This window comes from Clostridium sp. AM42-4, from assembly GCF_003480105.1.
In the GTDB taxonomy this organism is placed as follows: Bacteria; Bacillota; Clostridia; order Lachnospirales; family Lachnospiraceae; genus Brotaphodocola.
On the sequence record NZ_QUIK01000002.1, the window covers coordinates 1 to 57,671 of the forward strand.

A 57,671-nucleotide genomic window follows, 5' to 3' on the forward strand; every position below is an offset into this window, starting at 1 on the left:
TTTCGGCAACTCACACGGCCCTATTAAAGTGAAATAAATTGTTATATTTAGTTAGTCTCACCGGCCGGCTTGGTTCCCAGCGTGATCTGGACGGTACGCTCTGTATACTGTCCATTCTCCAGAGACTGTACGGTTAAGTTCACGGTGTCACCGCCCTTATAGTAGGTCAGCATATCCTTCAGGTCTGCCATGGTGCGGACGGTCTGGCCATCGAACTTGGTAATGATATCCTTCTCGTGTAAGTCAGACTTCGATGCTGCGCTGTCTTCTACGATCTTGTATACATAAATACCTCTCGGCATTCCGTACATGCTTGCTGCAGTCTCATCGATATTCTGTCCCTGAATACCCAGGAAGCCCTGCTGAGCCTCATCAACTGCTACACGGGTCTTCTTGTTCATCAGCTCGTTAATGATGTCCTGTGCCTGGGAGATCGGGATTGCATAGCCCATGCCCTCTACCTCAGTAGAAGAATATTTGGCTGCATTGATGCCAATGACCTCACCTCTCATATTCAGCAGTGCGCCGCCACTGTTACCAGGGTTGATGGCCGCATCGGTCTGAAGCAGGGTACGGGTTGTCTGGTCCTCAGCCTTTACCTCACGGTTTAAAGCACTGACATAGCCAACAGTTACAGACTGGCCATAGCCAAGTGCATTACCGATCGCAATAACACCCTGGCCAACCTTTAATGCATCGGAATCACCGAGTGTTGCAACCTTGATCTGGTTCATGGTATCGGACGGGATGTCCTTTAACGGAATGGCAATGACTGCCAGGTCTGTCTCGGAATCTGTTCCCTTGATTGCTGCAGAAACCTGCTGGTTATCGATAAAGGTAACCGTCAGCTCCTTGGAATCCTCAACAACATGGTTGTTGGTAACGATCAGAAGCTCTTCATCGTTCTGGCCTACAATGATACCGGAGCCGCTGCTCGGAACCTCAACGGTCTGGCTCGGTCCAAACCAGGTCTGCTGCTGCATGACCATTGTATTGTTGATCGCAACAACCGACGGCATTGCTTTCTCTACGATGGAAGAAACATCCGTCTGGATTGCTGAGGTGACCGGTGCCCCGGCAGTGGTGCTGCCATCGCCGGAATCCGATTCTGCCACCTTGACCTGAGCCTGTGTTTCTGTCTGGCCGATCGTGGTATACTGCCCCTTCAGGTATTCTCCCATGGTATCAACTGCAAACATCGTACCGCCTGCGACCGTACCAAACAAAACTGCTGCTGCCGTAACGGCTGCAACCTTTTTGGCCATGCCGTGACCGCTGCGTTTTGCATGCTCTGGTTTCTGGTGTGCATTATGATGGAACTCTGGTCTGCGCGGTGCCCAGCCGCCTGTTGTGTGGTGAGCCTGCTCATGCTGGGCCGCCTGCTGGTTTCCGTTCTGGGATACAGACTGCCATGCGCTGCCCTGGCCCTGCTCCTGTGAACCCGGCTGCCATGTGCTGCTGTTCTGGGTACCTGCCTGCGATGCAGACTGCCATGCACTGCTGCCACTCTCCTGGCTGCCTGTCTGGGCTGCGGACTGCCATGCACTGCTGCCACTCTCCTGACCGTTTGCCTGGGTTGCAGACTGCCATGCGCCGCTGCCACTCTCCTGACCGTTTGCCTGGGCTGCGGACTGCCATGCGCCGCTGCCACTCTGGCTGGTGCTCTGCGGTGCGGACTGCCAGCTGCTGTCTCTCTGGCTGCACTCCTGGGCTGCGCCCTTCCAGGCTTCACTTCTGCCCTGTTCCTGTGCCGGACCCTGCTGGGATCTTACCTCCTGGCTATCTGTGTTCTGGGCTGCGTTTCTGCGGTATTCCATATGTTCGTCGTTGCGGTCGTTGTAACCAGCTTCCGAATTATTTTCTCTGTTATTTCTATCTTCTTCGTACATACTTATGATCTCCTTTCTGTACTTCTTTCTTAACTCTGTAAAGAACTATAACAGAGAAATGTGATGCAATTGTGTTCCCTTTTCAACTTAATTGTGAATTCTAACAATATCACACAGTAACGAACGAGGGCCGAAAGGTTTCGTCCCCGCCATTCGGCGGGAACGGAACCTTCCGGCCCATTTGTGTTTACTGTGAGATATTGTTATATTTACTGCCCCGGTCCTGCCACCGTCCCGGACACTGCGGAGAAAGAACTGTTTCCGCTTCCGGACGGGCCCGCAGAGGACGGGTTTCCGGAATTTGCGCTGGTCGGTGTTGTGGATGTACTGCCCGGATGACTGGCTGCGCTTGTCGGGGTGGTGCTGCCACCCGGATGGGACGCTGCCGTCGGGACCGTGCTTCCAGAACCTGATGTTGTGCCCTCAGCCGTACTTCCCGGATGTGTTGCAGAGCTGGTCGGCGTGCTACTATTGCTTCCCGGATGGGATGCTGCCGTGGTCGGCGTCGTGCTGCTTCCCGGGTGGCTGGCAGAGCTGCTCTCCGTATTGCTGCCCGGATGTGCTGCAGATGATGACTCCGAAGATGTTCCCGGACGGTCTGTTACTTTGGTATCTGCAATTCCAGACTCGCTGTCAGAGGTTTCATTATTTTTATGGTTTCCCTTGCTGTCCGTCTCTTTTGTCTCGCCGTTCGCATCTGTCTCAGCTGCTGATGCAGCGCTGTGGCTGCTGGAGATGGTCTCGTCCTTCACAAGGAATCCGTCGGCATCGGTCTCGTACTTTACATATTTGCCGTCAGCGTCGGTCTCCATTTTGAGCTTCTTGCTGACCTTCTTGCCGTTCTTATCGTACTCGTATACGGTCTGGTATCCTTCCTCGTCCTTGGACTTATCGGAAGATTTAGTCGCTGCTGCCTTGGTCTTCTGCGGCTGTACCACACCGCCACCGGTTCCTACATTTCCGACAAACTGGCCTTCTTTATAGATGCCAGTATCGGAAGAGATTTTTGCACTGATCTTCTTAACAGTCTCAGATGGGGTATAAGCCTCATCACCAAAAAGGAACTTGTGCAGCTCAATGACATTGCTTTCCAGAGTTGCAGGAACAACTACAGCTCCCTTCTTGCCCATGTTTGCGTCACCGCGGGCCTGCGGGAATCCGGTTGTCTCTCCCAGATGGAACTTCGTGATATTTCTGGCGTTGCTTACCAGGTCATCGACTCCGATACTGGTAGATATCTGCGGGAACACAGTTCCGATCAGGGTATACAGTGTCTGGAAATCTGCCTTCTTGGATTTTTCAAAGGCCTGCGCAATGATCTTACGCTGGCGCTCAGTACGTGCATAGTCTGTATCCATCAGACGCAGGCGGCCATAAGCTACGGCCTGGACACCGTCTAAATGGTTCATGCCTGCATGGGTTAACTGGTGGGAACCGATTCCGGTTGCCTTTACAGTCTCAGTAATAAAGGAGTTGATATAGAAAAACTCTGCCTTGCTCAGCTCGATATCGACACCGCCGAGAACATCGATTGCATTGGCTACGGCCTTCCAGTTGAAGGTCATATAATCCTGGATCTGAAGGTCAAGGTTACGGTTTAATGCCTCTACTGCCTGCTTTGGTCCGCCTACAAAGTAAGCCTGGTTGATCTTAGTATAAGAGCCCTTATCGTTGATATTTAAATAAGAGTCACGGTATACCGATACCAGCTTGATCTCACCTGTATCACGGTTGACATTACAGAGGATGATAACATCGGAGTTTGTGGATTTCTCGATGGCATTGTCACGTGCATCGACACCAAAGATGGCGATGGTCCAGTAGCCCTTCATATTTTCTTCTGCGTCCATCGCAATATCATTCGTCTTGATCTCGCTGATCTGGAAATCCTCCGAGCGCTGGATCTGGGACATCATGCGTGCCATAAAGGCATAGCTGAAGATAGCCACCAGGGCAATGCACTCTGCCACGATCATGGCAATGATGCGGCGTCTGCGTTTTTTCTTCGCCTCACTGCGGCCAAACTCGGAACGTCCGCCCCGCCGTCCGCCTCCGGAAGGCTCTGCTGTTCTTGTATCCCGGCGGCTTTCTCCGGCTTCAGCAGCTCTCATGCTGCGCTGGCTTCTTCCCTGCTCAGTTTCCTGAGCATTCTGCCAGTTTTCTGAAGTCCCGGCATTTCTGCGCCGGCTTCTTCCAGTTCCGGTACTTCTGGAATTTTCCCAGTTTTCTTCCGCTCCAGTGTTTCTTCCCCACTGGCCTTCTCCAGCATCAGCTGTCCCTCCGCTTCTCCGGTCTTCTCCGGCTGCTCCTGCGCGGCGGCTGTTTCCGGCTCCTGCCTTCGCAGCGGCTGTTTCCCGTACTGCACGGCTTCCGGCTGTCTCACGCACGGCACTGCTGCGCGGGCTTTCATCGGACATATCAGCTTCATAATCTGCATTGGTCCTGCGGCGGGATGAAACGCGCACCCGGCCCATCTCGAATTCATCGAGCATATCCGGCTCCTTCGCTCTTCTGGAGTCTTCCTGCTCATATTCCCGTCTCGGCTGTTTGGGAAGCGCATAGATCCGGGAATCTCCCATTACATCCAGCTCCCGCTCTGCTGCCTCCTGACGTTTTCTCTGACGGCTCTCCCAGCGTTCCCGCTCATTTACGTAACCGTCTTCGCGTTCAGAAGCTGCATACGCTCCGGATCTGTCCCTCATGTGGGGATTTCGTCTGCTTCGTCTTTCTGTACTGCGCTCTAACTCATCGTCATAATCGTGACTCATGTTTGTACCTCATCTTAATTCCTGCCTGCTCCGCAACCGGGTCAATAGGCGTTCTTATTAATAAAGCCTTTGAAAAATGTCAGAAACAATATCTTAAAGTCAAATCCCAAAGTCCAGTTTTCAATGTAATAAAGATCGTGCTCGATCCGTTTGGTGATAGAAGTGTCACCACGGTAACCATTCACCTGCGCCCAGCCTGTCATACCCGGCCGTACCTGGTGCTTGATCATATACCTTGGGATTTCTTCCTTAAACCGCTCTACAAAATACGGGCGCTCCGGCCGGGGCCCTACCAGGCTCATGCTGCCGAACAAAACGTTGAAGAGCTGCGGCATCTCATCGATGCTGGTTTTGCGGATGATCCTTCCGATCGGCGTTACCCTCGGATCGCGTTTGGTCGTCCACTCACTCTTTTCTTTTTCCGGCGCCTGCACTTCCATGGAACGGAACTTGTACATTTTAAATGGGCGGTTATGAAGCCCCACCCGTTCCTGACAATAAATCAGCGGTCCCGGTGAAGTCAGCTTGATCAACACGGCTGTCACCAGCATAATGGGGGAAAACAGGATCAGCGCAACAACCGCGCCGAAAATATCAACCACACGCTTCATCGCCGCATTCAGCGGATCGTTTAACGGAACATGGCGGATATTGATGACCGGCAGTCCCTGCAGATCTTCCGTATATGGCCTGGTCGGGATCACATTGTTATAGTCCGGAATGAACTTCGTGTGGACTCCGGATTTCTCACAGACTGCCACGATCTGCTCCAGACCGGCATACTCTTTCAGGCTTAAGGTAATCGCGATCTCATCCAGACGGTTCATATCCAGGATCGGTTTTAACTCTTTCAGGGTTCCAATGACCTTGATGCCGCGGTAATCATATCCCCACTGCTTATGGTCATCGAGAATGCCGCGCACGCGGTATCCCCACTCCGGGTTTGCCAGCACACGGTCAATATAACCCTCGGCTGCACGGCTGTAACCCACCAGAATGATATGCTTCTGATTGTAGCCCTTTGCACGCATGGAGCGCAGCACGGTACGGATCAGGTTCCGTTCCAGCGTTTCTGCGGTAATGTTGGTCAGGAAAAAGCCAGCGACAAGCCTTGCAGAAAACTCCCGCAGATAAGGGTTCTTTCTTCCTACATACAAAATAGTTCCGAAAAGAAACAGTCCGATGATATTCGCCTTGCAGACGTTGGCAAACTCCTGGCGTCTGCCCTGCACCCGCTTTGGCGTGAACAGATGAAAGATTGTATACAAAAGCAGATAGACTGGTATGATCACCACCAGGACCCGCATATAAAACCAGGTCGGCAGGATACCAGCCTCTAAATCTGCCCCGAACAATCCGCTTTTTAATGTAATAAACCAGCTGAACACATAGGCAGCTGCGATCACCAGTGCATCCAGAAGCACATGCAGCCGGTTCAGTCTGGACTGATTATCTTTTATCATATAGTCCACCTTGATTTTCAGATTGCCGCCCGTATATAGCACAAACAGCAACGGATTTTGCCAGGATCCGCGCAAAATGGCGGTCTTATGGCATCATAATGGAATCGTAACGATTATACACGAATTTTCTGGATTGAGATATTAAATTTCTCTTAACTTTTCCCTGCTTTTCTCACCTGACGTCTGGAAAACTCGTAAATATACAGTGCCGCTCCGTAGATCAGCTCCCACTCAATGGCGAGATAATTGCCAAAATTCTCCCGGCGGTAAGGAACCTTGCGGGTCTTTTTTACCGTCTTGATTCCCTCTAAGATCCCGGCTACATAGTCTTTCTCAAAGCCGAGCTTTTTAAAGAACAGATACTTTCCGGCGATGCCCATAGCGATCGGAATGCTGTTAAACAGAAGCTGTGGTGCCGGCATATTTTTATAGTTCAGATACACGTTATTGCGGGCCGCAAGCTTGACCTTAAAGGAATTGTACTTGGAGCCGCTGGTGCCGCTTCCCACATGAAACACCTTCGCAGACGGGCAGTAACGGTTATAGTATCCCGCAATTTTTGCCCGGTATCCCACATCGATGTCTTCCAGATAAGCAAAATGCATCTCATCGAAATATCCGATCTCTTCAAACACCTCCCGGCGGTAGATCGCCGCACCGGCGCAGGCAGAGAAGATATGGCAAGGGCGGTCATAACGTTCTATTTCCTGTCCCACGCCACGCTGGTATGCCCAGCCCATAATGCTGTACATATCGCCGCCGTCATCCATCAGATCTTTATGGTAAAGCTGGATCATCTTCGGACTCACGGAGAAAATCCTCGGAGAACTTTCTATGGCTTTTAAGAGTTCTCCGACATACTCCGGCTCTGCTTCGGTGTCATTATTCAAAAGGATCACATACGGCGTTTTTGCTGCCCGGATCCCCACATTGACCGCTCCGGAAAAGCCGGTATTCGTCTCAAGGAAAATCGATGGAAGCCCATACTCCTTCAGCCACTCCACGCTGCCGTCGGTGGAGCCGTTGTCCACCACCAGCAGTTCAAAGTCCCGGCAGATTTGCCGATCCAGCGCCGCCATACAGGGTTCCATGAATTTCAGGCCATTATAATTTGGAATGATGATCGTTACTTTCTTCATACGCACGCCTCCACCTACTGTTCCTTCAGATCCGGAAGCTTATAAGGCTCGCCGATCTTCTCTTTTAAGAGATCCCGCAGGGAAAAGTCTGATTTTCGCAGGGTCAGGTTCGGGTTGTAGTAAGGATCCCCGTTCTTTAAGATATCCGGCCAGCGGCTTGCCACCAGTGCCCACTCCCGGTTGAAGCGTGCTACTTTCTCCGGTGTATCCTCCAGACCTCGGGACTTGGACTCATAATGATGCATCACTGCATACGGTGCGTAAACGACCAGATATCCGGCTGCCCGCACCTTCAGGCAGAAGTCCACGTCGTTAAATGCCACAGCCAGCTCCTCAGTCAGGCCGCCAACTTCATGGAAAACCGACTTTTTCACCATCAGGCAGGCTGCCGTTACAGCACTGTAATCCTGTGCACACATTGCACGGTGGAAATAACTGTTTTCCGCTTCATGCAGGCCAATAAAGGTATGACCTGCCACGCCGCCAAAACCGATCACGACTCCGGCATGCTGGATCGTGTCATCCTCATAGAGCAGTCTGGCACCGACAATGCCGACCTCTTTCCGCTGGCAGAAGCCAAGCATCTCCTCAAACAGGCGCGGGGCAATGATCTCGGTATCGTTGTTTAACAGCATCAGGTACTCGCCCTTTGCAAAGGAAGCGCCGAAATTGTTGATCGCAGAATAGTTGAACTCCCGCTCCCAGCGGACGACCTTCACCTGTGGGAATTCCTTCTGGATCTTCTCATAATATGCGAAGGTCTCCGGCTCGGTGCTGTTGTTCTCCACCACAATAAACTCCAGGTTTTTGTAGGTGGCACGCTCGATGATGGATCGGATGCAGAGGTCTAAGTCCACACTGTGATCCTTGTTCGGAATGATAACCGACACCAGCGGGTCGCCCTGGATCTTAAAGGTCGTGTGGTAGATTCCGTAATCCACGCCCTTTTCCACTTTCTCAGCCGGGATGCCCATGCGCTCATAGTGTGCCATGATCGCACGTGCACCTGCCTCAAACGCGTACAGCTTACTCTCCGGGTTGCTGGCCGTAGACTCCTGGTGACAGCGCCAGTGGTACAGCACCTTTGGAATATGGCAGATTTCTTTCGCATTCTCCGTACAGCGGAAAATAAAATCGTAATCCTGGGCGCCGTCAAACTCGTGGCGGAAGCCGCCTACTTTGTTCAGCAGTTCCTGTTTCACTACAAACAGATGGCAGATATAATTGACGCTGGTTAAAAGGTCCGGGTTGAAATCCGGTTTGAAATGCGGGTCGAACAGCGCGCCGCCGTCCATATCCAGCTTATCTTCATCGGAATAGATGACATCGCAGTCCGGGTGCTCGTTGATGATCTTTGCCACCTCATACAGGGCATGCTCTGGAATGGTATCGTCGTGGTCGGCCAGAATGATAAAGTCACCACTTGCCATCTCCAGGGCCGCATTGGTGTTGCCGGAAATACCCAGGTTCTCCCCAAGCTCCGACACGTGGAAGCGGCTGTCTTTCTTTGTATATTCCGCCATCACGCGGCTGACAATAGCTCCCTCGCCCTTCGGGCTTCCGTTTGCTACGCAGACCTCCCATTTTTTGTAGGTCTGGGCCAGAATGGAATCCAGCATCTCCCGCAGGTATTTCTCCGGAGTCTTGTACGCCGGAATGACAATGGATAACAGCGGCTCCTTCGCAAACTTTGTCTCGCGCTGGGCATCCAGTTCTTCTTCCTTCGGGCGGGTCAGCTCATACCACTCGCCATAGTCATAATCGTTGTCCAGGCCCTGCAGCTTGTGGCGGGACTTCAAAAGCAACGCCTTTAAGCCATGCTTTTTTCCAAACTCCAGTGCCACATGCACGGTTTCCATGTTCATAAGATCCTTGATCTTTTCCATGCGCTTGTGTGCCACACTGGCACGCTTCGCGATCAATTCCTCATTATACTTCACACGGGCAGTCTTTCCATCACAGCGGATCACCAGCCAGTAGTCCGCCCCACGCTCATACGGGAACTGGATGTCAAAGCCATAATCCCGGTCATAGACCTGTTTATAGTAAATCTGGCTCACGTCATCCCTGCGGGTTGCCACATATTTGACCGGAAGCGGCTTTTTCTCCTGGTCCAGAACCTCAAACTCTGCCTTGGACTCCGGTGTCTTTCCGATGACCCAGCCATTTAACTGAATCGAATTTTCCCGGATCCTCACTACGTCAATCTTGTATTTCATATAAACTATTTCTCCTCAAAATTCAGTCGTTCTTCCTCTACGACCAGCGGGCGGTGCATCACACGCTGGTTAATGGAGAGCACATACTCTCCCACCATACCGATAAAGAAGATCTGCACCGAACCCAAAAACAGCATGCCAATCAGCATCGGTGCCATGCCTGCCGGGAAACGGTCCCACCAGACCAGCTTCATGACCAGGTAAACGATTGCAACCACCATGCTTAAAAATGCGCTGATGGCACCCACAAACGTAGCCAGACGTAAGCCTGCTTTCGTGTAAGAGGTCACGCTGAGCATGGCTGCATCGTACAGGCGGTAAAAGTTATTGTGCGTTTTTCCGGCGCGGCGTTTCGGCTGTTCGTACGGAATCTCCTTCCGCTTATAGCCAAGCTCCGCCACAATTCCGCGCAGGAACGGCGTCGGGTCATCCAGCTTTCTTAACACCTCGATAAAATCCCGGTCGTACAGTCCGGAACCGGTGAAGTGCTCGATCTGCTCCACGTCAGACAGCTTCTTGATTGTCTTATAATAGAAACTTCTGAGCGCATACATGATCTTGTTTTCTTTGCTGCTGGTCTTGATGCCGATGACGATCTTGTAGCCTTCTTCCCAGGCCTTCACGTATTTCGGGATCATGTCCACCGGGTCCTGGAAATCTGCCACCATCTCAATGACACAGTCGCCGGTCACCTGCAGCATGCCGTAATACGGAGAGTTGAACTGTCCGAAATTGCGGGCATTAAAGATGGCCTTAATCTTCGGGTTTTCTGCACAGAGCCTGCGCAGGATCGGGCGGGTTTCATCGGTTGAGTCGTTGTCGATGAACACCAGCTCATAGTCGTACTGCGGCAGATCCCGCGTCAGGGTTTCCAGTACCGCTTTGCTGATTGCCTCAACATTTTCCTGCTCGTTGTAGCAGGGGATCAGCACACTGATCTTTTTCATAATCGTTTCCTTCCATATCGTTTCTTGTAACTTATTTGCCATCACTGTCATTGTCCAGATCCAGAATGACAATTTTCCACAGAAGCTGATGCTTCTGTTTGTTTTTTCCACATTTTTATGCCAGTATCTGTGGAAGCATCCTCCGGATTCCCTCCGCAAAAGAAACCTCTTCCTTCCAGGTTCCGTCCGTCAGCTTCTTTATATTTTCATTGACCGGACAGATGGAAAGGGCACCTTCCTTTGCCTGGACGAAGCTTCCGTATTCCAGGTTTCCGCGTCCACCGCACAGCGTGTGGATCTCCTCAACAAAATCCCGCAGTACCCGGGTATCTTCCGAAGCCACATTCACAGCGTGGCATTCATCCGGATGGCTGTCGCTGTAGCGATACAATTCTACGACTGCCCGGGATGCATCTGCGATATCCATAAAATTCCAGCGGTGCCTGCAGGCGCTTAACGATACGGTTTTTCCCTCCGGCAGCTCCCGCGTCAGCGTGGAAATGATGGACCACGGGTGATCGCCTTTTCCGTAAACACTGAAGAAACGCAGGTGGTAATAGGTCATCTGCATTTCCCGGCAAAGCTTTGCTGCCTGCTCAAAAAAAGCAAGCTTTGCTTTCCCGTATTCATTGACCGGGTGGCACTCCATGGACTCTTCCATGGTGCCGTCTGAAGTAATACCGTATTCTACCCGGGAACCGGCGTCCATAAACACCTGGCAGCCCAGAAGCTTTGCCGCTTCCAGACAGCGAAGCGAGCCGTCAATATTGGTTTTCTGCACTTCGGGTGAGTCGATTTCCTGGCGGTTTACGCCGCGCCATGCAAAATGTAAAAATGCATCTGCGTGGCCAATCTGCGGAACACACGCTACCGCCTCATCCATCTGCGCCGCGATCCGGTGCAAGTGCTCATGCACCGGAAGACAGTCTGTTTTTTGCGACTGCGGGCGCACCAGGCAGTAAACCTCTGCACCCTCTTCCAAAAACCGCTCTCCCACATGGCTTCCAATAAAACCAGTGGCTCCGGTCATCACAATCCGTTTTCCGGAAAGATTCTGTATCATGTTTCCATACTCCTGTTGTTTTCTGCCGTTCCTGCGCTTTCACTCCATGCCAGATTCTGTGCAGGCACTGCATGAATCAGTAACGTTTCTTCTTCCTTGCGGCATCAGAGCTGCTCAATCCGGTTTGTGCGCAGAGTCATGACCTCCACACCCGCACCGAACTTTGTTCTTATGATACCCGCGATCTCATCGGTATAACCCGGTGCCACGATCAGCACTGCATCCACCGGCTCTTCAAAATAATGGTCCGGTGCCACGATCGGCACATGGGAGGCCGGTGCAAAACGCCCCTGTTTAAACGGAGCAGAATCGATGATGTAAGCCAGAGACTCCCCAAGAGCAGAGGTCGATGCCAGGGTAAAGCCCTGATGGCTTGCTCCCCACATGGCAAGGCGTCTGCCTTCCCGGTTCAGACGTTCTGTCAGTGCGCGGATTTCTCCGGTTACCACCGCATAGCCGTCGGTCAGAGGGGCGATGATGCCTGCATCTGCAGCGTCTTCACGCTGTGCCTTCGCTGTTTTTTCTGCATGTTCTTTCTGTGCACCAGTTTCTGCTTCCATACATTTCGAAGTTGTCTGTACACCTGATGCTGCGCGTTCCAGACCCGCAAGATCATCCTGCTCCATTTTCCCGTCTTCCGGCATAGCAGTCTTTCTCACCACCATGGAAAGCGTATCGCGGTTGATCATTTCCTCCTCGAGCACCTCAAAGCCGCAGTGGTTTAATAATGCACGAAGTGTATCAAACGTGTAATAAGCAATATGGTCGCGGATCAGCTCATAGTAGCTTTCCTTCTCCAGAATGTATTCCAGGCTCGGCACGGTGACCAGGCCCATGCCGTCCTCAGCCAGATTGTTCCAGATGGCTTTCAGCATAACATCCGGTCTTGGCTGGTGCTCTAAAAAGTTAAAGGATAAGAACACATCAAACGGCTTTTCCGGCACGCTCCAGCCACGCTCCGGCAGCATGGAGGCTTCCCCGGAATGGCCAAACTTCTGGTCTTCCCGCTCCGGGAACTCTCTCCAGACACGAAGGCCATCAGCCTGCGCTGCCGCAACCAGATCTGCCTTGTGCTCCATTCCGTAGATCTCAACCGGAAACTCCTGTAAGAATTTCAAAAATTCGCCCCGGCCACAGCCTGCCTCCAGAAAGGTTTTTCCCTCCAGATGGTAGGTTTCGATCAGGTGGCGGTACTGGCTCGTCCGCAGCTCCCGCATGGTGGAAGAACCACCACCGGCACGGATCACATCGCGGTAGTAAGCCACCGGCTCATAATCAAACTGGACCAGTCCGCAGCCACTGCACTGGTGTAACTGAAGGGTAATGCCCTGATCGTCCTTCACTTCATCCACATCCGGAATATCCTGGGCCGATGCCGGTGCATTTTTTAAATTAAAGAGACTCTTTTCCGGCAGGATCTTCCCGCAGGCTATGCAATGTTTCATAAATTCCCTCCGCAAATGTCCTGACAGGCCGCCAGCTGGTTTCCCGCAAAAGCTTGCTGATATCCGGCATAAGGTCTGCCGGACCCTCCGCATTCTGCGGCCGCTCCCCATAGGTAAAGCTTCCCCGGTGTCCGCAAAGCGCATGCATCTCTTCAATGTAACGCCTAAGCGGTCTGGTATCGGTACTGCCAATATTATAGATGCCAGCCTTTCCTCCGGTTAACAGTGCAACAAGCGCTGCGGCTGCATCATCGATATAAAGAAAATTCCAGTTCTGTGTACACTCACCCAACTTCATGCTGCCGCCCTCCAAAAAGGTGCGAAGGCAAGACTGCACCAGTGACCACGGATGGTCCCCAGGGCCGTACACGCTGTATATCCTCGTATGAATATACTCCATATTCTTACGTTTGCAAAGTATTTTCGCTTTTTCGCAAAAATCAACCTTTGCCTTGCCATATTCAGACACCGGGTGACAGGGAGTGTCCTCTGCCACCGTCTGGTGCCAGACTCCGTACTCTGCCTGAGATCCGGTAAATAAAAAACGGCGGCAGCCAAGCGCTGCTGCTGTCTCTATTGCATCCAGGGCATACGTGACATTTTTCTGCTGCACGTCACGTTTGGTCCGGTTCTCACTTCCTGCGCCATCCCAGCCGATATGGATCCAGGCATCTGCAAAAAAGCCGGCCAGCTCTCTGATATTTGCCAGATCAAGCGGACGGATGGCAAGTGTTCCGCAATCTATGCCCTCTGCCATCTCCTGCAAATGCTTCATATTAGAAGAAGCGGGGCGGACCACCGCAAAAACCTGGTGCCCCGCCTCTAAAAGTTGTCTTACTGTTGCCGCGCCGATAAAGCTGGTCGCGCCTGTTACTACAATTCGCATTATTTTATCCTCGGAATGATCATCAGTTTGTCCATCTCCTCATCCGGAAGGAATGGGGAAAGATCCTCAAGCGGCGGAGATACCAAGGTACCGTCCGGCAGACGCTTTGCGGAGGACTTCGGCTCAAAGTTCTGGTCGGTCGTCACAAACAGCTCGCAGATGACCGGTCCTTCCATGGCCAGAGTCTTTTCTACTGCATCAGCCAGCTCCTCATTGTGATATGCTGCCACATACGGATAACCGTAAGCCGGGGCAAGCTTTGCCATATCCGGGAAGCTTAAGTCGTGGCTGTCTACGCCGATTCCGACCAACGGCTCCCCGAAGAAATTCCGCTGGGTCTGGCGGATGGAATGATAGCCGCCATTGTTGATCAGGAAAATCTTGACCGGCATCTTGTGGTGGATGATGGTCTGCAGCTCCTGAAGATTCATCTGGATGCTGCCCTCACCGGTCAGCAGGATGATGTCGTGCTGGCTGTATCCGTCCCCCTCAAATTCCGGATCATGGGCTGCCATGCAGGCACCGATCGCTGCAGGCAGATCGTAACCCATGGAAGCGATCGCGGAGTTGGATAAGAACCGCTGTCCTTTCTTCATGATGTACGCATGTCCTCCGACCACGCAGGCAGAACCATTTCCGACTACCGTGATCTGATCCTCGCTCAAACGGCTGCTGAGTGCTTCTACCACCGCGTAAACATTCGCCTCGCGGGTCGGATCCGCTTTTAACTGTTCTTTGCGGATCGTCGGGTATTTCTCCCGGTACATCCGGCAGGTCTCGCTCCAGGTCATGCCCGGAAGACCCTCGCCGCCGTCAAATACCGGCTTTTTGTCATATTCTTCCCGAAGAACGGCTGCCATCGTCTCCATGAGATCCTTTGCGTCTGCATGAACCGGCATATCGACATGGACGCTCGGCTTTTTCAATTCCTCCGGATCTACATCGTTCATGATCACATACGCCTCGCGGGCCCAGGTCTTATAATTGTAGCCGACCTGACGGATGCTCAAGCGGCTTCCCACGGAAAATACCAGATCACTGTTCTGTACAGCCAGATTGCCCGGACGGTCGCCCATGTTGCCCGGTCTGCCCACGTACCACGGACAGTCATCGTACATGCAGTCGTTCGCATTCCAGCCAACAACTGCCGGAATTCCCAGTCCGTCTGCCACTTCCATAAAAGCATCGAACGCGCCGGCAATGCGGATTCCGTTTCCTGCATACAGAACCGGACGTTTCGCATTGCGGATTTTCTCGATGATCTCTCTTGCAAGCTCCTTGGAAACCGGTTTCGGAAGTACCTGGCGGTGCTCCCCTTTTCCAGCGTAATCCTCCGGGATCGCATGAGCTGGTGAAGGCTCTGCCCAGCCAGTGCCGCCAGCCTCGTAATCTGCCGCGTCAAATCCGACTAAGTCGTCCGTATCCACATACGCACCCTGTACATCTAACGGAATGTCCAGCCAGGTCGGGCCAGGACGTCCGGAATAAGACAGATAGATTGCTTTCTCCAGGCAGTAGCGGATGCGCAGCGGGTCGATCACCATTTCGCTGTACTTGGTCATGCAGTCGATGGATTTTACAATATCAAACTCCTGGTCACCCATGGCACGGATGCCAACGCCGGACCAGCGTGCAGTCGTGTCGTAGCGCACCTGACCGGATAAGACCAGCATCGGAATAGAATCCAGCCAGCCGCCAACCACGCCGGTGATGGCATTGGTGCCGCCAGGGCCTGTTGTCACACACAGTGCACCAATCTTGTTGTGGATTCTCGCATAAGCCTCTGCCGCGATCGCACATGCCTGCTCATGGTGCTGGTACAGGCAGTGCAGCCCTTCCTGATGGCCCAGTGCATCGTTCAAATGCATGGCACCTCCCCCTGTAACCGTAAAGACCTGGTTGATGCCTGCCTCAACCAGCTTTCCGGCAATGTAATTCGATACCTTGATCTTCATTGGGAATCTCCTCCTGTTTTCGTCAATAGCATAAGTATAGCATATTATCCCGCATCCTGCACCCAGAAATCTCGACTGGCAGCGCATGCCTTTCTTTCCAGTAACCTTCACTTTTCAAGCTGTATGAAATCCGCTATAATCGGCACCGTAATGCAACTGCGGATTTTCGGCCAACCTGCAAACTGGCTTCGTCCGTCTGTAGCTCCTGCTGCTTTTGCAGACCGCACTACAGACACCAGACGGCTCCGGTTTCCACAAGAAAAAAGGAGAGTAACAAAGTTATGAACAAACATTGCAAATTACTGGCTGTATTATCCACCGCGGCAGCAATGTCAGCGGCAACCCCTGCACTTGCGCTTTCCATTCCGGGCAGCGTTTCCACCGTCCTGGCTGCAACAGCCGGATGGCTCACAGAAGATGGTGAGCTCCGCTACAAAGACAGCGAAGGCTACTACCTGACTGATTCCTGGAAAAAGAAAGACGGCGAGTGGTATTACTTAAACGAAGACGGCTACCTTTCCCGTTCCTGCAGAATTGATGAATATTATGTAAACGAGGAAGGCCGCCGTGTCATGAACCAGTGGATCAGTGAAGCAAACGAGGATGAGTGGGACTCTGAGGCCCCGGATACTTACTGGTACTACTATGGAAAAGACGGAAGAAGCGTCATCTCCAAATGGCAGGAGATCGGCGGAAAGAATTACTATTTTAACGAAGAAGGCCACATGCAGACTGGCATGCTAGAGTTAGACGGCGCAACCTACTATCTCGGCGAAGAAGGCGACGGAGCCATGAAGACCGGCTGGATTGAGCTGGAAAATGAGGACGAAGAACTGGATCAGGATACTGTATGGCATTTCTTTGACAACAATGGCCGCATGGTCATGAACCAGATCGACCGCAAGATCGGTGGTTCCTACTACACCTTCCAGAACGGGATCCTGCAGACCGGATGGTTCCGCCTGCCGGAAAGCGCTGACAGCGCAGCAAATGCTGATCCGGCTGCTGGCAACGCAAACGCTGAGATCAGCGCTGACGCTGAAACTGCAGGCGTCTCCAACGCTGAAGCAGGCGAAAGCAGCACAGACGCAGGCGATAGTTCCAACACAGTAGCAAGTGACAGCAACACGGACCGCACACAAACCACTGCACCTCGCATCGCATCCTACCAGTTCTATGAGAACGACGGAAAACGAGGAAACGGCTGGTACCAGATGGAAGGCGCACCGGAGATCAGCGAGGAAGGCGAGACCTTTATCTTCTATATTAAGAATGGCCGTCCTTACTACGCAGCCCAGGGTGTACAGGTCTTCACAGTCGATGGCAAGCGCTTCGGCTTTAACGAACGAGGCGAGCTGCAGACCGGACTTCAGAGTGTGATCACCGAAGACGGACAGACCTGTAATTACTACTTTGGCACCGATGGCATTATGAAGACCGGCAAGCAGACCATCTACGATGAAGATCTCGGCGAAAACCAGACCTGGTTCTTCTACACCGACGGTGGCAACAAGGGCCGCGGCTTCCACGGAGTCCGCGACAACAATGTTTACGTGCAGGGACTGCGCCAGGATGCAGACCGCGACCTGCGTTTCGCCCCGGTACAGTTAGATGGCGTATCCTATCTGGCAGGTACCAATGGTGTCATTCAGAAAGCATCCTCCTCTTCCAAATCTGCGGCAAAGCCGGAGCTTGGAAATGGCTATAAAGATGTGAAAGATTCCAACGATAAGATCTGGACCGTTGATGTAAACGGAATCATCCAGGAGTAGAACAATAAACCGCAACCTGAAACCATACAAACGATTTATCTGTACAAATGAAAAATAAGAAGATTTCATCCGTTCACACAGAGAGGGCATGTCGCTGGCATGTCCTTCTATCTTTGTTCGCATCACTGTTCTTGTCTCTGCCCTCTCCTCTGCCCTCGCCTCATTTTTTTCTCTGCTCTTGTTTCTGTGCTTCCCGCTCTGTTCATAACATTTTTCTTACAATTCCACCGATTTCCTTACAATACCCCCGCGCCCCTTGCCAGTGCAAAGCAGGGCTGTTATAATGAGTTTGCAGAGAGAAAGGATGATCACTATGAAGAAAAAAGCAGGACTCACCCTCATCTTAACCATCCTGTGTTTTCTGATGAGCGCATTCCCTGCCATGGCAGGTGAGTGGCACAAAACCGCAGAGGATCAATATCAATATATCAAGGATGACGGAACCAAAGCCACCGGCCTCCTGGAACTAAAGGACGGTACCTATTACCTCGACGATAAGGGCAACCGGAAAACCTCCTACTGGCTTCGCTACAAGGGCGACTGGTATTTCTTCGGGGAAGACGGGCAAATGGTTACTGACTCCTGGGTCGACAACTACCATGTCGGTTCCGACGGACAGATGGATAAGATGCGTTAAGTGAAAACAATGAAATGAAAAACAGAGCAGCAGAAATTCCAAAGTGGGAAATCTGTTGCTCTGTTTTTTTGCATTGAATACCAGACATGTTTCTGGTGCCTCCGCTGCTTTTTCTGGTTACTGGATATCAAACGTCATATAGGTATCTTCCGGGATCTCGGTCTCGTACATTGGCTCGCCCTTAGACTCATAAGCGCTCTTCTCATAAATCTTTAAGCTGATCTTGCGGTCCTGGAAAAATCCACCGAAGGTATCCTCTCCGGATTCGCCATAGTTGTAATCCTGAACGGCTGCCTCATCATTGATTCCCTTGATTACGGCATCTGCATACTCTGCTGCATCTGCACCACTGGTGCCATCCTTCACAACGATCGTCAGGTCAACCACAGCCTTGTCCTCATCGATGGTAAAATCGATGGAATCGGCCATCGGATAATCGTCCTCGTCCAGATAGATTTCATTTACTTCCTCGTGGAACTGGTCCATATCCAGCTCGATGTTGTTGTAGATGTTGAAATCCGGTGTCTCAGCCTCGCTCGCATCCGGCTGTACAATGTTGCTCTTCGTGCATCCGCATAAAAGAAGCATGCAGCCTGCAGCTACAAGCAATGCTTTTTTACCCATTTTCATCATGATCTTCATTCCTCCTGTATTCTGTTTTCCGGCTGGCATTGTGCAGAAATCCATAACCTGCACTGCCTTCCATAACGGTTCTTTTCTGATTTTCACTCCGGCATTTTCGCCGAAAACAGATAACATTATATACGAAAGACTTCCGTTTGAACAGTCATTTTCGAAAAATGTAAAGATTTTTCACAGAATACTCACGGATTCAGATTCCACTCACACCGCCCTGCCTATCCCAGCACGATGAGCCGCGCCACTGCCAGCGGGTCATCTTCCGGAAATGACTGGACACAGACCATGATATCGCGCACCTGCTGCACATCCATGCCAAGCATCGATGCGATGGCACCGGCCGGATGTCCGGATCCGGAAAGTTCCATGACCTGCTTTACGCGTCCTGCCATCTCCTCTAGCTGCCCGGCAACTCCATTTGCACCGCCCAGACCAGACTGGTTCTCCGGTGCTTCTTCTGTCTCCAGAAAATCTTCCAGACGAAGCTCCTTCTTTCCGGTTTCTTCCTTATAGTATTCTTCAGACAGTTCCCAGTCCTCCTGCTGTCCCATTGTATTTTTCTCCTGCATGTTTTTCCTGCTTATCCTTCTACTTTCTTTCTATTTTTCTTTCTACATTTCTTTCGATTTATCCTTCCATCTGCCGTCCTAAAAAACCGGCCGCCGTGGATACCAGCTTTAATTCTGGCTCACCCAGCTTTTCCCGCGGGTCCCGGCTTAAAAGTGCCACCGCCCCGATGGGATCGCCCTCGCAGATGATCGGTACGATCACCTCAGCGGTCACACCATCGATCTCCTCTCCCGCAACCGGAATAAAATTCTTGCTTTCCCGTTCCGCTATAATGATTTCCCGTTCATGGATCATCTGCTCCAGCTGCTTACTGATCATCTTCTGCAGCACATTCTTTTTGGGACCGCCGGAAAACGCGATCACCTGGTCCCGGTCCGTAATGCAGACCAGCATACCGGTAGTCTGCGCCATGGCGTCTGCGTACTGTGTGGCAAACGCCGCCAGCTCGACCATGGGCGAGTATTTTTTCAGAATGATCTCGCCCTCACGGTCCGTAAAGATTTCAAGCGGAGTCCCCTCCCTCAGTCTGAGTGTCCTTCGTATCTCCTTCGGAATCACGACGCGTCCAAGATCATCGATCCTTCTCACAATTCCTGTAGCTTTCATAATGCTCCTCCTGCATACCGCTTATTCCGTCAAGCACCGGTTCATACCGTTTCTTAACATCCTTTCCATATCGTGTGTCTTATGGACAGTATGTGGAAACATCTGAAATTTATACATAAATTTATGCTCAAAAGCTGTATCAGCCCATCAATATCCGGTACCGATGATCTGCTCCAGCATATTTAAGCCCATGGCTTCCTCATTCCCCTCAAGCGGGTAGATCCGGTTTACAATGCCGTCCTTTGCAAGCTCATGCGCCTCGATCACATGGTTTTCATCCTGCACCAGAAATTTTCGCACGCCACCCCCGGATTCCTTTTGTGTCTCCTGTTTCATTGATTTTCTTTCATCTCACTTGTTTTTTCCACTCTGTTTTCTACTTTTCACTGCCTGTCCCGCCATCCGGCTGCACCTTGCTGCCCGGCTGCGCTTTGCTGTCCGCCTGCACCTCGCTGCCTGGCTGCGCTTTGCTGTCCGCCTGCACCTTGCTGTCTGGCTGCTCCTTGCTGCCTGGCTGCGCTGTGCTGTCCGCCTGCGCTGTGCTGTCCGCCTGCATCTTCTTCCCGCGGTAAGCCGCAATGACCTCCTTCATCTGCCGGCTCTCCAGCGGCTTCGCCAGATGCTCATTCATTCCCGCCTCGAACGCACGCTTGCGGTCCTCCGCGAAGGCATTGGCTGTCATGGCAATGATCGGAATTGTTTTCGCATCTTCCCGGTCAAGCGCACGGATCGCCCGGGTTGCCTCAAATCCATCCATGGCCGGCATCATCACATCCATAAGGATCACATCGAACGTTCCCGGTGCAGAAGCCTGAAAACATTCCAGGGCTTCTTTTCCGTTCATGGCACGGCTTAGTACTGCCCCGGCACTCTCTAAGACAAACTGGGCAATCTCCATGTTCAGTTCATTGTCTTCCGCGATCAGAATATGCATTCCGCGGATCGATGCGTTCTTTTCCTCCTGTGCCACATGTTCCTGCGCAGCAGCATTCTGGTCAATCTTAAAGGGCACTGTGAGATAAAACGTACTGCCCACGCCCGGTTCGCTCTCAAAGGTAATGGTACCACCCATTTTTTCTATCAGGTTTTTTACAATGGCAAGGCCAAGGCCGGTGCCGCCATAGGAAGTCCGCGCCGTATTGGATTCCTGCACAAACGGGTCAAACACGTGCTTTTGGAACTCCGGCTTCATGCCGATACCAGTGTCCTGGCAGATAAATTCGATCTCTGCAATATCCTCCCGGCTGCTGGTCTCCCGGCACTCCACAAAGATTTTTCCTTTATCCTTATTATATTTCACGGCATTGCTCATGATATTCATATAAAGCCGCTTCAGATGAAGGGGACTGCCAAGCAGATGCCAGTGGCGGACCTCATAATCCCTGACAACGATCTCAATTCCGCGCTCCCTGGCCTGCTTGGATACGATCTCTACCATGCCGTCCAAAAGCTCTTTCAGCTCAAATGGCCGCTCCTCCAGGGTTACTTCCCCGGATTCCAGCTTTCCCATATCCAGTACATCGTTGATCAGTTCCAGTAAAAAGCCCGATGCCTCCCGGATTTTATTCCGGCACTCCGTCTGCTTTTTCAGGTCATCCTGATAATAATCCGCCATCTCCAGCATACCGCGGATTCCGTTAATCGGAGTCCGGATATCATGGCTCATGCGCTGTAAAAATTCCGTTTTCGCATGATTTGCCCGCTGTGCCTCCCTGGCTTTTTCCTCCAGATTTCTCCGGTATTCCCAGTCACGGCGACTCTGCTCCTGCTGGTACTCCTTTGCCGCTTTCTGACGCAGCACCAGTGCCACCAGAAGCACCAACGTATACAAAATCAGAACAGAAAATACGTTGGATTTCAAATTTGTAAAAATAGAAGCTTCATTAAAATACACATAAATATAGTAATTCCGCCCAACAGCCCGGCCGCCATAGTAGCCGGCAGAATCCGCATGAATATGGATCAGCTCACCAGCCCGCTCATCCTGACCGCGCAGCTGCGCAAGGACCGGCTGGTCTTCCACCTGCATCCCAACCAGGGTTTCTTTATTCGATGCAATGATCCGGTTTCCATCGGTAATGGCTATGGTACTGCCTGCATAGGCACTGTAACCGGAAAGCACACTCTGGATCGACAGCTTATAATTCCGGCTGTACTGAAGCGGCGTGTGATAATAACACACAACCACACCCGGCACATTTCTGCGCGCAGTTGCTGCCAGATCCGTCAGGGAACCATCGGAAATATCCAACCGGGTCGTATAATATTTCAGTGGATAACGGGCAGCATTCAGAAGCGCCTCTTTTTTCAAATGCTCTTCCAGTTCGTCCCAGCCTTCATCATTCTGGCGATATTCACAGGTAATGTTTCCTTCTGGGTCCAGAAGAACAATTCCAGTCAGACGAAGATCTTCCGTACAAGCCTTCAGCACTTCCTCGTTCACATGGTCTCCCGCCAGTTCCAGGTCCCTTCGCACCTGGCGCACCCGCTCTACCATACGGTCCAGGCTCTTGGTCGTACTGTCTGCGTTGAATTTATCGCAGATGATATACTGACCGCCAACATAATTGATGGTATCCTGCATAACCCAGGCTGTACGTCTTAAATCCGCACGGTATGAGACAAAACCAACGCCGCAAAGAATCATAACACCAAGCAGCATCATAACACGGAAAAATCGTTTATCCTGAAAAAACAGCTTATTAATCTTCACTTTGCCCTACCTCCAGATATTTTTCCGCATCTGGCAGATAGTGCCCTATGATCTGTGCGGATGTCCCATCACGCCGCATCTGCTCCAACGTTTCTGACAGCTGCCCGGCAAGCTGCCGGTCATCGTCCCGGTCGAATGCCACTCCGATTCCGGTCGTCAGGATTTCCTCGTCCAGAATGCGGAAATCTGCCCCGTAGTCCTTCATGTACTGGGCGATGGCAGTCTCATGGGCCGCGATGGCATCTACATAGCCTTTTCCTAATGCCGTGTAGATCAGCTCCCGGTCCTCAAAGCTGTATACACCTCCCAGCTCCGGAACTTTGCCCTCATGCTTTAAGAAAATATCCTCCGGCTTTGTGGTCGACTGGACTGCGATCATCTTTCCCTTCAGGTCATCCAGATGGTAGATCTCGCTGCGCCGGTCCACAGCCACAACCTGGCGGCTTACCATATACGGTCCGGCCCAGAGATAACGGTCCTCCCGCCCATTCATCGAAAAACAGCCCCAGACACAATCCACGGCTTTTTCCTTCAAAAGACGGTCTTTTTCCTCCCAGTCTATGCCGACAAACACAGCCTGGTAGCCCATCCGCCCAAACGCCTCCCGCGCCAGTTCCACATCGATTCCGGTTGGGGAACCATTTTCATCCATATAATTATAGGGCGGGTATACATCACTTCCTACGATGATTTCCGGACGATGATCCACCTGTCTGGTCCCAATCGTCGAAGAAGTACAGCCACAGACCAGACACGCTCCCAGCCATGTCAACGCCAGAATCCTGAATATTTTTTTCATATCACCAGTTCCTTTTTTTCTGATATTTCTGAACTGCCACACATTTTATAGAAATATCAGGGATTTTCATTCCTTACTTCCTATCATTATAAAAAAAATCGATGCGTTTTGTCCATTGCGTTTCCCGGTAACGTCGTTCATTTTCTGACAAAAGCATGCACGGAAATGACAAATATTTTTTTGTCTTATCATCCGTTATTCCAAAGTCTCCGAACCCGTGACTTCCCTGTTCTCCCCGGTCTACACAGTTCCAGGCTCAGCCAGCGCTCCTAACTGTCCAAGCATCGTCCGCGCAAGCTCCATCATCGCCACGCAGTCCTTCTGTTTCTTTCTGCGGTCCACATATAAGAAATACGGCTGCTCCGCCATGGCAAACTTTAACTCCCCGCCATAGGAAGCGACAAAATCCGGGATTCCTTCTGTATTTAATTTTGCGTTCTGGTACATGGTCAGGCGGATTTCCTGCCGGTTGATGCGCACCTCGGTCACATAGGCCTTGTGTGCCATGGCCTTTAAGAGGGCTACCTGCAAAAGATTTGCTACCGCCTTCGGAATATCGCCAAAGCGGTCCATCAGCTCATCCTGCATATCCAGATACTCTTCCTCATTCTCGATGCCGGAAATGCGCTTGTACACATCTAGCTTCTGGTACTCATTCTTAATATAGGAAACCGGAATGTAGGCATCCACATCGCACTCCACCGTAGAAGTAAAGTCTTCCGTCTCGTCCCGGCGCCCCTGGATCGCCTGCACGGCCTGGTTCAACAGCTTGCAGTAAAGGTCGTAGCCCACCGCTTCCATGTGGCCATGCTGCTCCGCACCGAGGACATTGCCCGCTCCGCGGATCTCTAAGTCCCGCATGGCAATCTTGACTCCGGAACCAAGCTCGGTGAACTCACGGATCGCCTGCAGGCGTTTTTCTGCCTCTTCCTTTAACAGCTTGTCACGCTTATACATCAAAAATGCATAAGAGGTCCGGCTGGAACGTCCCACACGACCGCGCAGCTGATACAGCTGGGACAACCCCATGCGGTCCGCATCCTGGATGATCATGGTGTTGGCATTGGGGATATCCAGCCCCGTCTCAATGATCGTTGTGGATACCAGCACATCGATATCGCCGTTCACAAAGTCAAGCAGGATCTGCTCTAACTTATGCTCCGGCATCTGTCCGTGCGCATAAACGACCGTGGCATCCGGCACCAGCTCCTGCACATGATGTGCCACTTCCTCGATGTCCTTTACCCGGTTGTATACATAGTAAACCTGTCCGCCGCGTGCCAGCTCGCGGTTCACTGCCTCGCGGACCATCTCATCGTTATGCTCCATGACGTAGGTCTGGATCGGTACACGGTCCACCGGCGGCTCCTCCAGCACACTCATATCGCGGATGCCGACCAGGCTCATGTGCAGCGTCCGTGGGATCGGTGTTGCTGTTAAAGTCAGCACATCGACATTTTCCTTCATCTGCTTGATCTTTTCCTTGTGCGCCACGCCGAAGCGCTGCTCCTCATCGATGATCAGAAGACCAAGATCCTTGAATTTCACATCCTTGGAAAGCACACGGTGGGTACCGATGACAATGTCCACCTGCCCTTTTTTCAGATCCTCAATCGTCTTTTTGATCTGCCCCGGCGTGCGAAAACGCGACATAAGCTCAATGCGCACCGGAAAATCCTTCATGCGCTGCACAAAGGTATTGTAATGCTGCTGCGCGAGAATGGTCGTAGGCACCAGGTATACTACCTGCTTGCTCTCCTGCACCGCCTTAAAGGCCGCGCGAAGGGCAATCTCGGTCTTGCCATAGCCCACATCCCCGCAAATCAGGCGGTCCATGATGCGGCGGCTCTCCATGTCGCGCTTTGTATCTTCGATCGCCGTCAGCTGGTCCTCCGTCTCCTCGTAAGGGAACAATTCTTCAAACTCCTGCTGCCATACCGTATCCTCGCCGTACTGGTAACCGCCCAGCTCCCGCCGTGCCGCATAAAGCTGCACCAGGTCCCGTGCGATCTCCTTCACGGCCGTCTTGACCTTCGCCTTCGTGCGGTTCCACTGCTCCCCGCCCAGCTTGTTTAACTTCGGCGCCTTCGCATCGGAGCCCGCATACTTCTGGATGCCATCCAGCCGGGTTGCCGGAAGATAGAGACTGCCGTTGTCCGCATACTCCACTTTCAGGTAATCTTTCACGACACCGTCACGCTCAATCTTCTCGATTCCGCGGTAAATACCAAGACCGTGATCCTCATGCACCACATAGTCCCCCACGGAAAGCTCGGTAAAGCTCTGGATCTTCTTGCCCTCATACGAGGTCTTCTTCCGCTTGCGCTTTTTCTTCTCCTTGCCGAACATGTCGCCTTCGGTGATGACCGCAAACTTGATCTGCGGGTACGCAAAACCACGGTGCAGGTTTCCGAAGGTCACCAGGATCTCGCCCGGCTGCACCTGCCGCTCCTCATCATCCGTGCAGAACGCACTTAAGTCATACTCCCGCAGGTCCTCCGCCAGACGGCTGGCACGCGTGCGGGAACCCGACAACAGGATCACCCGGTAGCGCTCCTTTTTCCAGCTGGTCAAATCCTTGATCAGCATCTCGAAGCTGTTCTGGTAAGAATTCATGTTCTTAACATCGAACGAGAACCGCGCCTCGGTCGTCATGCCCGGAAGCTTCTGCTCCAGACCGGTCAGATAAACCGTATCCTTACGCTGCGCCCTTGCCAGAATCTCACGCGCCGGATACAAAAGCCCGGTCTGTCCCGGAAGCAAATATCCCTTCTCCAGACGGTGCTCCATACTCTCCCGGAACTCCAGCTCCACGGCCTCGCCCTGCTCCTTTAAGCGCAGCGGCTCATCGAGAAAGATCATGCTGCGCTCAGGGTCAAAGTAATCCAGAAACGAAACCGTTTCCTTATTAAAATACGAAATCCAGGCATCCAGGCTGGTCTGTGTCAGACCTTCCCCGATGCCCTCTGTCAGTTCCTGTGTAATTCTGGTAATGCGGTACGCTTCCTCGGTACTTCCCTGCTTTCTCAGCTTTTCCGCAAAGGTCTTCGCCTCTTTGCGGATGCGCTCCACACCTTCCTTCGCCTGCTTCTTCGTCAGCACGATCTCCGTAGCCGGGTAGATGTCGACCTCATCTAACTGCTCGATGGAACGCTGGCTCTCGATATCGAACGTGCGGATGGAGTCCACCTCGGTGTCCCACAGTTCAATGCGCACCGGAAGCTCCTCCGTCAGCGGATAAATATCGAGAATGCCGCCCCGCACGGAAAACTGCCCCATGCCGTCCACCTGCGCCATGCGCTCATAACCGAGCTCTGCCAGGCGGATTTTCCACGCTTCCAGATCCAGCTCCTGTCCCGCTTCCAGATGCAGCACCTGCTCCTCCATGCAGGCAAGCGGAAGCAGATGGTCCATAAGCCCGTCCATGGTGGTCACCACCACGCCGCCCGCATCCTCCATCAGATGACGCAGCACCTGCAGGCGCTCCCTTGTGATTAGGTTTCCGTGAATATCTGCACTGTAAAACAGCAGGTCCTTCGCCGGATACAGCCACGCATTCTCCGTAAAGCAGCCGAAATCCTCATAAATTTCCTTCGCCCTGGCATCGTCATAGGTCACAACCAGCTTCCACGGACGCTCCGCCATGGTCTCGTGCATCAGGTGTACCTTCTGGGAATCCAGACAGCCGCTGACCTGCACCGGTCCCTTCTTCTTTTTCAGACTCTCCTGAAGCTGTTCAAACTCCGCCAGCTCTGTAAGTGGATTTGCAAATCCTCTGCTCATGATACCTACTCCGCTTTCTTTTTGGCGTTATAATGATTCATGGCACGCTCCGCTCCTGTCGTCATCATCATGACAGCCGCCTCAGCCGCCTCTTGAAACGCCTCATCCATCACCTTCTGCTCCTCCGCGCCAAAGCGGCTCAGCACATAGTCCGCCAGATCCATCTTCGGCGGCTTCGCGCCGACGCCAACCTTAATGCGCGGAAACTCCTGCGTTCCCAGGTGCGCGATGATGTTCTTAATGCCATTGTGCCCGCCGGCACTTCCCTTTAACCGGATGCGCAGCTGCCCCGGTTCCAGGCTGATATCGTCATAAATGACAATGATCTCCTCCGGATCGATCTTGTAATAATCGACCGCCTCCCGGATGCTCTCCCCGCTTAAGTTCATAAAGGTCTGCGGCTTCAAAAGAAGGACCTTCTCCCCCTCGATCACGCCCCTGCCGCACAGCGCCTTGTGCTTGCGGTCGCTCACATCAATATTGTATTTGTCGGCCAGCACATCGATCACCGAAAAGCCGACATTGTGTCTTGTTTTATCGTATTCCCGTGTGGGATTTCCAAGTCCTGCAATTAAATACATCATTTTATCCTTCCTATAATTGTTCAGCAATAACCCGGCACCGTTTTTTACAAAACGCGATTCCATATGCCAGAATATCACTGCGACCGTCATTTTTCAAACGGTCCGCATATCTTCGGTCTTTAATCTGCTCCATCGCCTTTTTACAGGCATTTTCCAAACCGGAAAAATCAGATGCGTACTTTAACTCAATCACAATTTCCATATCCGGATCTTCCGGTTCGATCAGAATATCACTGAATCCATCGCCAGACTCTGCATTTGACAAGATCAGCCAGTCAGACTCACTGCGCAGCAGGCCGAGCAGCAACCCATGATAAAATATTTCTTTTTCCTCATTTCGTGCCTTTGTATCCAAAATGCTGATCATATTGTTCAGAATCCTTGTTAACTGCTTTTGAATTTCATCGGAATCCCGCTCCAGAAATGCCTTACAAAATGTTTGCATGGATCCCGTGTCTTTTCTGATTTTTTCTTTAAACCACTCCTGTATCTGGGTGATATAAACCTCCCGCACCTCTCTGTTTGGAATAGCCAGCCGATAAATACCATTTACAGGTTTTCCGATCCTTGTCAGATAACCGGTCGTAAACAGCACACTCCATAAATTGTCAATGCTCTGATCAATCTCGTCATACGTTAATTCCAGACGTATTTCTTTTTCCACGGATTCCCCGGCAATCAGCCGTTCCATTTCATCACGCGTTGTCTTATCTGCCCTGTTCACAAACCGCTTCACCAGATCATTCCCACTGGTATTGATCCAGTAGGATTGCGGCTGCGCCCCCGGTTCTCCGCGAAGCCTGTCCACATGATTGATCACATCCCATGGACAATAAACATCTGCACCGCCAATATGATATCCATCGTACCATTCTTTTGTTTCCGCCTGATGTTCTTCCAGGTGATACGTCTCCAACAATTCTGACACTTCCTGTTCCGTAAAGCCAAATTGTTCATCAAAACGGGCATCCGTAATAGCGAGTACTTTAAAATTATTCAGTCCTGTAAAAATACTTTCCTTCGATACCCGCAGACATCCCGTCAATACCGCAAACTGCAGCGCATCATTGGTTTTTAAAGCCTGTCCGAATACTCCACGGATCAGGGAAACCATTTCCTTATAATAACCATGCTGGAATGCTTTGTCCAGTGGAACATCGTATTCATCAATCAATATTATGGTTTTCTGTCCGTAATGTCTGTATAAAAGCTGTGACAGTAGCTGCAGACTGGACACAAGAATTGTCTCATCCATAGTATAACGCCCATAGTCAAGCGCAATCAGGGCCTGATACCTGCTTTTTTCATTTTCAGAAAGCTTTTTGCTATCTGATAAAAATAAAAAGCGCTCCGCTTCCGCAGCAACCAATTCTGTCAGGCGATACTTTGCATCTGCAAAAGTAAGACCATCCACATTCTTCAAAGAAAAAAACACCACCGGAAACCTTCCCATATAGGCATTGCAAAGTTCCTGATTTTTTGAAATGTCCAAACCGTCAAACAAAGAACGATCTGCTCCTATTTCAAAAAAGCAGCGAAGCATACTCATATTCAAAGTCTTTCCAAAACGGCGCGGCCTGGTAAACAGATTCACCTCTCCCCACTGTTCCAGAAGCTGCTCGATCAATGTGGTTTTATCCACATAATAAAATCCATCTTTCCGGATTTTCTCGAAGCTGTCTACCCCAACCGGCAATTTTAATAATGAAGATTTCATGGCTCATATTCCCTTCTATGCTGCTTTCTGTAAACATGGTTTTTTATAAATATAGAATAGCAAAATTCGGAATGTATTGCAATGAGAACGGCTCGACAAACTTTGGGATACCAGAAAAGCGCCGGGAGCATTTTCGCTCCCGGCGCTTTCTCTGTATTTCTTATGGTTGAAAACGATTCCATTACTTATCGTCTTCGCGTTTCTTGGTCACTGCCACAAATGCTGCAAGCATCATGCTGGACAGGAAGAATACCAGTCCGTTTGTTCCGCTCTGACCGGTCTTCGGAAGTGCCGCTAACGGAACGTCCTCATCGTCGATCACAAGCAGATCAGCTGCTCCATCTTCGTTCGGCAGGTTTGCTAACGGAACTGCATCCGGGTCAATGGTTACGGTTGTTGCTCCCGGGCCGCCGGACGGTGTAGAACCGTTGTCTCTCGGGCCAGAAGAACTTCCGCCGCCACCACCAGAGGAGCTTCCGCCACCTCCGCCGCCGTTACCGCCGCCATTGCTGTTGGCAGCCCACTGCGCGGTGTAAACAATGTCACCAGTTACTCTGGATTCAATGGTCTTATCCCAACCAGTGAATCTGTAGTTTCCATTTACAGTCTTATCACCGCTGAACTCCGGAGTCTGATCTCCGTAAGATACGGTGTAGGTCTGAGATTTGAAGGAACCATGATCACCAGGTGCGTAAGTTACCTTGAATACCTGTTTGTAGTAAACCTTCAGTACCAGGCTGTTGTCTCCAGCAATTGTGCCTTCCAACACATTTCCTGCATTCTGGTCGAATACATATCCACTTGTCGGCAGATAAGTCTCTGGTGCTACGGTTGCTATAGTATCAGTTGTACCAGTGCGGATGTCAGAAGTATTCGGAGTTACCGGATACTTACCATACTGCTCATAATAAACTTCTACAGTATAAATAGTAGCACTACTTGCAATAAATTCACCAGTTAATACCACATCATGCGCAGGCATTGTGAACTTACTTTCAGAAATCACGGCATCTGTTGTATTCCAACCATTAAAGATGTAACCATTCGCATTTGCTTTATTTGCAATTATTATGCTTGCGCCATATGCATAATCTATCTGTAAAGGAAGAGGATCAGCATTAACTGGCACATTGTTAACATACTTATAAATAACGCTATAACTATTTCTGGTGTAATAAAGCTTCAGCACAAGGCTTCCGTCTCCTGCTATGATTCCTGTCTTCTTGGTTCCGGCTACGCTCTCATCATATGTAAATCCTGCATAGTCCTTCGCGCTTGCCGTCACCTCGTCACCAGTTGTTCCGGTAAAGTTCTCAGTTTCCTTAATCTCATATCCGGTCTTATCAAGCTTCTCCAGATAATGCTCTACTGTATATCTAGTATTTGTATTTCTGGTATAGTAAAGCTTCAATACAAGGCTTCCGTCTCCTGCTATAACTCCTGATTTTTGAGTTTCGGCTACACTTTCATCATATGTAAACCCAGCATAATTCTTTGCGCTTGCCGTTACATTCGTCCCAGTCGTTCCATACTTCACTTCCGTATCTTGTGGTGTTTCTGGATACGTTCCATCCAAATTTTGTAAGAAATGTTTAACTTTATACTGAGTAGAATCTTTTGCTTTCCACACCGCATACACAGTCTTATCATTCGCTGGCATCGTTAAAGTCTTCTTGTAATCATTGCCAGTAGCATATACAACTGTTCCTGTATCTGCCTGTGTTTTTGTGTCTGCCCAACCTAAAAATTCATAACCAACACGACTTGGAATTTGTTGAAGGTTTACAGTAACAACTTCCTGCTCAGCATGCTGCGTAGATACAGGCGGATTAGTTCCTCCATTCGGGTCATAGTTCAACCAATGCTTCTCTTTGTCTTTAATAACACCATCCACATGCCATTGAGCCTGCTCTTTAATTACGTACCATTCAATCTCCTGAGTATTGGGATCAAACATTTTGCCTTTTGCCATAAGAGCAGCTTTTACTTGTGTTCCACTTGGTTCTTGTAAAATATTAGCCTTTACCCATTCTGGATTATTATTGATTTCTCGCTTCTGTCGAAGCGTTCCAACCATATTTGTTGTATCCCGATCAGTATATTCAGTTGCACCATACGATGTTGGCTCAAATGGCCGTTTACCATCAAGTCTTACATAAAACTCAGCTGTCTGTCCTTCCTCTGCCGTTGAGTCTAACCATATCGCGTACAACGTTACATCATTTGTAATAAACTGATCAGCAAGTCCAGGGAACTCTACTCCTGGTACATATGTTTGCTCTAATATTTTTTCACCATTATAATGTCCCGATGTTTTTCCACTCCATCCGACAAACATCCATTCCTCATTATTCGAGAAATCAGACGGTAAAGCTGCTGTACTGATTTTTCCGGTTTTCGGAACATTTACTTTGAATTTAGTTCCGCTTCCATGCAAAGATGTATTGGGATCAAAGGTTACCTGGTAACTCCAGATCGCATATAAAACAGCTCCATTGGTGATGGAATGTTCTGACTTCGGGAGGAAAAGATTATTTCTTTCATCCGGTGAAGTTGCCCAACCAAGGAAATCTCGACCTTCTGTGTTGCTGATACCAGTTGCGCTTACATCCGGTAAAGTAGCCTTTCCATCCTGAATTGCTAAATTGTAATCTGCACCAGCTCCACCCATGTTGCCCGCTTTTAATGTAATCTGGGTTGCAGTAGGTTTATACCAGAAATATATTGTTGAGCCACCTTTAATAGATTTTGTTTGTCCATTACTGGTATAGTAATTTATCTCCCCATACCACATTCTAAGATATGTTATTTCATTGCTATTCTGTCTTTTATCAACAGTAGCTTTCACAAATGTATATCCCGTAATGGTATGTGCAAAATTCCGTATTTCTCTCCATTCACCAGACCGTACTGATATATCGGATAAGGATAATCCATCTACAGAAAACTCTTTATCTGTATCTACATTATAAGTCTTAACTTTTATTTTTTTATCACCGTAATAAGAAGAAGTAAATGTAACCGTATAAACTGTAAAATGCCTTGCTTCTACAGATAATTCACTAATACTTGCATCTCCAGAAACATCTACAGCATCCTGTGCATCTACCTTCTGAACTTCAAGTGACAGATCATCTGCCGTCACATTGTCGATAACTGAAACTTCTTCTGTTCCGCCAAACGCTGCCTCTACAATCTCTTTTTCACTTGTCTCCAGTGCTGCTACCTGCACCTGATCAGCTTCTTTACTTGCTTCTTCAATACGATTACCAGAGAAGTTAACTGTTACATAATGATCTTCCCCCCATGTATTGTTCAGCTTTTTGCCATCCAGCATCAGGTTAATGTCGTATGCAATCACATCAGTAACTGTGGTGCCTTCATTCTCGCCTTCGACTTTTTCTTTTACGGCTGCCTGAACCTGTTCGGTTACTTCTTCTACAGATAAAGTTGTGCCTTCCGGTAAGATTCCCTCTTCAGCCGTTGCCGTAATGGTAACACCATTAACTGTAACGGATTCTTCAAATCCAGGATGCGGAGCAGTTTCCTCCAGGCTTGCCACGATCTCCAGATCTTCGGTAACGGCTTCTACTGCATAGACATGCTCATGCTGCTCCAGATTGGATGCGCTTGCAACATCTGCTGCGTCTGCCTCTTCCAGAGGTTCACCGTTGGCGGTTACTTCGGTGATCTCGTAGCCTACCTGCGGGTCTACTGCAAAGTACAGGGTCTCGCCCTCGTTTACGGTGTGTGCGCCTTTGATGGTTGCTGCACCTACCGGATCTACGGAGTAATCTACGCTGTACTGGCCCTCTACTGCTGCCTCACCTGTCAGGTCCTCAGCCTTTACCACATACGCTCTTGCATTTGCGCTGCCCCAGATGGTTACGGTGTTGTATGCCTTACCATTCAGCTCGCCTGCCAGTTCAATGGAGTCATCCTCCAGGAACTGCTCGTCGTTGTCAAAACCAATATTCTCGCTACCGCCGTTGTCTGCCGGCTCTTCTCCGTTTGTTTCATCCGGAGCGGTAACGTCTTCAGTCGGAGCCTCAGTCTCATCGGTGAGCTCGCCGTCTGTCTCATCGGCTGCGGTGGTCTCGTCTGCCTGAGTCTCGTCTGCAATGGTTTCCTCCGTGCTGTCATCAGCAACGGTTTCTTCTGCGGTAGTCTCTGCAGGAGCCTCAGTTTCTTTTTCCGGCTTCTCTGCTTCGGTTTCAGTCTCTGCTTCGGTCTCTTCCTCAGCGTCTGCTGCCGGAGCTTCCCCTGCTGCTTCTGCGCTGGTGCTTACACGGAATACCTTCTTTGCGGAGATGGATGCGCTTGCGCTTCCCTCTTCCGGAGTAAGTTCAATTTCTTCCTCAGCCTCGTCTGCTGCCGGTGCCTCTGCCTCGGTTTCCGGCTCAGTCTCTGCTTCGGTCTCGGCTGTTTCGGAGGTTTCTGTCTCAGCAACTTCCTCTGCGCCGGTGGTCTCCTCTGCCTCGCCGTTCTCAGAAGCGGTCTCGCTCTCGGTTACGTCTGCACCGGTCTCGGCTGCTTCGGTTTCGTCAGAAGCGCTCTCGGATTCAGAAGTCTCGCCTTCCGGCTTTACAACCTCTGCCTGCGGCTTCTTTTCATCGTCCACCATGGTGGTGCCGCTGTAGTCTTCCGCGTTCTCAACGCCCTCTGCGTCCTCGATGTTGGAGGTGTTCGGGTTTACGGTAACGCGTGCAGTTTCATATCCGCTTACGTTTGCGCGGAAGGTAACTGCCATGTCACTCTGGTTGATGAACAGGAATACCACGCTGTCGGTACCTGCGTTGTAGAATACCTGCAGGTCTGTGTTCTCGGTTGCGTAGGTGCTGTCTACATCTACGTCGAGCTGGTATACCTTTCCGGCCTTGCTTCCTATCAGTTTTTCATAGGATGTCTTCAGGCTCTTTTGTTTTGCTTTCAGCTCCAGGGATGAAAAATCGAACACATCTCCGCTTTCCAGAGCTGCGCTGATCGCATCCTCAAGTTCACTGCTGTTAAGCAGGAACAGAGAGCTTTCTTCTTCGCCTGCCGCGAACGCCACGGTCAGGTTGGTGCCAAAGTTGGTCACAACCATGGCTACCGTCAGCATAAACGCCACGATGCGTTTATACTCGTGCCTGAGCATCTTTCTCAGGCCCAATGTTTTCGCTTCGAGTCCTTTCATACTTCTCTCTCCTTTTCCCTTAAATTTGACTATCTGAAGGTGAATAATAGTAAAAATCAGACAATGGTTTCATTGTCATTTTTAGTATACGCTGCCAGGCGTTACAGGAACTGTTACTTTCTGCATTTTCCCTTACATTTTTTCCCATTTGCACCGCAATTTTCTTACTTTTCCGCCGCATTCCGCAGCTCTTTTCAGGCTGCATTTTTCATGCGCCTTCCGTTACCGGTTATGCCTCCGTTTCCAGCTCCTTAACATTCTTTCCCATGTTCTTTTTTAAACTGTCTCCGGTCACAGCCATGGCTGGCCGGCAGGCATAGTAGACATCGATCTTTCTGCGGCGGTTTACAGTGCGGAAATTCTTGCACACACGGTCTGCCGCGATATTGCAGCCCTTCTGGTCGGTGCTGGTCACCAGGACCAGAAACTGGTTCTTTCCATAACGGGTATACAGATCAGAGCGCCGCACAGAGCGGATGATGGAGCTTTCCAGTCTCTGCCGCACCTCCTCTAACTGTTCCGAGGATTCTAACGGCTCCCCTTCCCGGTCGATCAGGGTGAACAGGACCAGATGAGCTCTGGTATCTTCTCTCCCAAGCACCCAGACGATGTAGCGGTAAATATCAATGAAGGTTAAGTAGTCACACCGGGTGGCACCGAATACGTTCGGATCCGGTCTTAAGTGCTGCTGGATCTCCTCGATGTTGTTCATCTCGTACTGGATCATGTTACGAATGGCGCGGTAATGCTCCATCATCTCCTCCGACATGCTGATGCCGTATTCCTGCTGCGATTCCTTTTCGATCTGCTCGTAATACTCCACCGCGGTCTGGTATTCCTTCATGGCGGTCAGGCATTCCAGCTTGACCAACTGCCACTCCTCATATGGGTAACGGCTTAACGCCTGTTCACAGTATGGAAGCAGCTCTGCGTAGCGGTTCTGCTTTTTCAAAAGATCTGCAAGCTCCCGCAATACCTTAAAGTAAAGCTCCTGGTATTTCCAGTTTGCGGCGGAGACCCATTCATCCGCGATCATAAGCGGCAGGAACTCTCCTTTATAGAGTCCGCAGGCCTCCTCCAGAAGCGTAACCTTCTTTCTGGCATCCTTCTCTTCCATGGCTGCCATAACCTGCTTCTGGAACACCTCCACGTCCAGCTCGACATCGACATGATCCGCTGTCCACATATATATGCCGCCTCTGGTGGAAATATACTCACCATCCGGGAGTCCGGCTGCAACCAGGCTCTTTCTCAAACGGAAGATCATGGCACGCAGGGAATTGGCTGCCTGCTCGGTGTCACTGTCCCCGTAAAGCTGCTCTAATAACCGGATACGGCGGATGCCCTCCCCGCGGCTGTAGATGAGGAGCATTAACAGATGAAGCATCTTGCTGCTGAGGCTTTTTCCAAGTAAGATAGGCTGGCCCTGGTAGGTCATGGAGAAGCCTCCAAGCATCTGGATATAAAGCACACCCGGGTTCTGCGCCTTCTGCGAAGCCACCAGTTCCCCTGCGCTTGTTTCCATTATATTTTCTGCCTCCAAACGGCTTGTTTCCGTTACTTCTATATTCGAATTTTCATACGTATTGTCCTTTTCCTTAATGTTCCCCTCCTTTTTCTACAATATATCGCGTAAAATAACGTGATGCAAGTACTTCGCAAGAATTGGTCAAACTTCGCCAAAATTGGTCAGTTTTTTCATGTCATGGCACTCAAAAGCATGTAATAACAGGCATTCCAACAGCATATTTCTACCATGAACACAACGTAAAAACACCTGACAGATCTTCCTTTCTGTCAGGTGTCCTTTGACTTTTGCTTTTCCCGCCGCTGTCTATCTGTAAATCCTGATACAGGAAACAGCAGCTCTTATGCCAGCTCTTCCTGCTGGCTCTCCAGTGCCGCACTCTCGTATTTGTTGAGGATGATGGACTGGATCATATCGCGGGTTCCCGAATTGATCGGATGTGCGATATCGCGGTATTCGCCGTCTGCAGCCTTGCGGCTCGGCATAGCGATAAACAATCCCTTCTCGCCTTCGATAACCTTAATGTCGTGAACAACAAATTCGTTATCTATGGTAATGGAAACGATTGCCTTCATTTTTCCTTCTTTTTCGATCTTTCTCACTCTCACATCTGTTATCTGCATGTGGAAACCCCTCCCCCATATTTATGCGGCTGCCAGGAGCGGGCTGACTGCCTGCCCCGGCTGCCGGCTGTGTGTTTTCATGATGTCAAAACGATGTCCCCCGCTGCTATTTACGCACTGCGCAAACAGGGACCTTTTCGCTATGCAAGGCCCGGTGCCTGCACAGACACGCCCATTACAGGGTATAACGTTCGTTTTTCTCAATAACGATCTTGATATCCTCCGGAGTACCGATATACGTGGTATTTGCACGAATGGTATCGCGGCTCTCTACGATGCAGTTCTCAATGACGGTATTGTCACCGATGTAAACATCGTTCAGGATGATGGAATTCTTGATCACACAGTTGTTTCCTACATATGCTTTCTTAAACAGGATTGAGTTCTCGACGGTTCCGTTGATGATGGAGCCGCTGGAGATCAGGCTGTTCTTTACCAGTGCGCCCGGGTTGTATTTTGCAGGCGGAAGATCATCCACCTTGGAGTATACGTCCGGATATTCCTTGAAGAAGTAGTTGCGTACTTCCGGCTTTAAGAAGTCCATGTTGGTCTTGTAGTAGGAATCTACGGAAGCGATGTTGCTCCAGTAAGTGTCCATCTTGTATGCGTAGATACGTTTTAAGTTTTTATAACGTACCAGGATGTCACGTACAAAGTCTACACGGTCTTCTGCTGCGCAGCGCTCGATGAGCTCAATGAGCTGGCGTCTGCGGATGACATAGATACCACAGGAAATGGTGTTGGAGGTGGAAACCATAGGCTTCTCCTCGAAGTCGGTAATGCGGCCATCCTCGTTTACCTTTACCTGGCCGAAGCGGGTTACGTCCTCATCCTCAGGCATGTCCTTGCAGACAACGGTGATGTCTGCTTTCTTCTCAATGTGATATTCCAGAACCTTGTTGTAGTCCAGCTTGTAGATACCGTCACCTGCGGCAATGACTACATACGGCTCATGGCTGTTCTTTAAAAAGGTAAGGTTCTGGTACAGGGCATCTGCCGTGCCGCGGTACCAGTCGCTGTTCTCTGCGGTGATGGTCGGGGTGAATACATAAAGTCCGCCCTGTTTTCTTCCGAAATCCCACCACTTGGAGGAGCTTAAATGCTCGTTTAAGGAACGGGAGTTGTACTGGGTAAATACTGCCACATTCTGGATATGGGAATTGCTCATGCTGCTGAGCGCAAAGTCAATGCTGCGGTAGCTGCCTGCAACCGGCATTGCGGAAATCGCACGTTTGTTGGATAATTCCCGCATTCTCTTACTGTTTCCGCCTGCTAATACAATACCAATCGCTTTCATCGTACGCCACCTGCCTTTATAATGTAGTCTCCGCTTGCCAATGCCCCGTCGGTGTAGTCCTCCGGAGTGGTGACGCCGGAAATTGCGGTATTCTTACCAATTTTTACGTGATCCGGGATCACACTGTGTTCGCCAATGGTTACCAGGTCAAACTGGTATACCTTCTGGTCATATTTGCTCGGTGCGTACTCGCCGACACCCAGCTCTGCGCCTTCGCCCACCGTAGTGTCCTCAGCGACAATGGCTTTGTTGATCTTTGCGCCTGCCTTGATGTGGCAGTCGCGCATGATGATGGAATCGTGTACCTCTGCGCCCGGCTCAATGGTAACACCTGCGCCGATCACGGAGTTGGTAATGGTTCCGTGTACCTCGGTACCCTCGCCGATGATGCTGCGCTCAATGACTGCGTCTGCAGCTACATACTGCGGCGGGATGATATCGCTCTTGGTGTAGATCTTCCAGTATTCCTCATAGAGGTTGAACTCCGGAATAATATCGATAAGCTCCATGTTTGCTTCCCAGTAAGAGCCTAAGGTGCCGACGTCCTTCCAGTAACCGTTGTACTCGTAAGCGAAGATGCGTTCGCCCTTTCCGTGGCAGTACGGGATGACATGCTTACCAAAGTCACAGCCCGGCTCCTCGGACATAGCGATGAGTGCTTCCTTTAATGCCGGCCAGCTGAATATGTAGATACCCATGGAAGCCAGGTTGCTGCGCGGATTTGCTGGCTTCTCCTCGAACTCGGTGATCCGGTTGTTGTCATCGGTGATCACGATACCGAAGCGGCTTGCTTCTTCGATCGGCACCGGCATACAGGCGATGGTGACATCTGCATTGTTTGCTTTGTGATACTCCAGCATAACCTCATAATCCATTTTGTAAATGTGGTCGCCGGAGAGGATCAGAACGTAGTCTGGATTATAGCTTTCCATATACTCCAGGTTCTGATAAATCGCATTTGCAGTACCGGTATACCAGTCACTGCCTTTGCTCCGCTCGTATGGTGGAAGAATGGTAACTCCTCCGACATTACGGTCTAAGTCCCACGGAATACCAATTCCGATGTGACTATTCAGACGTAATGGCTGATACTGTGTTAAAACTCCAACTGTGTCAACGCCAGAATTGATACAGTTGCTGAGCGGGAAATCGATAATTCTGTATTTGCCGCCAAACGACACTGCCGGTTTTGCGACTTTTTGTGTTAATACTCCAAGGCGGCTGCCCTGTCCCCCTGCCAAAAGCATGGCAATCATTTCCTTTTTAATCACGTTATCACCTCGCTGTAGTGTTTTCTTGTATCTACCATTATAACACACATTTCAGAAATAGTGAACAAATAATTGTATTATTTTCAATAATTTTTGTACATTTTCCGACACTTTTTGTGTTATTTCGAGCATTGTCTATATATGGTAGCTGGTAAAAAAATATAACACTATTTCTGCGATTGGCCGGGGCACTTTGCAAAACGGTGCTTCCAGCTTGCTGCATCTGTACGTGGGGCATGCCCGGCGGCACCTGCAAAATGCCTGTATTTCGATAATTTTCCTTGAATCACTTAATAAAATGAAGTATAATCTTGATTAAGTGTGGAAATCATTCCATAAATATCTGTCAAAACAGGAAAACGCAGGGATAAATAAAGAATCCTGCTGCGAAAAAAACACAGATCAAAGGAGAAGTATCATGGATTTAGTTACTGTAAGAGAACTTTATAAGAACCGGGAGGCTTACCTCGGCAAAGAGGTTTCCATCGGCGGCTGGGTGCGCAGCGTGCGTGCTTCCAAAGCGTTTGGCTTTATCGTAGTCAGCGACGGAACCTATTTTGAGACCCTTCAGGTCGTTTATCATGACAATATGGCAAACTTTGCTGAGATCAGCAAATTAAACGTAGGCGCTGCCATCATCGTAAAAGGCACCCTGGTTGCTACCCCGGAGGCAAAGCAGCCGTTCGAGATCCAGGCGGCTGAGGTTACCGTAGAGGGTCCGTCCGCACCGGACTACCCTCTTCAGAAAAAGCGCCACACCCTGGAGTACCTGCGTACCATCACCCATCTGCGTCCGCGCACCAACACATTCCAGGCTGTATTCCGCGTGCGTTCCCTGATCGCATACGCCATTCACCAGTACTTCCAGGAGCGTGACTTCGTATACGTTCACACCCCACTCATTACCGGAAGTGACTGCGAGGGTGCCGGCGAGATGTTCCAGGTAACCACCATGGATTTAAACAATGTTCCGAAGAACGAAGACGGTTCTGTTGACTACACTCAGGACTTCTTCGGCAAACCAACCAACTTAACTGTAAGCGGCCAGTTAAACGGCGAGACCTACGCTATGGCATTCCGCAACATCTACACATTCGGACCGACCTTCCGTGCTGAGAATTCCAACACCACCCGCCACGCTGCCGAGTTCTGGATGATCGAGCCGGAGATGGCATTCGCTGATCTGGACGACAACATGGAAGTTGCAGAAGGCATGTTAAAATATGTCATCCGCTATGTGCTGGAGCACGCTCCGGAGGAGATGGCATTCTTCAATAACTTCATCGACAAGGGTCTGTTAGACCGTCTGAACAATGTTGTAAATTCCGAGTTCGGCCGCATCACCTACACCGACGCGGTGAAGATCCTGGAAGAGCACAACGACCAGTTTGACTACAAGGTATCCTGGGGCTGCGACCTTCAGACCGAGCATGAGCGCTTCCTGACCGAGCAGATCTTCAAGAAACCGGTATTCGTGACCGACTACCCGAAGGAGATCAAAGCCTTCTACATGAAGATGAACCCGGACGGAAAGACCGTCGCTGCAGTAGACTGCCTGGTACCGGGCATCGGCGAGATCATCGGCGGCAGCCAGCGTGAGGATGACTTAGAGAAGTTAAGCGCACGTATGAAAGAGCTTGGTCTGAAGGAAGAAGATTACAGCTTCTACCTTGACCTGCGCAAATACGGTTCCGCACGCCATGCAGGTTTCGGTCTTGGCTTTGAGCGCTGCGTGATGTACTTAACCGGCATGGGCAACATCCGTGACGTGATCCCGTTCCCGAGAACCGTTGGAAACTGCGATCTGTAAATTTTGGTAACTGTTCAGTAGGTCTGCGCATTTACTGCGCTGACCGTAAGAAAACATAGGCTGGTAGGCAAAAATCCCATTGCCGCAGGCAATTTTCATGGATTTTTGCTCGTGACTGTGAAGGTACTGAACAGTTACAAATTTCGAAAATCAATGCGGGTATACTGCGCAGGACGAACTGCCGGCATACCCGCATTCTATTATATTGCATATCAGGAAGGCGCCATGGCACACTTGCTATCGCACCGCATATCATGGAGGCGCCAGCAGCGCATCCGCTGATCAACAAGGAGATCCCATGAAATTTATTCACATTGCCGATGTCCACTGGGGCATGAATCCGGACAGTGACCGGCCCTGGAGCCGCGAGCGGGCCCAGGCCATTCACGACAGCTTCGCAGAGGTTGTGCGCCAGGCCAAGCTCCGGGACGCAGACTTTCTCTTTATTGCAGGAGATCTGTTTCACCGTCAGCCGCTCCTGCGCGATCTAAAAGAGGTCAACTATCTCTTTTCCACAATTCCCGGTGTGAAGGTTGTCATCATCGCCGGAAACCATGACCGCATCCGCTCTAATTCTGCGCTCATGAGCTTTACCTGGTGTCCCAATGTCACCTTTCTCATGTCCGAGGAGTTGAGCTCTGTCTATTTTCCAGACTTCAATCTGGAGGTGCACGGATTCTCCTACCACACAGCCGAGATCAATGAAGCACGCTTAAACGGGATCAAGGCCCCGGACGATTCCCGCATCCATGTGCTTTTGGCCCACGGCGGCGATGCGTCCCATCTCCCGCTCGATAAGAGCAGCCTGGCCCGCACCGGTTTTGCCTACACGGCCCTCGGCCATATCCATAAGCCGGAGCTTGCACCGGATTTTTCCTATGCGTATCCAGGCTCCTTAGAGCCGCTTGACAAAACCGAGACCGGTCCGCACGGCATGATCGTCGGCGAGATCCAGCCGGCTTCCGGCCAGGTCATCTCCCTGGAATTTGTCCCTGTGGCGCGTGCCCAGTACATTCCGCTGGTGGTTCATGTTACTCCGGCTACGACCAACGGCGAGCTTTGTGACCGCATCACAGACGCCGTAAAGGAACGCGGTATGGAAAATATTTACCGTTTCCGCATCCGCGGCATGCGTGACCCGGATATTACATTCGACTTAGCTCCATTGGAACGCCGCCTGCAGATCGTGGAGACAGTCGATGAATCGGAACCCCAGTACGATTTCTGCCAGCTCTTTGCGGAGCACCCGAGCGACATGATCGGCTTTTATATCCAGGCGTTTCAGAAGGACGATCTCAGTCCGGTTGAAAAAAAGGCGCTGTACTACGGGATTGATGCCCTGCTTCGCACCAAAGACGAGAGGAGTTAAACCATGCGGATACTGGATTTACATATCGACGGATTCGGCAAATTCCACGACCTCTCCGTCTCCTTCGATAAAGACTTAAATGTGGTTTACGGCAAAAATGAAGCCGGAAAATCTACCCTGCACACCTTCATCCGCTGCATGCTGTTCGGATTAGAGCGCGGGCGCGGACGTGCTGCCCGCGGCGACCTTTACAGCAAATATGAACCCTGGCAGAACAAGGGTGTCTACGGCGGCCAGATGCGAGTGGAAAAGGACGGTGTCATCTACCGTCTGGAACGCAATTTCCAGAAGGACCAGAAATCGTTTGTGATCGTAAATGAAACTGCCGGGAAGCAGGTGGAGCCCACCAAGGGCTTTCTGGACTTTCTCTTAGGAGGGCTCACCGAAACCGCCTACAACAACACCATCAGCATCGGCCAGCTCAAATGCGTGACCGAGGGCGGCATGGTGACAGAGCTTCGCAATTACATTGCCAACATGAACACCACCGGTAATCTTTCTTTAAATATCACAAAGGCTGCTTCCTATTTAAAGGGGCGCCGGAAAGAGTTTGAGCGCCAGCTCACCCCAGAGGCAGCCCGCACCTACACCGCGCTGCTGACCGAGATCAAAAACATCGAAAAAGAGATTTCCGCCCCGGAATACGAAAACCAGCTACGGACCTACCAGGACCTGCGTTCCCAGGTAAAGAACCAGCTTTCCGAAAAGCAGACCGAGCGCGAAACCCTGCTCCAGAAAATCGCAAAGGGCCGCCAGGCCTTGGAAGGCGCGCAGTTTACTGATGAGGCTTCCATCCGCGCTTACCAGGAGAATGCAAAAACTACTTACAGTCATTATCAGGAACTGGAAGAAACTGCTTCCCGAAAGGGACGCACAGTACTGCCTGTTATCATGCTGGTGCTTGCCATCTGCTCTACCATCGGGGCCGGTGTCCTCGGCTTTTTCAGTTCCCAGCCGATTTCCACCGCCACATCCGGTGCAGGCGCGCTGATGTCCGTATCGACCGGCGTGTCCCGCTATACCATATGGCTCATCTGCATTTTAAGTGCTGCTGCAGTCTTCTTTTTCGCTGTCGGGCTCATCTTCTTTATGAAGAACCGCAGCCTGCGCCAGGAGCTTTCCATGACAGAAAAGCTGCTGCAGGAAATTTTCTCCCGCCACCTGGGTGATTCCTCCATCTCCGAGGAGGCAATGAAGGCCTTCGAGGGCCGCATGGAAGAATTCATCCGCCTAAGCCAGGTGCTGGAGTGCTCCGAGCAGTCCGTAACGGAACAGGCCGCCGAGATCAGCGCCCTGCAGGAAAAAGAAACGGACTGCGACGATGTCATCTCCCGCCAGCAAAAAGCCCAGTGGGAGCTGGAAAAAAAGCTGGACCACCTGGCACACTGCAAGGACCAGACCGAATCCTTAAAGCAAGTTCTTGCCGAAAATGACCGCATCCGCGAGGAGATTACCGCCATTGACCTTGCTCTGGAGACCATGACCGAGCTTTCCGCCACCATCCGCGATTCCTTCGGACTTTACTTAAACAAAACTGCATCCGATTTAATCTCCGGGATCACCGGCGGCATCTATGACAGCATGAGTGTCGATGAAAACTTAAATGTCTTCATGAACACCCGCACCCGCCTTGTTCCGGTAGAACAAGTATCCAGCGGCACCATGGACCAGATCTACCTGGCCCTGCGCCTCGCCGCAGCAAAGCTCATCCAGCCGGAAGGCGACTACATGCCGCTGATCTTCGATGACAGCTTCGTACTCTACGACGAAGACCGGCTGCACACCGCCCTCAAGTGGCTGAAGAAGGCGTATCCGGGTCAGATCATCATCTTTACCTGCCACCAGAGGGAAGCACAGATGATGACCGCCGACCAGATCGCATATCACCTCATTACGATGTAGCAATTTAATCATCTTTTCTAAAAAGGTCCGAAAGCCACCGTCACGCACTACAGAAACGCGTGACGGTGGCTTTCTACTTTATCGAATCCGTTAGATAATAAAACCTGCAAAATGAGCTGCTTAATATGCTCTCTTTTAAAACATAAAAAACACTTTCTTGCCAAAACAAATTATGCTATCATTATATGAGGTGCTACCATAACACGGTAGGCGGTCGCCCCTCTACGGAGGGACTGTGACCCTCCGATTACATAGATATCCTTTTGGAAATATCTTGAAGGGAGGGCTTAGCCAATGAATATTGCTGACGTAATCGCGCTGTTAAGCTTGTGCTTTACATGCTTCGGACTCGGCTATAAAGTTGGCCGAGATAGTAATAAAACACAGAAATAGCCGCCCCATACCCTGCAAAAGTGTGAGCGGCTTTTCTAAAGTCAACATATAAAAGCTGGGCAACCGTCTATCGGTAGCACCTCTTTGCTTATGTATAATATAACATTATTTAATAAAATATTCAACATAAAAACTACTAGAACGTGATCCGCACGGTGGTTCCTTCCCCGGGCGCGCTCTTGAGCTCTACTTTCGCCTTATGATAGATGGCTCCGTGCTTTACGATGGAGAGTCCCAGTCCGGTGCCGCCGATCTGGCGGGAATGGCTTTTATCGACCCGGTAGAAACGCTCAAAGATGCGTTCCTGGTCTTCCGGCGGGATGCCGATTCCGTCGTCTTCCACGGTGAGGACCGGGTGGTCTTTGATCATGGCGACATTGACTTCGACTTCACCAAACGGCTTGTTGTATTTGATGGCGTTGTCGCAGAGGTTGTAGATCATCTCGTCGAGGATCTGCGCGTTGCCGTTTACCACGGTTGGTTTGCCAGTGAGCATCAGTGTAACCTGATTTTTCTTTGCCACGTCCTGCAGGCGTTTTACCACGTCGGAGGCAAGGAGGTGTAAGTCGACCGGACTTTTTTCCATCTGGACTTTTTCTTCATCCAGCTGGGACAGGCGGATGATATCACCTACCAGCGTGATCAGGCGCTGGGCTTCTTTGTAGATCTTTCCAGAGAAGCGGCCCATGTCGGCGGGCTGTACCATGCCGTTCATCATGATTTCTGCGTAACCGGAGATGGAGGTCAGCGGAGTCTTTAATTCGTGGGAGACATTCGCGGTAAATTCGCGGCGAAGTTCCTCGCGGCCCTGCTGCTCGGTGACATCCAGAATGACTACGACGGCACCGCTGCGTTCTTCGGATTCTGCGACCGGGTTTGCGATGATCTGGTAATGCCGGTTCCCGACATCCAGCATTTCCTCACAGTGGCTGCCTTTTAAGGCTTCGTCCACGACCCTGCGGAAGTTTTCGGAACGGTTGATGCTGATGATGTTTACATTTGCATCTGTTTTTTCATGTTCTTCCCACGCCGCATTCCCATCATTCCCATGACGGCTTAGCATTCCTTCTTCCCCTTCCGAGATTCCCAGAAGCTTCAGTGCGCTCTTGTTGTAAGACATCACATCGCCTTTGCTGTCTACCACAAGAAAACCTTCGCGCATATTTTCCGTGATCGCGGAGAATTCTTCCTGCTTTTCTTTTAATATCTCCATCTGCTGGCGGATGGTTTCCTTCTGCTTTTCCAGGCGACGCACCAGCGGTGCCAGCTCATCGTATACATCTCCAGCCTGCGGATCGTCCGGATTCATCTGGTTGATCGGTGCGATGATCCGCTTGGTCTGGAACTCAGCCAGGATCAGAACTCCCAGAACGATCAGAACAGCCATGGCGATCATGACCGGAACGGTGTGGAATACCGTCGCGAGGGCACTCTTTGTGGTACTTGCCACGCGGATGACACTGCCATCACTCAGACGTGCTGCATAATAGTAGGTCTGCTCCGCAAGGGTGCGGGAGGTACGGACGCTCTCGCCGCGTCCATTTTTTAAGGCTGCCGCGATCTCCGGTCGGTCTTTGTGGTTTTCCAGGCTCTCGCTGCCCGCATAACTGTCATAGAGCACGCTGCCGTTTGCATCGACCCAGGTAATGCGGTTAACGCTGTTGCCGTCCCCGCGGCTTTTTAAATGAGAAAGGTAATCTTCCCCGGATACCTCCATGGCGGACTCCAGGTAGCGCACCTCGGTCATAACTGCCTGGCGCATCTGGGTCTGCAGATCCTGGCACAAAAGGAGCGTCGTGATCAACGCTGACACCACCATGGTCAGAAGTGCTACCAGACACAGATTCCAGTAGATTTTTCGTTTGATCTTCATGTTTCGGATTCCTCCAACTTATAACCAACCCCGCGGATGGTCTCGATGCAGCGGCTGGCCTCGCCAAGCTTCTGTCTGAGTGTCCGGATGTGGACATCCACCGTGCGGGTTTCTCCGTCAAAATCATATCCCCAGATTTTGGATAACAGCTGATCTCTGGTCAAGACCATGCCCTTGTTTTCGGTCAGATAACAGAGCAGCTCAAATTCCTTGTACGTCAGCGCTACAGCAGTTCCGTCTACCGTTACCACATGGCGGTTTAAGTCCACGTGAATCGGACCGGCGGTGCAGGCATCGGTGCGTTTTTCTTTTTCCGGCTCTGCCCGGCGCAAAAGGGCGCGCACCCGGGAGACCAGCTCCATCATGCCAAACGGCTTTGGTATGTAATCGTCTGCGCCACTGTCCAGGCCAACTACCTTGTCATATTCGGTTCCCTTGGCTGTCAGCATGATAACGGGAAGCCGTTTTGTGGGGCCGGCATCCCGCAGCTTCTTTAAGATGGTCAGGCCATCTTCATCCGGAAGCATGATATCAAGGAGCACCAGTGACGGATACTCCTGTTTCATGGCATTCCAGAAATCCTTCGCGCAGGGAAACCCCTTTGCAGTAAGACCCGTGGTCTGCAGCGTATAGATTACAAGTTCCCGGATACTTTCATCGTCTTCTACCAGATAGATCATCTTTTTCTCCTTTTATTCCAAGTGGGTTCCCGTGATGGAATACTCCACCCACTCTGCAATGTTGGTAGCATGATCTCCGATTCGTTCAAAGTATTTGGCGATCATCAGCATGTCGATACAAAACTCGCCCATTTTCTCGTCGGTGCTTCCGGCACTCAGCATGCCGATCAGCTCCTCCTTCACCTTGCCAAACAGATCATCCACCACATCATCGTACTGGACCACTTCTTTTGCAATGTTGAGATCCCGTTTTACATAGGAATCAATGCTCTGGGTCACCATGCGCATGGTCGCATCGGCCATGTCGCGGATATGCAGGCGGCTCTTTGCCTCGCGGTCATCCACAAAGCCGCAGATTTCCGCGATATCGGATGCCTGGTCACCGATCCGCTCCATATCGGAGATCATTTTCAGTGCGGAAGAAACCTGACGCAGGTCCTTCGCTACCGGCTGCTGCTGCAAAAGAAGGCGCATACAGAGATTCTCGATGTCGCGCTCCTTCTGGTCGATCTCATGGTCGGCCTTGTAGACATCCTTGGTAAAGTCCCCCTCACCCATCAGCGTGCGGGATGCGTACGAGATCGCATCCTCACACAGTGCTCCCATGCGGATCAGCTCCACATTCAAAAGCTCCAGCTGTTCATCAAATCGATTGCGCATATCAGCCAAACCTCCCCGTAATGTAATCTTCTGTCTTCTTGTTCTTCGGCATGGAGAAGATCTGCTCGGTCTCGCCGAACTCGATCACTTCGCCCATCAGGAAGAATGCGGTCTTGTCAGAGATTCGCGCTGCCTGCTGCATGTTATGGGTTACCATGACGATAGTATAATCTTTTTTCAGTTCCACCGCAAGGTCCTCGATCTTGGAAGTTGAGATCGGGTCCAGTGCAGAGGTCGGCTCATCCATCAGAAGTACTTCTGGCTGCACGGCCAGTGCTCTTGCGATGCAAAGACGCTGCTGCTGTCCTCCGGAAAGTCCCAGCGCACTCTTTTTTAAGCGGTCCTTTAACTCATCCCAGATGGCTGCGTCGCGCAGGGATTTCTCTACGATGTCATCGAGTTGTGCCTTGGAGCGGATGCCGTGGGTACGCGGTCCGTAGGCGATGTTGTCGTAAACACTCATCGGGAACGGGTTTGGCTTCTGGAACACCATGCCGACCCGCTTTCTGAGAAGGTTGATGTCCATGTCCCCGTAGATGTCTTCCCCGTCAAGCAGGATGCTTCCGGTGATGCGGCACCCCTCTACCAGGTCATTCATGCGGTTTAAGGATTTTAATAAGGTGGATTTTCCGCAGCCGGACGGACCGATAAACGCCGTGATCTCGTTGGCCTGGATATTTAAATTGATTCCTTTTAAGGCTTTAAAATCGCCGTAATACAATTCCATGTTGCTGATTGTTAGCTTATCCATACGTTACCTCTCTGTTTTTGGATGCCGCGGCACCTTTTGCGCCGCAGCCAGAATACTGAGCCGTCTTTCCAGATTGTTCTTCCACCGGAAATTAAGCGGTCTTTCCGGATACTTTCTTTGCAATGAACCCGGATACTGCGTTGATACAAACTACGATCACCAGCAGCACTACTGCCGTAGCGTAGGACTGGTTGGTGTAAAGTCCTTCATTGGTCAGCACGTACATGTGCACTGCCAGGGTTCGGCCAGAGCCGAATAAGTTGGATGGAATGCCTGCAACGGTTCCCGCTGTATACATCAGTGCCGCGGTCTCGCCTACAATACGGCCGACCGCCAGAATGATACCTGCCAGAATTCCAGGCACTGCCGATGGCAGGACCACCTGGAAAACGGTGCGGAGACGTCCGGCACCAAGGCCGAAGCTTCCTTCCCGGTAAGAATCCGGGACCGCTTTTAATGCCTCCTCCGTGGTTCTCATGATTGTCGGAAGGATCATGATCGCCAGTGTCATGGCGCCGCCTAAGATGGTGTAAGACCAGCCGAGCGCCACGGCAAACAGAAGAAATCCAAACAGACCATATACAATGGATGGAATGCCGGTCAGGGTCTCTGCGGTGATCCGCACGATATTCACCAGCCGGTTGCCACGTTTAGCGTATTCCACCAGATAGATGGCCGCGAAAATGCCAAGGGGAACTGCGATCAGCAGGGAGAGCCCTGTCATGATCACCGTATTGACGAGTGCCGGCATGAGGGATACATTCTCACTGTTGTATTCCCACGCAAACAAACTCGGAGTCAGATACGGGATTCCCTTGATCAGAATATAAGCCAGTAAAAACAGTAAGGTCATCACTGTCAGAAGTGCCGATGCCGATACCAGGATCAGAAGCACCAGAGACAGCGGACTGCGTTTGTAGGACTTTAACCGCTGCCCGAAGGTCTGGCGGTTGATCGCCTGCATTTCGATATTTTTCTTTTCCATAGCTGCTTCCATTATGCATTCGCCTTTCTGCTGATAACTGAGAACGACAGGTTAATGATCAGAATGAATACGAAAAGGACTACCGACGTGGCGATCAGCGCTTCCCGGTGGAGATCCGTCGCGTATCCCATTTCCAGAACGATGTTTGCCGTCATGGTGCGGACACCCTGCAAAATGCCCTTCGGCATACGTGCCTGGTTTCCGGCTACCATGATGACCGCCATGGTCTCACCGATGGCACGGCCAACACCTAAGATCACACCGGCCAGAATACCGGATTTTGCTGCCGGAAGTGTAGCGAAAAATACGCTGCGCTCATGGCTGGCCCCCAGTGCCAGGGAACCTTCGTAATAGCTGGACGGTACGGCATTGATCGCGGATTCCGACACGCCGATGATCGTCGGCAGGATCATGATTCCAAGCAGGATCGATGCGGTCAGCATGCTCTTGCCGCTTCCGCCAAACAGGGTGGAGACAACCGGTACGATCACAACCATACCGAAGAATCCATATACAACCGAAGGGATTCCTGCCAGCAGATCGATCGCCGGCTTTACAATCTTGTAAACACGCTTCGGACAAAACTTCGACATAAAGACTGCAGTCAGAATGCCGATCGGCACTCCGATGATGACGGCACCGGCTGTCACGTAAATGCTGCCTAAGATCATCGGCAGGATGCCAAAGAGGTTATTGCCCGGTTTCCACTTTTCGCCGGTTAAGAAGTTCAGGACTCCGATCTTTCCGATCGCCGGAATACCATTTGCGAACAGGAATACACAGATCATGGCAACACACAGAATGGACACGCAGGCACTGAGTAAAAATACTGCGTGCATCAGCTGTTCTTTCAGATTTTTCATGGTTCTCACTTTCTTTCCTTATAAAAGCGGAAGATATGCAACCTTTATCTTTCCGCATGCCTTACAGTCAGACAGGGCAGCTGGTTCTTCGTTACGGTCTGCGCCGCGCTTCAACGATGTCGCCCTGCTGCCCTGTTTGTTTTCTTGCTAAACTACTGTAATTCTACAGCAGACCGTCTGTTTTAAGTGTCTTGCTGTTACTGCTTACTGAACATCTGCCCAATCGGTGATTGCACCGGTGAAGATGTCTTTTACGTTCTCACTGGTCAGCTCGGTAACCGGGCTCTCATTGTTGACTACAACTGCGATACCATCCATTGCGATGACGGTCGGGGTCAGACCAGCTTCCAGTTCGCTGTCCTTTAAGTCTCTGGATGCCATACCGATATCACAGACACCCTCGATTGCGGAAGTCATACCAGTGGTGGAATCAGACTGCTGAACCTCGATCTCCACATCCGGGTTTACAGCTACATAAGCCTCTTTCAGCTTCTCCATAACCGGAGTTACGGAAGAAGAACCTGCAACAACAACCTTGCCCTTTAAACCGGAAGCGGTGTAAGCACCCTCATTGCCCTGGCTGATGTAACCGTTGTCCTCAACAACCTTCTGGCCATCCTCGCTCATGATGAAGGTGATGAAATCAGAAGCAACATCGCTTAAACCATCTTTTACTGCAATGTTGAACGGGCGTGCTACCTTGTACTCGCCAGCCTTGATCGCATCGACGCTTGCCTCAGCACCGTCGATGTTAACTGCCTTTACGGTGTCATTTAAGGAACCCAGGGAAACATAACCGATTGCTCCTTTGTTGCCTGCGATGGTGGTCATCATAACGGAGGTGCTGTTGGTGATCTCTGCATCCTCGGTGGTGTTATCTACCTTCTCGCCTGCATCGTTCTTGGTCTCAATGCCGAACAGCTCGATGAATGCGCCTCTGGTACCGGATCCATCCTCACGGGAAACCACGGTGATCGGGCCTTCTGCCTTGCCGCCAGCTGCTTCGGTGGTCTCTTCTGCTTTTGTATCTGCCTCGCTTGCTGCCTCAGTCTTTGCTGCCTCGGTAGCTGCTGCAATTGTCTCTGCCGGTTTGCTGCCGCCACAAGCAGTCAAGCTTGCAATTGTCATACCCATTGCTAATACCATTGCTAATGTCTTCTTCATAATACGTGTTCTCCTCTTTTCTTTGTTTATACATTCATTTCAGTTCCTTGCATGTTTACTGTGGTTTCCGGAATTTTCTTTCTTCTCTCTCAACCACAACTGCATTGTAAAATTTGAATGTAAAATCAAAAAGAGGGGATATGTTAAATATATGTAAAGCAAAACAACAAGAAAAAGGACCGGAAATCCTGCCCCGCCACATAGCGGGGATAGGATTTCCGGTCCCTAATACGTTCCAGTTCTTATTTCATTCTATTTTATTCGTACAGCGGATATTTCTCACACAGCTTCGTTACTTCGCCGCGGATGTAATCTGCCTTGTTCTCGAAATCAGTTGCTGCCAGCCAGATGCACTCTGCGATCTTCGGCATATCCTCTTCCTTTAAGCCGCGGGTGGTAATGGCCGGGGTTCCGATGCGGACACCGGAGGTTACGAACGGGCTTCTCGGCTCATTCGGAACGGTATTCTTGTTCAGGGTGATGAAGACTTCATCACAACGGTTCTGAAGTTCCTTTCCAGAGACGTCCATGCCGCGCAGGTCTACCAACATTAAGTGGTTGTCGGTACCGCCGGTTAACAGCTTGAAGCCCTGTGCTACCAGTGCTGCTGCCAGTGCCTTCGCGTTCTTGCGGACCTGCTTCTGATACTCGGTGAACTCTGGCTTCAATGCCTCGCCCAGGCAGACTGCCTTTGCTGCGATCACATGCTCTAACGGACCGCCCTGGGTTCCCGGGAAGATGGCTTTGTTGAAGTTGAACTTGTCAGCAGACTCCTTGCTTGCTAGGATCATGCCGCCTCTCGGTCCGCGCAGGGTCTTGTGAGTGGTAGTGGTTACCACGTCTGCGTACGGGATCGGGCTCATATGCTCTCCTGCTGCTACCAGACCTGCGATGTGTGCCATATCTACCATGAGGTATGCACCAACCTTGTCTGCAATCTCGCGGAAACGCTTAAAGTCGATCTCTCTTGCGTATGCACTTGCACCTGCAAGGATCAATTTCGGCTTATGCTCTACAGCCAGACGCTCTACCTGGTCGTAATCGAGGAAGCCCTCATCGTTTACACCATAGGATACAATGTTGAAGTAAAGGCCGGAAAAGTTCACTGGGCTTCCGTGAGACAGATGACCGCCATGGTCGAGGCTCATGCTGAGTACGGTGTCACCTGGTTTTAACATAGCCAGGAATACTGCCATGTTTGCCTGTGCGCCGGAATGCGGCTGAACATTGGCATACTCACAGCCGAACAGCTTCTTTGCACGCTCGATTGCGATGGTCTCTACCACGTCGATGTACTGGCAGCCGCCGTAATAGCGCTTTCCAGAGTAACCCTCCGCATATTTGTTGGTCAGCACGGTTCCCATTGCCATCATGACCGGCTCAGATACGATATTTTCTGAAGCGATCAGCTCCAGATTTCTTCTCTGACGTGCGGCTTCCTGCTCAATTGCCTTGCCGACTTCCGGGTCATAGTTTTCGATAAATTTCATTACCTCATTAACCATGGGCTTTGTCTCCTTTTCCGCAAATGCCCTCTCTGATACCTTTCAGGCAGTTGCTTTCCTTTGCATTTGTTGTGACACAACGATTCCCGTAGAATACAGGCCGCCACGTTGTGACAAAGGCACTGGTCAGCCCAGCGCCTTCGCGGTTATTTACGCTCGATTATAGTACAGCGTTTTCTAAGTGTCAAGCAATTATGAGTCTGTACAAAAAATTGTGAGAATCATAAAGAAAAATCTTTAAGAATGCAGTTTGTACGCCCGCACCACGATCTGCAGTGTCCGGTTTCCATTGTACTCATTGATATCCGGATAGTAGATCACATCGATACTTCTGCTTTGCTTTGCTTCTTCCACAAACTGATCTGCCACGGTAAACACCATGGCTTCCATGGGGCGGCCCTGTTCACTTACCACCGTCATGCGGACGGCATTGTTGTTGCGGCCGATGGCCCGCACACTGCGGATACGCAAATTTTTCTGCGCAAACTGCGGCTTTTCATTGCCCTGTCCGAACGGCTCTAAGCTCTTTAACTCATTTACCAGCGCTTCGGATATGTATTCCAGCGGCATCGCCACATCGATCCAGATTTTTGGGATAAAATCCTCTTTTGTGAGCGTGGACTGCTCGTTTAAGCGGCGGCGGAACTCTTCCACATTTTCTTCCTTTAAAGAGAAACCGGCTGCCATCGGATGGCCTCCGAATTTTAAGAGCAGATCCTGTACGCCGCACAGAGCCTTATACATATGGTAGCTTTCAATGGAACGGCCGGAGCCTTTCACGCAGTCCTCACCCTTTGTCAGCACAAATGAAGGTTTATTGTAGGCCTCGCGCACTCTTCCGGCGATAATTCCCGCCAGGGATTCATGACAGTCCGGCAGGTATACGACCAGAACATCATCCTGCGAAAGCTCGGTATCGACCTGCTCAAAGGCCTGCTCCATGCCGGCCTGAGTCATGTCTTTGCGCTCTTCGTTCAGATTTTTAAGTTCTGCTGCCAGCGCTTCTGCCCGGGAATGTCCCTGCTGCATGCATACAGCCATCTTTCCCTGTCCATTCTGTGTCCCGGAAGCAGAAAGCAGACCCTCCGAAGTTTCTTCTCCGCACAGCAACAGTTCCAGTGCCAGCTGTGCGGTCTTCAGCCGTCCGCTTGCGTTTAAACAGGGACCGATCACAAAGCCGATGTGGTACGCTGTCAGGTCGAAGATGTCCAGACCACAGGCTTCCACCAATGCACGCAGTCCGGCACTGGCGGTATACGGCATCTGCTTTAGGCCCCAGCGCACAATGATGCGGTTCTCATCCTGCAGCTTCATCACATCACCGACCGTGGCGATCGCTGCAAATTCCAGCATATCCAGCCATTCCTGCTTCGGTACCCCGCTCTGCTCATAGAGCACCTGCACCAGCTTGTACGCAACCACACCTCCGCAGATTCCGGCAAACGGGTACGAACAGTCGTCCCGGTGCGGGTTCACGACTGCATCTGCCTGTGGCAGAATCTGGCTTCCATCCTCCGCACGGACTACCTCATGGTGATCGGTCACGATCACCGTCATGCCAAGTTCTTTTGCCAGCCTGATCTGTTCCAGCGCCGCAATGCCGTTGTCGCAGGTGACAATGGTATCGATGCCATCCTCCTTCGCCTTTCGGATGATGGATTCGTTGATGCCGTACCCGTCGCGGATGCGCTCTGGAATCTGGTAGTCGGCCTGTCCGCCGCACCGGGCCAGTCCCCGGTACAAAAGATAAGTAGAACACACCCCGTCGATATCGTAATCACCGACAATGCGGATGCGGACCCCCTGCCGGATCTTTTCCAGGATCAAAGCAGCCGCCTTGTCCATATCTTTCATCTGGTGGGGATCGTAAAGCTGGTCCAGAGTTCCGTTTAAGTAACGCTCAATCGCCTCCTCGCCCTCTACGTCACGGTTCCGGAGAACCCGGGCTGTCACCGGACTGATGTGAAAGCGCTTCGCGATCCCGTTAAAATCTGCCCGTTTTGTCTGAAGCATCCAGACAGACTCCTGATTATTTTTCATATAATATCATGATCCTTTCGTAACTATCAAAGCATGCAGCGACATAGCGAAAATCCATGGTTCGCCAGACTTGTCCGTCCAGAACATTCGAAGTCGCCAACAGTAACATTCTACCATATCTCCCCTCCCATTTCCAGATTGCAATCATACCGTCGATGGGATATACTGTTACTGTTCCGGCAAAACTTTTTCTATATATATGATATCGTTTTGTCCAGATGCAATTACTAAAGGAGAAATTTACGTATGGGTAACAATAAGGAAAAATCCGACTCCGGCAACTTCCTGGTACAGGGAAGCATTCTCGCCGCAGCCGGTATCATCGTCCGCTTTATCGGACTTCTCTACAAGATTCCTATGACCCGCGCCATCGGCGATGAGGGAATCGGTTACTACAACACGGCCTACGAAATTTACAACATTGGGCTGATCCTGTCTTCCTACAGTCTGCCGCTCGCCATTTCCAAGCTGATCGCGGCAAGGCGCGTGCACGGCAAGATTCAGGATGTACAGCGTGTTTTCCGGGCCGGCCTGCTCTTCGGCCTTGTCGCAGGCGGTCTTATGACCCTGTTTTTGCTGTTTGGCGCAGACTGGATCACCGTCCACATCTTTAACAGCCCCAACAGTGCCCTGCCGCTGAAAGTTATGGCACCGACCATTCTGGTCTTTTCCATTATGGGTGTGGTGCGCGGCTATTTCCAGGGACTTGGCAATATGGTACCGACCTCCATCTCCCAGGTTATTGAGCAGGTCGTAAATGCTGTCATCAGCGTAGCTGCTTCCTTTGCTTTCATGCACTGGTTTGCAAACCGGGAAACTCCGGCTGCCTACGGCGCTGCGGGCGGTACCCTCGGTACCCTTTCCGGCGCACTGGCTGCCTTTGTATTCCTGACTCTTTTGATGTTCCTTTACCGCAAACAGAATGCGGCAGCTTTCCGGAAGCCGCAGACAGACCGCCTGGAAAGCTGGCAGCATGTATACACCGCGTTATTTCTGACTCTGACCCCGATCATTCTCAGCCAGTTTGTGTATCAGTTAAGTGGTTCTGTGGATAACTCCATGTTCGGCTTCTTGATGAGTGGAAAAGGTCTTACAGAAAAAGAACGCCTTTCCCTCTTAGGCATCTACGGCGGCAAATACCGCCTGCTTTCCAATGTACCGGTAGCCGTAGCTTCCTCCCTGGGTACTTCCATGATCCCAAGTATCGTGCGCTCCCGCGCCCAGAAAAATAAGGCGGATGTCATGTACAAGATCCGCCTTACCATCAAATTCAACATGCTGATTGCCATTCCATGTGCCTTCGGCATGGCAGCACTGGCAACTCCGGTTCTGCGGCTGATCTTCCACGACAGCCGCCAGCTGACCACCAATCTTTTGATGCTTGGTGCACCGGCTGTTATCTTCTTTTCCCTCTCGACTGTCACGAACGCCGTCTTGCAGGGAATTGACCTGATGCGCAAATCCGTGACCCACTCCGCCATCTCCCTAATCATCCACGCCGCACTGGTTTACGTGATGTTAAAGTATTTAAACTGGGGGGTATACGGACTGGTCATCGGCAATGTAACCTTTGCCCTGGCAGTCTGCCTTTTAAACTGGCGTGCCATCGGCAGGGCCTTACGCTACCGCCAGGAAGTAAAGACCACCTTCCTGCTGCCCTGCATCTGTGCCGCTATCATGGGCGTTGCTGCCCTTCTGGTCTACACCGTGATTGAACGCATCACCGGCTATTACCAGCTTGGACTTCTCATCAGCGTTCCAGCAGCGATGGTCATCTACGGACTTCTGATCGTCCTGACCAAAGCTGTCACCGCAGAGGAGCTTCCGGACATGCCGTTCGGCATGCGGGTCCTGCGCCTGTGCCGGAAGCTGCACCTCATGTAAATTTAACAATTTGATTAACTTTAATAGGGCCGTGCGAGTTGCCTTTCGGCAACTCACACGGCCCTTGTCATACATACATTTAAATTGCTATATTTTAGGATCTCCTCTGCTCCACGGCCCGCACGGCGCAGAACACAAACAGCGCCGCAAGGACCATCTGGATCCCCATGCTGATTCCCATCCAGTGGGTGATGACAAGCCCTTCCTTCTGGTTTCCGAACCAGCTTCCCACCTGCACCCAGCTCTGGTTTGTAGCTGCAAGACGGCCAAGCACCTGCGCAAAGGTCGCAATGGGGTTTAAAA

Annotated in this window: 40 protein-coding genes (1 of these 40 running past the window's edge); 6 read left to right on the top strand and 34 right to left on the bottom strand. The window is 51.0% G+C overall.

Features of this window, described 5'->3' with window-relative positions; genetic code table 11:
* Window positions 1-47: 47 nt before the first annotated feature.
* The 10 genes from DW922_RS01445 to DW922_RS01490 form a co-directional block, all read right to left on the bottom strand.
* Window positions 48-1,889, bottom strand: a complete 1,842-nt coding sequence (locus DW922_RS01445) for a trypsin-like peptidase domain-containing protein (protein WP_243031972.1) — start codon at window positions 1,887-1,889, stop codon at window positions 48-50.
* A gap of 209 nt (window positions 1,890-2,098) precedes the next feature.
* The gene (locus DW922_RS01450; protein WP_243031973.1) at window positions 2,099-4,657 is read right to left on the bottom strand and encodes an LCP family protein; all 2,559 of its coding nucleotides are present in this window, start codon (window positions 4,655-4,657) and stop codon (window positions 2,099-2,101) included.
* Window positions 4,658-4,698: 41 nt separating this feature from the next.
* The gene (locus tag DW922_RS01455) at window positions 4,699-6,120 is read right to left on the bottom strand and encodes an undecaprenyl-phosphate glucose phosphotransferase (protein WP_118725721.1); all 1,422 of its coding nucleotides are present in this window, start codon (window positions 6,118-6,120) and stop codon (window positions 4,699-4,701) included.
* Between the two features lie 152 nt (window positions 6,121-6,272).
* The gene (locus DW922_RS01460; protein WP_118719415.1) at window positions 6,273-7,259 is read right to left on the bottom strand and encodes a glycosyltransferase family 2 protein; all 987 of its coding nucleotides are present in this window, start codon (window positions 7,257-7,259) and stop codon (window positions 6,273-6,275) included.
* A 14-nt stretch (window positions 7,260-7,273) separates the two neighbouring features.
* A complete protein-coding gene (locus DW922_RS01465; RefSeq protein WP_118719417.1) occupies window positions 7,274-9,478 on the bottom strand; it encodes a glycosyltransferase family 2 protein in 2,205 nt (734 codons plus the stop codon).
* A gap of 5 nt (window positions 9,479-9,483) precedes the next feature.
* Window positions 9,484-10,425 (bottom strand): glycosyltransferase family 2 protein, encoded by a 942-nt coding sequence (locus tag DW922_RS01470; RefSeq protein WP_118719577.1) that lies wholly within the window; start codon window positions 10,423-10,425, stop codon window positions 9,484-9,486.
* A 115-nt stretch (window positions 10,426-10,540) separates the two neighbouring features.
* Complete coding sequence (locus DW922_RS01475; RefSeq protein ID WP_118725590.1) at window positions 10,541-11,488, bottom strand: NAD(P)-dependent oxidoreductase; 948 nt, start codon at window positions 11,486-11,488, stop codon at window positions 10,541-10,543.
* 104 nt (window positions 11,489-11,592) lie between these two features.
* Window positions 11,593-12,933 (bottom strand): class I SAM-dependent methyltransferase, encoded by a 1,341-nt coding sequence (locus DW922_RS01480; RefSeq protein WP_118719419.1) that lies wholly within the window; start codon window positions 12,931-12,933, stop codon window positions 11,593-11,595.
* Entirely contained in the window at window positions 12,881-13,819 is a 939-nt protein-coding gene (locus DW922_RS01485) for an NAD(P)-dependent oxidoreductase (RefSeq protein WP_118719421.1), read from the bottom strand. The genes DW922_RS01480 and DW922_RS01485 overlap by 53 nt, the downstream gene beginning before the upstream one ends.
* Entirely contained in the window at window positions 13,819-15,774 is a 1,956-nt protein-coding gene (locus DW922_RS01490) for a thiamine pyrophosphate-binding protein (protein WP_118719423.1), read from the bottom strand. Before DW922_RS01490 ends, DW922_RS01485 begins: the two co-directional genes overlap by 1 nt.
* 281 nt (window positions 15,775-16,055) lie before the next feature.
* Between DW922_RS01490 and DW922_RS01495 the strand changes: the two genes are divergently transcribed.
* Together DW922_RS01495 and DW922_RS01500 are read left to right on the top strand one after the other, a co-directional pair.
* Window positions 16,056-17,546, top strand: coding sequence for a cell wall-binding protein (locus DW922_RS01495; protein WP_118719428.1), 1,491 nt, complete (start codon window positions 16,056-16,058; stop codon window positions 17,544-17,546).
* A gap of 313 nt (window positions 17,547-17,859) precedes the next feature.
* Window positions 17,860-18,183 carry a hypothetical protein gene (locus DW922_RS01500; protein WP_147353352.1) on the top strand — a complete coding sequence of 108 codons (324 nt, stop codon included), beginning with the start codon at window positions 17,860-17,862 and terminating at the stop codon, window positions 18,181-18,183.
* Between the two features lie 117 nt (window positions 18,184-18,300).
* Here the strand turns inward: DW922_RS01500 and DW922_RS01505 are convergent, their stop codons facing one another.
* The 14 genes from DW922_RS01505 to DW922_RS01570 all read right to left on the bottom strand — a co-directional run bounded on the left by DW922_RS01505 (window position 18,301) and on the right by DW922_RS01570 (window position 39,489).
* Window positions 18,301-18,816 (bottom strand): hypothetical protein, encoded by a 516-nt coding sequence (locus DW922_RS01505; RefSeq protein WP_147353353.1) that lies wholly within the window; start codon window positions 18,814-18,816, stop codon window positions 18,301-18,303.
* Between the two features lie 224 nt (window positions 18,817-19,040).
* Window positions 19,041-19,391 (bottom strand): hypothetical protein, encoded by a 351-nt coding sequence (locus DW922_RS01510; protein ID WP_118719434.1) that lies wholly within the window; start codon window positions 19,389-19,391, stop codon window positions 19,041-19,043.
* Window positions 19,392-19,449: 58 nt separating this feature from the next.
* Entirely contained in the window at window positions 19,450-19,998 is a 549-nt protein-coding gene (gene spoVT / locus DW922_RS01515; protein WP_118725591.1) for a stage V sporulation protein T, read from the bottom strand.
* 147 nt (window positions 19,999-20,145) lie between these two features.
* Complete coding sequence (locus DW922_RS01520; RefSeq protein ID WP_118725592.1) at window positions 20,146-20,334, bottom strand: hypothetical protein; 189 nt, start codon at window positions 20,332-20,334, stop codon at window positions 20,146-20,148.
* A 40-nt stretch (window positions 20,335-20,374) separates the two neighbouring features.
* The gene (locus DW922_RS01525) at window positions 20,375-22,711 is read right to left on the bottom strand and encodes an ATP-binding protein (protein ID WP_118725593.1); all 2,337 of its coding nucleotides are present in this window, start codon (window positions 22,709-22,711) and stop codon (window positions 20,375-20,377) included.
* Window positions 22,701-23,510 (bottom strand): transporter substrate-binding domain-containing protein, encoded by an 810-nt coding sequence (locus DW922_RS01530; RefSeq protein ID WP_118725722.1) that lies wholly within the window; start codon window positions 23,508-23,510, stop codon window positions 22,701-22,703. Before DW922_RS01530 ends, DW922_RS01525 begins: the two co-directional genes overlap by 11 nt.
* A 240-nt stretch (window positions 23,511-23,750) precedes the next feature.
* Window positions 23,751-27,293, bottom strand: coding sequence for a transcription-repair coupling factor (mfd, locus tag DW922_RS01535; protein ID WP_118725594.1), 3,543 nt, complete (start codon window positions 27,291-27,293; stop codon window positions 23,751-23,753).
* A 5-nt stretch (window positions 27,294-27,298) separates the two neighbouring features.
* Window positions 27,299-27,874, bottom strand: a complete 576-nt coding sequence (pth, locus tag DW922_RS01540; RefSeq protein WP_118706467.1) for an aminoacyl-tRNA hydrolase — start codon at window positions 27,872-27,874, stop codon at window positions 27,299-27,301.
* A gap of 13 nt (window positions 27,875-27,887) precedes the next feature.
* Window positions 27,888-29,594 (bottom strand): AAA family ATPase, encoded by a 1,707-nt coding sequence (locus DW922_RS01545; RefSeq protein ID WP_118725595.1) that lies wholly within the window; start codon window positions 29,592-29,594, stop codon window positions 27,888-27,890.
* A gap of 181 nt (window positions 29,595-29,775) precedes the next feature.
* The gene (locus DW922_RS01550; protein WP_118725596.1) at window positions 29,776-34,770 is read right to left on the bottom strand and encodes a doubled motif LPXTG anchor domain-containing protein; all 4,995 of its coding nucleotides are present in this window, start codon (window positions 34,768-34,770) and stop codon (window positions 29,776-29,778) included.
* 229 nt (window positions 34,771-34,999) lie between these two features.
* Complete coding sequence (locus DW922_RS01555) at window positions 35,000-36,295, bottom strand: BTAD domain-containing putative transcriptional regulator (protein ID WP_118725597.1); 1,296 nt, start codon at window positions 36,293-36,295, stop codon at window positions 35,000-35,002.
* Between the two features lie 344 nt (window positions 36,296-36,639).
* The gene (gene spoVG / locus DW922_RS01560) at window positions 36,640-36,921 is read right to left on the bottom strand and encodes a septation regulator SpoVG (RefSeq protein ID WP_118719454.1); all 282 of its coding nucleotides are present in this window, start codon (window positions 36,919-36,921) and stop codon (window positions 36,640-36,642) included.
* A gap of 175 nt (window positions 36,922-37,096) precedes the next feature.
* Window positions 37,097-38,218 carry a glucose-1-phosphate adenylyltransferase subunit GlgD gene (glgD, locus tag DW922_RS01565; protein WP_118719456.1) on the bottom strand — a complete coding sequence of 374 codons (1,122 nt, stop codon included), beginning with the start codon at window positions 38,216-38,218 and terminating at the stop codon, window positions 37,097-37,099.
* Window positions 38,215-39,489, bottom strand: a complete 1,275-nt coding sequence (locus DW922_RS01570) for a glucose-1-phosphate adenylyltransferase (protein ID WP_118719458.1) — start codon at window positions 39,487-39,489, stop codon at window positions 38,215-38,217. Before DW922_RS01570 ends, glgD begins: the two co-directional genes overlap by 4 nt.
* Window positions 39,490-39,907: 418 nt before the next feature.
* Between DW922_RS01570 and asnS the strand changes: the two genes are divergently transcribed.
* From asnS to DW922_RS01585, 3 genes are all read left to right on the top strand, one after another.
* A complete protein-coding gene (asnS, locus tag DW922_RS01575) occupies window positions 39,908-41,299 on the top strand; it encodes an asparagine--tRNA ligase (protein ID WP_118719460.1) in 1,392 nt (463 codons plus the stop codon).
* 298 nt (window positions 41,300-41,597) lie between these two features.
* On the top strand, window positions 41,598-42,668 hold the full coding sequence (locus tag DW922_RS01580; RefSeq protein ID WP_118725598.1) for a metallophosphoesterase: 1,071 nt from the start codon (window positions 41,598-41,600) through the stop codon (window positions 42,666-42,668).
* A gap of 3 nt (window positions 42,669-42,671) precedes the next feature.
* Entirely contained in the window at window positions 42,672-44,570 is a 1,899-nt protein-coding gene (locus DW922_RS01585; protein ID WP_118725599.1) for an AAA family ATPase, read from the top strand.
* Between the two features lie 529 nt (window positions 44,571-45,099).
* Here DW922_RS01585 and DW922_RS01590 read toward each other — a convergent pair.
* The 9 genes from DW922_RS01590 to recJ form a co-directional block, all read right to left on the bottom strand.
* Window positions 45,100-46,836: an ATP-binding protein gene (locus DW922_RS01590; RefSeq protein ID WP_243031974.1), complete on the bottom strand. Its 1,737-nt coding sequence runs from the start codon at window positions 46,834-46,836 to the stop codon at window positions 45,100-45,102.
* Window positions 46,833-47,516, bottom strand: a complete 684-nt coding sequence (locus tag DW922_RS01595) for a response regulator transcription factor (protein ID WP_118725600.1) — start codon at window positions 47,514-47,516, stop codon at window positions 46,833-46,835. Before DW922_RS01595 ends, DW922_RS01590 begins: the two co-directional genes overlap by 4 nt.
* A gap of 12 nt (window positions 47,517-47,528) precedes the next feature.
* On the bottom strand, window positions 47,529-48,176 hold the full coding sequence (phoU, locus tag DW922_RS01600; protein ID WP_118719468.1) for a phosphate signaling complex protein PhoU: 648 nt from the start codon (window positions 48,174-48,176) through the stop codon (window positions 47,529-47,531).
* 1 nt (window position 48,177) lies between these two features.
* Window positions 48,178-48,927 (bottom strand): phosphate ABC transporter ATP-binding protein PstB, encoded by a 750-nt coding sequence (gene pstB / locus DW922_RS01605; protein WP_118540307.1) that lies wholly within the window; start codon window positions 48,925-48,927, stop codon window positions 48,178-48,180.
* Window positions 48,928-49,018: 91 nt separating this feature from the next.
* Entirely contained in the window at window positions 49,019-49,891 is an 873-nt protein-coding gene (gene pstA / locus DW922_RS01610; protein WP_118725724.1) for a phosphate ABC transporter permease PstA, read from the bottom strand.
* 32 nt (window positions 49,892-49,923) lie between these two features.
* Complete coding sequence (gene pstC, locus DW922_RS01615; RefSeq protein WP_118725601.1) at window positions 49,924-50,775, bottom strand: phosphate ABC transporter permease subunit PstC; 852 nt, start codon at window positions 50,773-50,775, stop codon at window positions 49,924-49,926.
* A 204-nt stretch (window positions 50,776-50,979) separates the two neighbouring features.
* Window positions 50,980-51,939, bottom strand: a complete 960-nt coding sequence (locus DW922_RS01620) for a substrate-binding domain-containing protein (RefSeq protein WP_118725602.1) — start codon at window positions 51,937-51,939, stop codon at window positions 50,980-50,982.
* A gap of 257 nt (window positions 51,940-52,196) precedes the next feature.
* Window positions 52,197-53,444, bottom strand: a complete 1,248-nt coding sequence (gene glyA / locus DW922_RS01625; RefSeq protein ID WP_118725603.1) for a serine hydroxymethyltransferase — start codon at window positions 53,442-53,444, stop codon at window positions 52,197-52,199.
* A gap of 237 nt (window positions 53,445-53,681) precedes the next feature.
* On the bottom strand, window positions 53,682-55,457 hold the full coding sequence (gene recJ, locus DW922_RS01630; RefSeq protein ID WP_118725604.1) for a single-stranded-DNA-specific exonuclease RecJ: 1,776 nt from the start codon (window positions 55,455-55,457) through the stop codon (window positions 53,682-53,684).
* Between the two features lie 273 nt (window positions 55,458-55,730).
* On the opposite strand from recJ, the gene DW922_RS01635 reads away from it, so the two are divergent.
* Window positions 55,731-57,368, top strand: coding sequence for a polysaccharide biosynthesis protein (locus DW922_RS01635; RefSeq protein WP_118725605.1), 1,638 nt, complete (start codon window positions 55,731-55,733; stop codon window positions 57,366-57,368).
* A 94-nt stretch (window positions 57,369-57,462) separates the two neighbouring features.
* On the opposite strand, the gene DW922_RS01640 is transcribed toward DW922_RS01635, so the two are convergent.
* Window positions 57,463-57,671, bottom strand: the final stretch of a protein-coding gene (locus DW922_RS01640) for an ABC transporter permease (RefSeq protein WP_118725606.1). Its footprint extends 682 nt past the window's final position; only the last 209 of its 891 coding nucleotides appear in the window; its start codon lies off the right edge, out of view; the stop codon is at window positions 57,463-57,465.

What these genes read in the sequence shown, in the direction of transcription:
- DW922_RS01445 (WP_243031972.1), bottom strand. Translation starts at nt 1,889, where the DNA reads ATGTACGAAGAAGATAGAAATAACAGAGAAAATAATTCGGAAGCTGGT.
- DW922_RS01450 (WP_243031973.1), bottom strand. Translation starts at nt 4,657, where the DNA reads ATGAGTCACGATTATGACGATGAGTTAGAGCGCAGTACAGAAAGACGA.
- DW922_RS01455 (WP_118725721.1), bottom strand. Translation starts at nt 6,120, where the DNA reads ATGATAAAAGATAATCAGTCCAGACTGAACCGGCTGCATGTGCTTCTG.
- DW922_RS01460 (WP_118719415.1), bottom strand. Translation starts at nt 7,259, where the DNA reads ATGAAGAAAGTAACGATCATCATTCCAAATTATAATGGCCTGAAATTC.
- DW922_RS01465 (WP_118719417.1), bottom strand. Translation starts at nt 9,478, where the DNA reads ATGAAATACAAGATTGACGTAGTGAGGATCCGGGAAAATTCGATTCAG.
- DW922_RS01470 (WP_118719577.1), bottom strand. Translation starts at nt 10,425, where the DNA reads ATGAAAAAGATCAGTGTGCTGATCCCCTGCTACAACGAGCAGGAAAAT.
- DW922_RS01475 (WP_118725590.1), bottom strand. Translation starts at nt 11,488, where the DNA reads ATGATACAGAATCTTTCCGGAAAACGGATTGTGATGACCGGAGCCACT.
- DW922_RS01480 (WP_118719419.1), bottom strand. Translation starts at nt 12,933, where the DNA reads ATGAAACATTGCATAGCCTGCGGGAAGATCCTGCCGGAAAAGAGTCTC.
- DW922_RS01485 (WP_118719421.1), bottom strand. Translation starts at nt 13,819, where the DNA reads ATGCGAATTGTAGTAACAGGCGCGACCAGCTTTATCGGCGCGGCAACA.
- DW922_RS01490 (WP_118719423.1), bottom strand. Translation starts at nt 15,774, where the DNA reads ATGAAGATCAAGGTATCGAATTACATTGCCGGAAAGCTGGTTGAGGCA.
- DW922_RS01495 (WP_118719428.1), top strand. Translation starts at nt 16,056, where the DNA reads ATGAACAAACATTGCAAATTACTGGCTGTATTATCCACCGCGGCAGCA.
- DW922_RS01500 (WP_147353352.1), top strand. Translation starts at nt 17,860, where the DNA reads ATGAAGAAAAAAGCAGGACTCACCCTCATCTTAACCATCCTGTGTTTT.
- DW922_RS01505 (WP_147353353.1), bottom strand. Translation starts at nt 18,816, where the DNA reads ATGATGAAAATGGGTAAAAAAGCATTGCTTGTAGCTGCAGGCTGCATG.
- DW922_RS01510 (WP_118719434.1), bottom strand. Translation starts at nt 19,391, where the DNA reads ATGCAGGAGAAAAATACAATGGGACAGCAGGAGGACTGGGAACTGTCT.
- spoVT (WP_118725591.1), bottom strand. Translation starts at nt 19,998, where the DNA reads ATGAAAGCTACAGGAATTGTGAGAAGGATCGATGATCTTGGACGCGTC.
- DW922_RS01520 (WP_118725592.1), bottom strand. Translation starts at nt 20,334, where the DNA reads ATGAAACAGGAGACACAAAAGGAATCCGGGGGTGGCGTGCGAAAATTT.
- DW922_RS01530 (WP_118725722.1), bottom strand. Translation starts at nt 23,510, where the DNA reads ATGAAAAAAATATTCAGGATTCTGGCGTTGACATGGCTGGGAGCGTGT.
- mfd (WP_118725594.1), bottom strand. Translation starts at nt 27,293, where the DNA reads ATGAGCAGAGGATTTGCAAATCCACTTACAGAGCTGGCGGAGTTTGAA.
- pth (WP_118706467.1), bottom strand. Translation starts at nt 27,874, where the DNA reads ATGTATTTAATTGCAGGACTTGGAAATCCCACACGGGAATACGATAAA.
- DW922_RS01545 (WP_118725595.1), bottom strand. Translation starts at nt 29,594, where the DNA reads ATGAAATCTTCATTATTAAAATTGCCGGTTGGGGTAGACAGCTTCGAG.
- DW922_RS01550 (WP_118725596.1), bottom strand. Translation starts at nt 34,770, where the DNA reads ATGAAAGGACTCGAAGCGAAAACATTGGGCCTGAGAAAGATGCTCAGG.
- DW922_RS01555 (WP_118725597.1), bottom strand. Translation starts at nt 36,295, where the DNA reads ATGGAAACAAGCGCAGGGGAACTGGTGGCTTCGCAGAAGGCGCAGAAC.
- spoVG (WP_118719454.1), bottom strand. Translation starts at nt 36,921, where the DNA reads ATGCAGATAACAGATGTGAGAGTGAGAAAGATCGAAAAAGAAGGAAAA.
- glgD (WP_118719456.1), bottom strand. Translation starts at nt 38,218, where the DNA reads ATGAAAGCGATTGGTATTGTATTAGCAGGCGGAAACAGTAAGAGAATG.
- asnS (WP_118719460.1), top strand. Translation starts at nt 39,908, where the DNA reads ATGGATTTAGTTACTGTAAGAGAACTTTATAAGAACCGGGAGGCTTAC.
- DW922_RS01580 (WP_118725598.1), top strand. Translation starts at nt 41,598, where the DNA reads ATGAAATTTATTCACATTGCCGATGTCCACTGGGGCATGAATCCGGAC.
- DW922_RS01585 (WP_118725599.1), top strand. Translation starts at nt 42,672, where the DNA reads ATGCGGATACTGGATTTACATATCGACGGATTCGGCAAATTCCACGAC.
- DW922_RS01590 (WP_243031974.1), bottom strand. Translation starts at nt 46,836, where the DNA reads ATGAAGATCAAACGAAAAATCTACTGGAATCTGTGTCTGGTAGCACTT.
- DW922_RS01595 (WP_118725600.1), bottom strand. Translation starts at nt 47,516, where the DNA reads ATGATCTATCTGGTAGAAGACGATGAAAGTATCCGGGAACTTGTAATC.
- phoU (WP_118719468.1), bottom strand. Translation starts at nt 48,176, where the DNA reads ATGCGCAATCGATTTGATGAACAGCTGGAGCTTTTGAATGTGGAGCTG.
- pstB (WP_118540307.1), bottom strand. Translation starts at nt 48,927, where the DNA reads ATGGATAAGCTAACAATCAGCAACATGGAATTGTATTACGGCGATTTT.
- pstA (WP_118725724.1), bottom strand. Translation starts at nt 49,891, where the DNA reads ATGCAGGCGATCAACCGCCAGACCTTCGGGCAGCGGTTAAAGTCCTAC.
- pstC (WP_118725601.1), bottom strand. Translation starts at nt 50,775, where the DNA reads ATGAAAAATCTGAAAGAACAGCTGATGCACGCAGTATTTTTACTCAGT.
- DW922_RS01620 (WP_118725602.1), bottom strand. Translation starts at nt 51,939, where the DNA reads ATGAAGAAGACATTAGCAATGGTATTAGCAATGGGTATGACAATTGCA.
- glyA (WP_118725603.1), bottom strand. Translation starts at nt 53,444, where the DNA reads ATGGTTAATGAGGTAATGAAATTTATCGAAAACTATGACCCGGAAGTC.
- recJ (WP_118725604.1), bottom strand. Translation starts at nt 55,457, where the DNA reads ATGCTTCAGACAAAACGGGCAGATTTTAACGGGATCGCGAAGCGCTTT.
- DW922_RS01635 (WP_118725605.1), top strand. Translation starts at nt 55,731, where the DNA reads ATGGGTAACAATAAGGAAAAATCCGACTCCGGCAACTTCCTGGTACAG.